This window comes from Nonomuraea sp. 3N208 (assembly GCF_052245935.1).
Classification (GTDB): domain Bacteria; phylum Actinomycetota; class Actinomycetes; order Streptosporangiales; family Streptosporangiaceae; genus Nonomuraea.
The window spans coordinates 284,678-339,209 of sequence record NZ_JBQQBR010000001.1; the positions used below are offsets into that span (position 1 = coordinate 284,678).

The 54,532-nt window shown below is 69.3% G+C and carries 57 protein-coding genes, 1 tRNA gene and 2 riboswitches (2 of these 60 cut by a window edge); of the genes, 31 read left to right on the forward strand and 27 right to left on the reverse strand.

Going from position 1 to position 54,532, the window contains the following annotated elements; genetic code table 11:
- Both ACTWPT_RS01340 and ACTWPT_RS01345 read right to left on the reverse strand, forming a co-directional pair.
- On the reverse strand, window positions 1–1,647 hold the 5' portion of the coding sequence (locus tag ACTWPT_RS01340) for a DUF3352 domain-containing protein (protein ID WP_443175345.1). The gene continues 225 nt to the left of window position 1, outside the view; only the first 1,647 of its 1,872 coding nucleotides appear in the window; it begins with the start codon at window positions 1,645–1,647; its stop codon lies off the left edge, out of view.
- A gap of 84 nt (window positions 1,648–1,731) precedes the next feature.
- Complete coding sequence (locus ACTWPT_RS01345) at window positions 1,732–2,058, reverse strand: hypothetical protein (protein WP_443175346.1); 327 nt, start codon at window positions 2,056–2,058, stop codon at window positions 1,732–1,734.
- Between the two features lie 95 nt (window positions 2,059–2,153).
- On the opposite strand from ACTWPT_RS01345, the gene ACTWPT_RS01350 reads away from it, so the two are divergent.
- The 3 genes from ACTWPT_RS01350 (at window position 2,154) to ACTWPT_RS01360 (ending at window position 4,687) form a co-directional block, all read left to right on the forward strand.
- On the forward strand, window positions 2,154–2,960 hold the full coding sequence (locus ACTWPT_RS01350) for a thioesterase family protein (protein WP_443175347.1): 807 nt from the start codon (window positions 2,154–2,156) through the stop codon (window positions 2,958–2,960).
- Window positions 2,961–3,113: 153 nt separating this feature from the next.
- On the forward strand, window positions 3,114–3,938 hold the full coding sequence (gene murI, locus ACTWPT_RS01355; RefSeq protein ID WP_443175348.1) for a glutamate racemase: 825 nt from the start codon (window positions 3,114–3,116) through the stop codon (window positions 3,936–3,938).
- Complete coding sequence (locus ACTWPT_RS01360; protein WP_443175349.1) at window positions 3,935–4,687, forward strand: MBL fold metallo-hydrolase; 753 nt, start codon at window positions 3,935–3,937, stop codon at window positions 4,685–4,687. The genes murI and ACTWPT_RS01360 overlap by 4 nt, the downstream gene beginning before the upstream one ends.
- Here the strand turns inward: ACTWPT_RS01360 and ACTWPT_RS01365 are convergent.
- A complete protein-coding gene (locus ACTWPT_RS01365) occupies window positions 4,672–5,910 on the reverse strand; it encodes an MFS transporter (protein WP_443175350.1) in 1,239 nt (412 codons plus the stop codon). The two genes, ACTWPT_RS01360 and ACTWPT_RS01365, sit on opposite strands and share 16 nt — an antisense overlap.
- Window positions 5,911–5,978: 68 nt before the next feature.
- On the opposite strand from ACTWPT_RS01365, the gene rph reads away from it, so the two are divergent.
- The 3 genes from rph to ACTWPT_RS01380 all read left to right on the forward strand — a co-directional run bounded on the left by rph (window position 5,979) and on the right by ACTWPT_RS01380 (window position 8,952).
- Window positions 5,979–6,698 (forward strand): ribonuclease PH, encoded by a 720-nt coding sequence (rph, locus tag ACTWPT_RS01370; RefSeq protein WP_443175351.1) that lies wholly within the window; start codon window positions 5,979–5,981, stop codon window positions 6,696–6,698.
- Entirely contained in the window at window positions 6,695–7,288 is a 594-nt protein-coding gene (locus tag ACTWPT_RS01375; RefSeq protein WP_443175352.1) for an XTP/dITP diphosphatase, read from the forward strand. Before rph ends, ACTWPT_RS01375 begins: the two co-directional genes overlap by 4 nt.
- 110 nt (window positions 7,289–7,398) lie before the next feature.
- Complete coding sequence (locus ACTWPT_RS01380) at window positions 7,399–8,952, forward strand: molybdopterin-dependent oxidoreductase (protein ID WP_443175533.1); 1,554 nt, start codon at window positions 7,399–7,401, stop codon at window positions 8,950–8,952.
- Window positions 8,953–8,971: 19 nt separating this feature from the next.
- Here ACTWPT_RS01380 and ACTWPT_RS01385 read toward each other — a convergent pair whose 3' ends face one another.
- Entirely contained in the window at window positions 8,972–9,466 is a 495-nt protein-coding gene (locus ACTWPT_RS01385; protein ID WP_443175353.1) for a hypothetical protein, read from the reverse strand.
- Entirely contained in the window at window positions 9,466–10,065 is a 600-nt protein-coding gene (locus tag ACTWPT_RS01390; RefSeq protein ID WP_443175354.1) for a DUF6286 domain-containing protein, read from the reverse strand. Before ACTWPT_RS01390 ends, ACTWPT_RS01385 begins: the two co-directional genes overlap by 1 nt.
- Before the next feature lie 137 nt (window positions 10,066–10,202).
- Here ACTWPT_RS01390 and ACTWPT_RS01395 point away from each other — a divergent pair, with 137 nt between their 5' ends.
- Window positions 10,203–11,396: an amino acid deaminase/aldolase gene (locus ACTWPT_RS01395; RefSeq protein WP_443175355.1), complete on the forward strand. Its 1,194-nt coding sequence runs from the start codon at window positions 10,203–10,205 to the stop codon at window positions 11,394–11,396.
- 18 nt (window positions 11,397–11,414) lie between these two features.
- Here ACTWPT_RS01395 and ACTWPT_RS01400 read toward each other — a convergent pair whose 3' ends face one another.
- Window positions 11,415–11,747: a DUF3618 domain-containing protein gene (locus ACTWPT_RS01400; RefSeq protein ID WP_443175356.1), complete on the reverse strand. Its 333-nt coding sequence runs from the start codon at window positions 11,745–11,747 to the stop codon at window positions 11,415–11,417.
- A gap of 157 nt (window positions 11,748–11,904) precedes the next feature.
- Between ACTWPT_RS01400 and bcp the strand changes: the two genes are divergently transcribed.
- Together bcp and ACTWPT_RS01410 are read left to right on the forward strand one after the other, a co-directional pair.
- Window positions 11,905–12,393, forward strand: a complete 489-nt coding sequence (gene bcp, locus ACTWPT_RS01405) for a thioredoxin-dependent thiol peroxidase (protein WP_443175357.1) — start codon at window positions 11,905–11,907, stop codon at window positions 12,391–12,393.
- 118 nt (window positions 12,394–12,511) lie between these two features.
- Window positions 12,512–12,594, forward strand: a tRNA-Leu gene (locus ACTWPT_RS01410).
- A gap of 379 nt (window positions 12,595–12,973) precedes the next feature.
- Here the strand turns inward: ACTWPT_RS01410 and ACTWPT_RS01415 are convergent.
- Window positions 12,974–13,501, reverse strand: a complete 528-nt coding sequence (locus ACTWPT_RS01415; RefSeq protein ID WP_443175358.1) for a hypothetical protein — start codon at window positions 13,499–13,501, stop codon at window positions 12,974–12,976.
- Between the two features lie 166 nt (window positions 13,502–13,667).
- On the opposite strand from ACTWPT_RS01415, the gene ACTWPT_RS01420 reads away from it, so the two are divergent.
- The 4 genes from ACTWPT_RS01420 (at window position 13,668) to ACTWPT_RS01435 (ending at window position 18,843) form a co-directional block, all read left to right on the forward strand.
- Complete coding sequence (locus tag ACTWPT_RS01420) at window positions 13,668–14,837, forward strand: sensor histidine kinase (protein ID WP_443175359.1); 1,170 nt, start codon at window positions 13,668–13,670, stop codon at window positions 14,835–14,837.
- Between the two features lie 14 nt (window positions 14,838–14,851).
- Entirely contained in the window at window positions 14,852–15,502 is a 651-nt protein-coding gene (locus tag ACTWPT_RS01425; protein ID WP_443175360.1) for a response regulator transcription factor, read from the forward strand.
- 139 nt (window positions 15,503–15,641) lie between these two features.
- Window positions 15,642–16,352, forward strand: a complete 711-nt coding sequence (locus tag ACTWPT_RS01430) for an ABC transporter ATP-binding protein (RefSeq protein WP_443175534.1) — start codon at window positions 15,642–15,644, stop codon at window positions 16,350–16,352.
- A gap of 1 nt (window position 16,353) precedes the next feature.
- Window positions 16,354–18,843, forward strand: coding sequence for an ABC transporter permease (locus ACTWPT_RS01435; protein WP_443175361.1), 2,490 nt, complete (start codon window positions 16,354–16,356; stop codon window positions 18,841–18,843).
- Window positions 18,844–18,999: 156 nt separating this feature from the next.
- On the opposite strand, the gene ACTWPT_RS01440 is transcribed toward ACTWPT_RS01435, so the two are convergent.
- From ACTWPT_RS01440 to ACTWPT_RS01455, 4 genes are all read right to left on the reverse strand, one after another.
- On the reverse strand, window positions 19,000–19,269 hold the full coding sequence (locus ACTWPT_RS01440) for a hypothetical protein (protein ID WP_443175362.1): 270 nt from the start codon (window positions 19,267–19,269) through the stop codon (window positions 19,000–19,002).
- Window positions 19,266–19,973, reverse strand: coding sequence for a toxin glutamine deamidase domain-containing protein (locus ACTWPT_RS01445; protein WP_443175363.1), 708 nt, complete (start codon window positions 19,971–19,973; stop codon window positions 19,266–19,268). The genes ACTWPT_RS01440 and ACTWPT_RS01445 overlap by 4 nt, the downstream gene beginning before the upstream one ends.
- Window positions 19,974–20,649: 676 nt before the next feature.
- Window positions 20,650–20,820, reverse strand: coding sequence for a hypothetical protein (locus ACTWPT_RS01450; protein WP_443175364.1), 171 nt, complete (start codon window positions 20,818–20,820; stop codon window positions 20,650–20,652).
- A gap of 70 nt (window positions 20,821–20,890) precedes the next feature.
- Window positions 20,891–21,208, reverse strand: a complete 318-nt coding sequence (locus tag ACTWPT_RS01455; protein WP_443175365.1) for a type II toxin-antitoxin system Phd/YefM family antitoxin — start codon at window positions 21,206–21,208, stop codon at window positions 20,891–20,893.
- A gap of 61 nt (window positions 21,209–21,269) precedes the next feature.
- Between ACTWPT_RS01455 and ACTWPT_RS01460 the strand changes: the two genes are divergently transcribed.
- Window positions 21,270–23,501 carry an RHS repeat-associated core domain-containing protein gene (locus tag ACTWPT_RS01460; protein WP_443175366.1) on the forward strand — a complete coding sequence of 744 codons (2,232 nt, stop codon included), beginning with the start codon at window positions 21,270–21,272 and terminating at the stop codon, window positions 23,499–23,501.
- A 10-nt stretch (window positions 23,502–23,511) separates the two neighbouring features.
- A complete protein-coding gene (locus tag ACTWPT_RS01465) occupies window positions 23,512–23,868 on the forward strand; it encodes a hypothetical protein (RefSeq protein WP_443175367.1) in 357 nt (118 codons plus the stop codon).
- Window positions 23,869–24,013: 145 nt separating this feature from the next.
- Here the strand turns inward: ACTWPT_RS01465 and ACTWPT_RS01470 are convergent, their stop codons facing one another.
- The 3 genes from ACTWPT_RS01470 to gcvT all read right to left on the reverse strand — a co-directional run bounded on the left by ACTWPT_RS01470 (window position 24,014) and on the right by gcvT (window position 26,923).
- A complete protein-coding gene (locus ACTWPT_RS01470; RefSeq protein ID WP_443175368.1) occupies window positions 24,014–25,390 on the reverse strand; it encodes an L-serine ammonia-lyase in 1,377 nt (458 codons plus the stop codon).
- A 61-nt stretch (window positions 25,391–25,451) separates the two neighbouring features.
- The gene (gene gcvH / locus ACTWPT_RS01475; protein WP_443175369.1) at window positions 25,452–25,841 is read right to left on the reverse strand and encodes a glycine cleavage system protein GcvH; all 390 of its coding nucleotides are present in this window, start codon (window positions 25,839–25,841) and stop codon (window positions 25,452–25,454) included.
- A complete protein-coding gene (gene gcvT / locus ACTWPT_RS01480) occupies window positions 25,838–26,923 on the reverse strand; it encodes a glycine cleavage system aminomethyltransferase GcvT (protein WP_443175370.1) in 1,086 nt (361 codons plus the stop codon). Before gcvT ends, gcvH begins: the two co-directional genes overlap by 4 nt.
- 34 nt (window positions 26,924–26,957) lie before the next feature.
- A riboswitch (glycine riboswitch) is annotated at window positions 26,958–27,053 on the reverse strand.
- A riboswitch (glycine riboswitch) is annotated at window positions 27,054–27,151 on the reverse strand.
- A gap of 93 nt (window positions 27,152–27,244) precedes the next feature.
- On the opposite strand from gcvT, the gene ACTWPT_RS01485 reads away from it, so the two are divergent.
- Window positions 27,245–28,087, forward strand: coding sequence for a hypothetical protein (locus tag ACTWPT_RS01485; RefSeq protein ID WP_443175371.1), 843 nt, complete (start codon window positions 27,245–27,247; stop codon window positions 28,085–28,087).
- Here the strand turns inward: ACTWPT_RS01485 and ACTWPT_RS01490 are convergent.
- Genes ACTWPT_RS01490 through ACTWPT_RS01505 form a run of 4 tightly spaced genes read right to left on the reverse strand, consistent with a single transcriptional unit; the run spans window position 28,084 to window position 32,255 of the window.
- Window positions 28,084–28,776, reverse strand: a complete 693-nt coding sequence (locus ACTWPT_RS01490) for a gamma-glutamyl-gamma-aminobutyrate hydrolase family protein (protein WP_443175372.1) — start codon at window positions 28,774–28,776, stop codon at window positions 28,084–28,086. The two genes, ACTWPT_RS01485 and ACTWPT_RS01490, sit on opposite strands and share 4 nt — an antisense overlap.
- Window positions 28,777–28,784: 8 nt before the next feature.
- The gene (locus ACTWPT_RS01495; protein ID WP_443175373.1) at window positions 28,785–29,549 is read right to left on the reverse strand and encodes a 3-oxoacyl-ACP reductase; all 765 of its coding nucleotides are present in this window, start codon (window positions 29,547–29,549) and stop codon (window positions 28,785–28,787) included.
- A 4-nt stretch (window positions 29,550–29,553) separates the two neighbouring features.
- Window positions 29,554–30,894, reverse strand: coding sequence for an aldehyde dehydrogenase family protein (locus ACTWPT_RS01500; RefSeq protein ID WP_443175374.1), 1,341 nt, complete (start codon window positions 30,892–30,894; stop codon window positions 29,554–29,556).
- A 2-nt stretch (window positions 30,895–30,896) separates the two neighbouring features.
- Entirely contained in the window at window positions 30,897–32,255 is a 1,359-nt protein-coding gene (locus tag ACTWPT_RS01505) for a glutamine synthetase family protein (RefSeq protein WP_443175375.1), read from the reverse strand.
- 124 nt (window positions 32,256–32,379) lie between these two features.
- On the opposite strand from ACTWPT_RS01505, the gene ACTWPT_RS01510 reads away from it, so the two are divergent.
- From ACTWPT_RS01510 to ACTWPT_RS01530, 5 genes are read left to right on the forward strand one after another with little or no spacing between them, the layout of a single operon-like run.
- Window positions 32,380–33,084, forward strand: a complete 705-nt coding sequence (locus tag ACTWPT_RS01510) for a FadR/GntR family transcriptional regulator (RefSeq protein WP_443175535.1) — start codon at window positions 32,380–32,382, stop codon at window positions 33,082–33,084.
- 39 nt (window positions 33,085–33,123) lie between these two features.
- Window positions 33,124–33,879: a hypothetical protein gene (locus ACTWPT_RS01515; RefSeq protein WP_443175376.1), complete on the forward strand. Its 756-nt coding sequence runs from the start codon at window positions 33,124–33,126 to the stop codon at window positions 33,877–33,879.
- Between the two features lie 3 nt (window positions 33,880–33,882).
- Complete coding sequence (locus ACTWPT_RS01520; RefSeq protein ID WP_443175377.1) at window positions 33,883–34,206, forward strand: hypothetical protein; 324 nt, start codon at window positions 33,883–33,885, stop codon at window positions 34,204–34,206.
- Window positions 34,206–34,538: a nucleotidyl transferase AbiEii/AbiGii toxin family protein gene (locus ACTWPT_RS01525; RefSeq protein WP_443175378.1), complete on the forward strand. Its 333-nt coding sequence runs from the start codon at window positions 34,206–34,208 to the stop codon at window positions 34,536–34,538. Before ACTWPT_RS01520 ends, ACTWPT_RS01525 begins: the two co-directional genes overlap by 1 nt.
- Before the next feature lie 3 nt (window positions 34,539–34,541).
- The gene (locus ACTWPT_RS01530) at window positions 34,542–34,898 is read left to right on the forward strand and encodes a nucleotidyl transferase AbiEii/AbiGii toxin family protein (RefSeq protein ID WP_443175379.1); all 357 of its coding nucleotides are present in this window, start codon (window positions 34,542–34,544) and stop codon (window positions 34,896–34,898) included.
- On the opposite strand, the gene ACTWPT_RS01535 is transcribed toward ACTWPT_RS01530, so the two are convergent.
- The 5 genes from ACTWPT_RS01535 to ACTWPT_RS01555 form a co-directional block, all read right to left on the reverse strand.
- Window positions 34,871–35,668 (reverse strand): SGNH/GDSL hydrolase family protein, encoded by a 798-nt coding sequence (locus ACTWPT_RS01535; RefSeq protein WP_443175380.1) that lies wholly within the window; start codon window positions 35,666–35,668, stop codon window positions 34,871–34,873. The two genes, ACTWPT_RS01530 and ACTWPT_RS01535, sit on opposite strands and share 28 nt — an antisense overlap.
- The gene (locus ACTWPT_RS01540) at window positions 35,665–36,240 is read right to left on the reverse strand and encodes a PadR family transcriptional regulator (protein ID WP_443175381.1); all 576 of its coding nucleotides are present in this window, start codon (window positions 36,238–36,240) and stop codon (window positions 35,665–35,667) included. The genes ACTWPT_RS01535 and ACTWPT_RS01540 overlap by 4 nt, the downstream gene beginning before the upstream one ends.
- Window positions 36,241–36,300: 60 nt before the next feature.
- Entirely contained in the window at window positions 36,301–37,788 is a 1,488-nt protein-coding gene (locus ACTWPT_RS01545) for a nickel/cobalt transporter (RefSeq protein ID WP_443175382.1), read from the reverse strand.
- The gene (locus tag ACTWPT_RS01550) at window positions 37,785–38,987 is read right to left on the reverse strand and encodes a tetratricopeptide repeat protein (RefSeq protein ID WP_443175383.1); all 1,203 of its coding nucleotides are present in this window, start codon (window positions 38,985–38,987) and stop codon (window positions 37,785–37,787) included. The genes ACTWPT_RS01545 and ACTWPT_RS01550 overlap by 4 nt, the downstream gene beginning before the upstream one ends.
- 153 nt (window positions 38,988–39,140) lie before the next feature.
- Window positions 39,141–40,517 (reverse strand): DUF4331 domain-containing protein, encoded by a 1,377-nt coding sequence (locus tag ACTWPT_RS01555; RefSeq protein ID WP_443175384.1) that lies wholly within the window; start codon window positions 40,515–40,517, stop codon window positions 39,141–39,143.
- Between the two features lie 219 nt (window positions 40,518–40,736).
- On the opposite strand from ACTWPT_RS01555, the gene ACTWPT_RS01560 reads away from it, so the two are divergent.
- The 3 genes from ACTWPT_RS01560 to ACTWPT_RS01570 all read left to right on the forward strand — a co-directional run bounded on the left by ACTWPT_RS01560 (window position 40,737) and on the right by ACTWPT_RS01570 (window position 45,095).
- Window positions 40,737–42,458: an ABC transporter ATP-binding protein gene (locus ACTWPT_RS01560; protein WP_443175385.1), complete on the forward strand. Its 1,722-nt coding sequence runs from the start codon at window positions 40,737–40,739 to the stop codon at window positions 42,456–42,458.
- A 53-nt stretch (window positions 42,459–42,511) separates the two neighbouring features.
- A complete protein-coding gene (gene hutU, locus ACTWPT_RS01565) occupies window positions 42,512–44,161 on the forward strand; it encodes a urocanate hydratase (RefSeq protein ID WP_443175386.1) in 1,650 nt (549 codons plus the stop codon).
- Between the two features lie 148 nt (window positions 44,162–44,309).
- Window positions 44,310–45,095: a MurR/RpiR family transcriptional regulator gene (locus tag ACTWPT_RS01570; protein WP_443175387.1), complete on the forward strand. Its 786-nt coding sequence runs from the start codon at window positions 44,310–44,312 to the stop codon at window positions 45,093–45,095.
- On the opposite strand, the gene ACTWPT_RS01575 is transcribed toward ACTWPT_RS01570, so the two are convergent.
- From ACTWPT_RS01575 to ACTWPT_RS01585, 3 genes are read right to left on the reverse strand one after another with little or no spacing between them, the layout of a single operon-like run.
- On the reverse strand, window positions 45,075–45,824 hold the full coding sequence (locus tag ACTWPT_RS01575; protein ID WP_443175388.1) for an ABC transporter permease: 750 nt from the start codon (window positions 45,822–45,824) through the stop codon (window positions 45,075–45,077). The two genes, ACTWPT_RS01570 and ACTWPT_RS01575, sit on opposite strands and share 21 nt — an antisense overlap.
- Window positions 45,821–46,774, reverse strand: a complete 954-nt coding sequence (locus ACTWPT_RS01580; RefSeq protein ID WP_443175389.1) for an ATP-binding cassette domain-containing protein — start codon at window positions 46,772–46,774, stop codon at window positions 45,821–45,823. Before ACTWPT_RS01580 ends, ACTWPT_RS01575 begins: the two co-directional genes overlap by 4 nt.
- 19 nt (window positions 46,775–46,793) lie before the next feature.
- The gene (locus ACTWPT_RS01585; RefSeq protein ID WP_443175390.1) at window positions 46,794–47,324 is read right to left on the reverse strand and encodes a PadR family transcriptional regulator; all 531 of its coding nucleotides are present in this window, start codon (window positions 47,322–47,324) and stop codon (window positions 46,794–46,796) included.
- Between the two features lie 56 nt (window positions 47,325–47,380).
- Here ACTWPT_RS01585 and ACTWPT_RS01590 point away from each other — a divergent pair, with 56 nt between their 5' ends.
- From ACTWPT_RS01590 to ACTWPT_RS01610, 5 genes are all read left to right on the forward strand, one after another.
- On the forward strand, window positions 47,381–48,067 hold the full coding sequence (locus ACTWPT_RS01590) for an SDR family oxidoreductase (protein ID WP_443175391.1): 687 nt from the start codon (window positions 47,381–47,383) through the stop codon (window positions 48,065–48,067).
- Window positions 48,068–48,093: 26 nt separating this feature from the next.
- Window positions 48,094–49,257, forward strand: a complete 1,164-nt coding sequence (locus ACTWPT_RS01595) for an allantoate amidohydrolase (RefSeq protein WP_443175392.1) — start codon at window positions 48,094–48,096, stop codon at window positions 49,255–49,257.
- Window positions 49,248–50,573: a formimidoylglutamate deiminase gene (locus tag ACTWPT_RS01600; RefSeq protein WP_443175393.1), complete on the forward strand. Its 1,326-nt coding sequence runs from the start codon at window positions 49,248–49,250 to the stop codon at window positions 50,571–50,573. Before ACTWPT_RS01595 ends, ACTWPT_RS01600 begins: the two co-directional genes overlap by 10 nt.
- Window positions 50,570–51,715 (forward strand): imidazolonepropionase, encoded by a 1,146-nt coding sequence (gene hutI, locus ACTWPT_RS01605; protein WP_443175394.1) that lies wholly within the window; start codon window positions 50,570–50,572, stop codon window positions 51,713–51,715. The genes ACTWPT_RS01600 and hutI overlap by 4 nt, the downstream gene beginning before the upstream one ends.
- 106 nt (window positions 51,716–51,821) lie before the next feature.
- On the forward strand, window positions 51,822–52,763 hold the full coding sequence (locus ACTWPT_RS01610; protein ID WP_443175395.1) for a sigma-70 family RNA polymerase sigma factor: 942 nt from the start codon (window positions 51,822–51,824) through the stop codon (window positions 52,761–52,763).
- A 242-nt stretch (window positions 52,764–53,005) separates the two neighbouring features.
- Here ACTWPT_RS01610 and ACTWPT_RS01615 read toward each other — a convergent pair whose 3' ends face one another.
- Window positions 53,006–53,575 (reverse strand): TetR/AcrR family transcriptional regulator, encoded by a 570-nt coding sequence (locus tag ACTWPT_RS01615; protein WP_443175396.1) that lies wholly within the window; start codon window positions 53,573–53,575, stop codon window positions 53,006–53,008.
- 78 nt (window positions 53,576–53,653) lie between these two features.
- Here ACTWPT_RS01615 and ACTWPT_RS01620 point away from each other — a divergent pair, with 78 nt between their 5' ends.
- Window positions 53,654–54,463 carry an alpha/beta fold hydrolase gene (locus ACTWPT_RS01620; protein ID WP_443175397.1) on the forward strand — a complete coding sequence of 270 codons (810 nt, stop codon included), beginning with the start codon at window positions 53,654–53,656 and terminating at the stop codon, window positions 54,461–54,463.
- Window positions 54,464–54,473: 10 nt separating this feature from the next.
- Window positions 54,474–54,532: the start of an MOSC domain-containing protein gene (locus ACTWPT_RS01625; protein ID WP_443175398.1), read on the forward strand. The gene runs 700 nt beyond the window's last position; the window shows 59 of its 759 coding nt (coding positions 1–59); the start codon lies at window positions 54,474–54,476; its stop codon lies off the right edge, out of view.

The following is a 54,532-nucleotide window of genomic DNA, read 5'->3' on the forward strand; positions in this document are numbered from 1 at the left end:
GGCCAGCTTCTTGGCGTACTCGTCCGTCGTCGCCACCGTGAAGACGCCGTCTCCGGCGACCTTGGCGATCTGAGGAGCGGGCTGCCCGCTGGAGGTCATCGCCTGCTGGATCTTGTCGAGGATGGCCTGCGCCTTCGCCGGGTCGGTGGCGATGCGCACCCCGCCCTTGATCTGGTTGCTGTTCAGGCCCTGGCTGTCCACCGCGAGCGTGAAGTTCTTGCCGAAGACCGTGGCGAGGTCAGCCGGCAGGTCCAGGCCGAACTGAGTCTTGGCCTGCTCGATGAGCTGCTTGATCTCCGCGGCCCCGGTCGCCGCGGCCTGCTTCTCGATCTCGGCCCACTGCTTGGTGACGACCTCGTCCAGGCCGGAGATCGACAGGGCGCCCGCCGTGGTGGCGGGCAGGGTGCCCAGGTTGGCCTTGGGCAGGTCGCCCTGGGGCAGCATGCCCGTGGCGCCGCGCACCGTGCCGGCGAACTCGACGTAGGCGCTGTCGAAGCGCAGGGCGCCGGCGAACCTGGCGTCCTTGATCTTGTCGATCGCCGCCTTCTGGTCGGCGGGGAGCTCCTTCTTGGCCAGGTCGATCAGGCCGCCCATGTCGGCCCAGAAGGACAGCACGCCCTGCTCGCCGACCGCTCCCATGTCCTCGCTGAACTCCGCGTTGTCGGCCAGGCTGCCCTCGGCCTGCGCGTACTTGTCGGCCAGCGACTGATTGGCGGTGAGGAGCGCGTAGTCGTCGCGGAAGGAGATGCCGTACTTTTCGCCGTCCATCAGCTTGGCGATGCCGGCCTTGGCCTGCTCCTGGTCCTTGACCTGGACGGCCACCGCGAAGTCGGGCTCCTCCTTGCCGGAGGGGACGGCGGCGAAGCCGACGCGGTTGCCCAGCCACGGGTCGACGTCCTTGGCGAAGTCGACCCCGTTGTCGGAACCCTTGTTGATCGAGTCGAACAGCGCCTTGCGCGGGTCGTCGCCGGTGAAGGAGTCCTTGGTGACCGTGAACTTCCTGGCCAGCTGGAACAGTGCCACCTTCTGGTTCGCGGCCGGGTCCAGGTCGAGGCGGGCGTAGGCGATGGAGTTGGCGGGCAGGACGTCGTTCGGCTGCGTGCCGCCGCCGCCGATGGCGCCCACGGCCCACACCGCGCCGCCGCCGAGCAGGACCACGGCGAGCGTCGCGGCGCCCGCGATCAGCCAGCCCTTGCGGCTCTTCTTGGCCGGCTCGGCGGGGCCGAAGCCCTCAGGCCCCTGCTGCTGCCACCCTGCCTGCGCGTACTGGCCCTGCTGCCAGCTCTGCTCCTGCTGCCAGCCGCCCTGGGCCTGCTGCCCATATGCCGGCTGCTGCTGCCCGTAAGCCTGCTGGCCGTAGGGCTGCTGTTCATAAGCCGGCTGCTGCTGCCCGTAGGGCTGCTGACCATGGCTGCCCTGCTGCTGGCCGTAGGGCTGCTGACCATAGCTGCCCTGCTGTCCATAAGCGCCTTGTTGGTCGTGGCCCTGCTGGTCGTAAGAGCCCTGCTGCCCATAAGCCCCCTGCTCGCCGTAGGGCTGCTGCTGCTGGGGATAGGGCTGCTGTGGAGGGTACGGCTGCCCTTGGTTCCAGTTGTACGCCGTGGTCCGGTCAGGATCCTGGCCGTAAGGGGGATTATTCGCAGACATCACTCAACTCACAATGTGGACTTTAATCACAGAGAAGTTAGCTGATGTTGCTTGTCGGCCGCTTGCAATGTGCTGAAGTCGGAATCAGACCCTGTTGAGCTCCTTTCTCAGCACATCGATATGCACCTCGCCGTCCGCGTAGTCTGCGACGCTCGACCACGGCACGAATGCGCACCCCGCGTAGACCACCCGCGCGAGAGCCCGGGAGAGCCAGGGGACGCGCCCGCGGAGGTCGCGGGTGAGCCCGAGCAGGAGCGGCGCGCGCCGGCTGGACACGACAAGGCCGTAGACGGTGTGGCTCTGCTGGAGCTCGCCCTTGTGCTTGGCCATGCGGATGTCGACGACGTGACCGACCCACACCCCGTGGCAGTCCCAGACGGACTGACCTATGAGTTCGGTGACAACAGTCATGATCAAATTCTCGCACCCTGACCGCGTTTTCGCAGGTAGGCGCGCTGGCAGGTGCATGTCGTACAGTATGGGGTTACTAGAATATAGTTCCAGGCTTGAGGCGGGAGCGGATGACCAAGTTCGACGAGGCCACCCAGGCGATCAGGGTCGACGACGGAACCTACGACGTGTGCATCGACCCCGGATACGCCATCGGAGGCCCGCTCAACGGTGGCTACCTCATGGCGGTGATCCTGCGCGCGGCGGTGGACGCCTCGCCGTTCGAGCATCCGGTGAGCACGACCGTGCAGTTCCTCAAGGCGCCGGTGCCCGGGCCCGCGCAGGTCAGGGTGAAGCCGTTGAAAGCAGGCAGGACGGCCGCCTTCGCCCGGGCCACGCTCGTGCAGGAGGGCGTGGCACACATCGAGGGCTTGATCACCACGGCCACGTTGAACGATGCTGAGCCGATTTATGCCGAAAAATCGGCGTATGACATGCCTGCCCTCGAGGACTGCGCCAAACTCCCCGACCCCAAGCCCGAATCGGGCATGACCCTGAACGCCCAGATGGAGCTGCTCTTCGACCCGCCCACCATCGGCTGGCTGAAGGGCGAGCCCACCGGCCGGCCGGAGTCGCGGGCGTACTTCAGGATGACCGAGCCTCAGGACCCGGACCCGTACGTGCTGGCGCTGGCCGTGGACGCGCTGCCGCCCGTGGTGTTCGCGGCAGGGTCGCGCGGCTGGGCGCCGACCGTGGACCTCACCTGGCACCTGCGTGCGCTGCCCGCGCCCGGCTGGCTGACCCTGCTCGGCAGTGGCCGGCTGATCTCCGACGGCTGGTTCGACGAGGAGGTCGAGGTACGCGACTCCGCCGGCCGCCTGGTGGCCCAGTCGCGTCAGCTCGCACGGGTCGGCAGGGGCTGATGTGAGCAACGCAACACCGCTTCAAGCTCACGTGTCGCACGTGAGCGAGCGTAGCGAGTGAACCAATGGACACAGCAGGTTCCTCACAGGCCCGAAGGGACTGTGAGGATTCTTACGCAGTGTTGATCGGGCAGGTCGCCTACCCTCTTTAGCGTGCCGGACACGAGTATTGGGATCTTCGACAGCGGGGTCGGCGGCTTGACGGTCGCCCGAGCGATCATCGACCAGTTGCCTCACGAATCGATCACTTACGTGGCCGACACGGCCCGCCAGCCGTACGGGCCGAAACGCATCGCGGAGGTCCGCGCCTACGCCCTGGAGGTGATGGACCACCTCGTCGAGCACGACGTCAAGATGCTCGTGATCGCGTGCAACAGCGCCAGCGCCGCCGTGCTGCGTGACGCCCGCGAGCGCTACGACGTGCCGGTCGTCGAGGTGATCCAGCCCGCCACCAGGCGCGCCGTGCGCGCCACCCGCAACGGGAAAGTCGGCGTGATCGCCACCAGGGCCACCATCGAGTCCATGGCCTATCACGACGCCTTCACCGCGGCTCCCGACGTCCAGCTCACCGGCGTGGCCGCCCCGCGCCTGGTGGAGTACGTCGAACGAGGCGAGACGATGAGCGACGAGCTCATCGAGGTCGTGCGCGACTACCTGGAGCCCGTCAGGGCCGCCGGGTGCGACACTCTCATCCTCGGCTGCACCCACTATCCGCTGCTCGCCGGCGCGATCTCCTACATCGCCGGTGACGAGGTCACGCTGGTCTCCAGCGCGGACGAGACGGCCAAGGACGTCTACCGGATCCTGCACGACCGCGAACTGGCGGCCGGAAACGAGGTCACCCCCCGGCACCGTTTCCGCGCCACTGGCGACTCCCTGCTCTTCGCCCGGCTCGGGCGACGCTTCCTGGGCCCGGAGATCGATGTGGTCGAAGTCGCACCAGTGGGGGGTACTACCTTTAACGGGAGGCCCACATGAAGGTGACCATCGTCGGATGCTCGGGCAGCTTTCCCGGGCCCGACAGCCCAGCGTCCTGCTACCTCCTCGAGAGGGACGGGTTCAGGATGCTGCTCGATCTCGGCAGCGGGTCGCTCGGTGCGCTCCAACGCCACATCGGCCTGTACGAGGTGGACGCGATCTGCCTGTCCCATTTGCACGCCGACCATTGCCTGGACATCTGCGGATACCACGTGGCGCGGACGTACGGGCCGGCGGCGCCGTATCCGGCCGTGCCCGTCTACGCGCCCGCCGACGCTCCCGCCCGGCTGTCGGCCGCGTACGGCATGCCGGAAGAACCCGGCCTGGAGACCGCGTTCGACTTCGTGCCGCTGGAGCCCGGCTCGTTCGAGATCGGGCCGTTCACCCTCACCGCGGGGCTGGTCAACCACCCGGTCGAGGCGTACGGCTTCCGCGTCGCGGCCGGCGGCAAGGCCGTTGCCTACTCCGGTGACACCGGCGAGTGCGACGAGCTGGTGAAGCTGGCCGCGGGCGTCGACCTGCTGTTGTGCGAGGCGTCGTTCGTCGAAGAGCCCGGCCTGCCCACCGACCTGCACCTGACCGGCCGCCAGGCCGCCGAGCACGCCGCCAAGGCCGACGTCGGCCGGCTCGTGCTCACTCACCTCGTCCCGTGGAACGACCAGGCCACCGTGCTCGACGACGCCTCCAGAGGCGGCTACGACGGGCCGTTCGAGCTGGCCCGCAGTGGCGCGGTCTACGACCTCGCCTGAACCTCGTCGAAGTCACGCAGGCGGGGCAGCGGAGAGAACAGCAGCGGCACGAACGCCAGCACCCTGCCCGCCAGAAACACCCATAACGCTTCACGTATGCCGATCTGCTGGGCGACGAGGCCGCCGAGCAGCGCGCCCAGCGACAAGGCGCCCCACACCACGAACCGCACCGAGGCGTTGACCCGGCCGAGCAAGTGCTCGGGGGTCACCGTCTGCCGATAGGTGATCTGTCCCACGTTCGACAGGGCAGCGCTCCACGACAACATGATCGAGGTGATCGCGAAGCACACCACCCGCCAGTCGGCCTGTGTCATCGGCAGCACCAGGCTGAAGGGCGCGCCCACCGTGACGGCCAGCCAGGTCATTCGGGCCGTGCCGTACTTCCTGGACAACCAGCCGCCGGTCAAGCCGCCGATCAGACCGCCGAGCCCGCCGGACATGAGCAGCACGCCGATGGCGCCGGGCGCCAGCCCGACTTCCTCGGCCAGGAACAACACCGACAGGCCGAGCACCGCGCTGACGCAGAGGTTGCCGATCGTCGACGACGCCACGAACATACGCAGCAGTCGATCGTTCCAGAGGTACGCAAGCCCCTCGCCGATCCCGCGCAGCATGGGCGGGCGCTCCGCGTGCGCGGGCAGCTTGTCCGGCGCCTTGATCGAGGACAGGACGACCACCGACGCGAGCGAGGCCAGCGCGGTGGCGGCCATCGTGCGCGACGCGCCGAGCACCTGCACCAGCGCGCCTCCCAGACCGGGCCCGGCCAGGACCGCTCCCGAGCGCACGGACTCAAGCTTCGCGTTGCCGTCGGTGAGCTGCTGGTTGCTGACCAGCTTGGGCAAGTAGGTCTGATCCGCCACGTCGTTGAAGACCTGGGCCGTGCCCGCGAGCAGCGCCACCGCGAACATCATCTCGATCGTCAGCACACCCAGCTCGGCCGCCACCGGAATGCTTCCGAGCAGCACGAACCTGGCCAGGTCGGAAACCATCATCACGCGTCGCCGGCGCATCCTGTCGACCCACACCCCCGTGGGCAGGCCGATCAGCAAATATGCGGCCGTCTGCAGCGAGGCGAGCAGGCCGACCTCCGCGGGACTTGCATGCAGCACGAGCACGGCCACCAGCGGGAGCGCCACGCGGGAGATATTCGCACCAAGTTCGTTGGTCACATGCGAGCTGAGGAAGCGAAGGAAGTCAGGGTTGCGCAACACCCCCGTTGTCATTGCGTAAGGATCCATGTGTCGGACACATTTGGTCAAGAGCGTTGTGGCTCGGAGATAGGGTGATCTGCATGTCCCGACAGGATGGCCGCAACCCTGACCAGCTTCGCCCCATCACCATCACCCGGCATTGGCTCGCCCACGCCGAAGGCTCGGTGCTGGTCGAATTCGGCGGCACCAAGGTGTTGTGCGCGGCTTCGGTCCAGGACAGCGTGCCGCGCTGGCGGAGAGGCAGCGGCCAGGGCTGGGTTACGGCCGAATATGCCATGCTCCCGCGAGCGACCAATACTCGTAACGATCGCGAATCGGTCCGCGGCAAAATCGGTGGCCGTACTCACGAGATTTCGCGGTTGATCGGGCGTTCGCTCCGCGCTTGTGTCGATTACAAGGCGTTGGGGGAAAACTCCATTCTGCTCGACTGTGACGTCCTGCAGGCCGACGGCGGCACCAGGACCGCCGCGATCACCGGCGCGTACGTGGCACTGGCCGACGCGGTCGCGTGGATGCGCGCGCGGCGCATGTGCCCGGGGGACCCGCTGATCGGCTCGGTCTCGGCGGTCTCGGTCGGGGTGGTCGGCGCGGTGCCGATGCTCGACCTCTGCTACGCCGAGGACGTCGCGGCCGAGACCGACATGAACGTCGTCATGACGGGAGAGGGCAGCTTCGTGGAGGTGCAGGGCACCGCCGAGGGAGCCCCGTTCGACCGGGGTGCGCTCGACCAGCTGCTCGACCTGGCCGTTGTCGGCTGCGATGAGCTCACGCTGATCCAGCAGGAGGCTCTGGAGTCATGAAGATCGTGCTGGCCACCCGTAACGCGGGCAAGATCGCCGAGCTGCGGCGCATCTTGTCCGGGTTCGACATCGTGGGGCTCGAGGAGTTCCCCTCGATCGGGGAGGTCGCCGAGACCGGGGTGACGTTCGAGGAAAACGCCCTGCTCAAGGCGCATGCCGTCGCCCAGGGCTCCGGCCTGCCCGCGGTCGCCGACGACTCCGGACTGTGCGTCGACGTGCTCAACGGCATGCCGGGCGTCTTCTCCGCCCGTTGGTCGGGGCGGCACGGTGACGACCAGGCCAACCTCGACCTGCTGCTCGCGCAGCTCTCCGACGTGCCCGCGGACCGGCTGACCGCCCACTTCGCCTGTGCCGCCGCGCTGGCGCTGCCGTCCGGGGAGTCCCGGGTGGTCGAGGGCACGTTGGCGGGCCGCCTCGTCACCACGCCGCGCGGGTCCAACGGGTTCGGCTACGACCCGATCTTCGTACCCGACGACGACGACCGCACCACCGCCGAGATGTCTCCCGAGCAGAAGGACGCCATCAGCCACCGGGGGAGGGCCTTCCGGGCACTGGCGCCGATCGTGCGTGACCTCGTAACCGTCGTGTAAGAACCCGGCGGCGCCATGCGGCGTAGCGTCGCATTGTGCAAAGGAATTCGATGGTGCCCCGCTGGGCGGGCGCCTTGGCAGGATTGGTGTCCGGGGGCGTGGCTCTCGGGATGGCGCTGCTCGTGGCCGGGTTCGTCAGACCTGAGGCATTTCCCGTCCTCGCAGTGGCCGACGCCACGATCGATCTGTCGCCGGCGCCGGTCGTGGACTTCGCGAAAGAGACGCTCGGTTTCTACGACAAGCCGGTACTTGTCGGCGGGGTGCTGGTGGTGCTCGCCGGGGTCGCCGCCGCCATCGGGGTGCTGGCCATGCGGCGGCTCGCCTACGGCTTCGTGGGGTTGGGCGGGTTCGGGGTGGTCGGGGTGCTCGCGGTGGTAACCCGGCCGGACAGTGCCGGGGGGCTGGACGCCCTGCCGACCGTGGTGGGGGTGGCGGCCGGCGCGCTGACGCTCTCGTGGCTGGTACGGCGGGCGGCCCCAGGAAATGGGACGGTGCGGCAGTCCCCGGGGGAGTCGCCGCAGGCTGGGACGGTGGCACAGTCCTCGGCGGAGTCGCCGCAGGCTGAGACGATGCTGCGGGCCGGGGCGGAGCCGACGGCGTTCGACCGGCGGCGGTTGCTCACCGGGGTCGCCGGTGGCGTGGCGGTCGCCGGTGCGTCCGCACTGCTCGGGTGGCAGGTCGGCGACCGGCGAACGGTGAGCGCCGCACGGGTGGGCCTGGCCCTGCCGAAGCCCGCGACCCCCGCCAAGCCCATCCCGGCAGGCGCGGACTTCCGCATCAGCGGCTTGTCCCCCTTCCTCACGAAAAATCAGGATTTCTATAGGATCGACACGGCCTTGATCGTCCCCCAGGTCGATCCCACCGACTGGACGCTCCGGATCCACGGCATGGTCGACCGCCCCATCGAGATCACCTACGCCGACCTTCTCAAGATGCCGCTCACCGAGGCCGACGTCACGCTCACCTGCGTCTCCAACGAAGTCGGCGGCGACCTCGTCGGCAACGCCCGCTGGCTCGGCGTCCGCATGCCCGAGGTGCTGCGCCGGGCCGGCCTTCAGGCGAACGCCGACATGCTGCTGTCCACCTCCGCCGACGGCTTCACCTGCGGAACCCCGGTCGACGTGGTCATGGACGGCCGCGACGCGCTGTTCGCGGTGGCGATGAACGGCGAGGTCCTCCCCGTGGACCACGGCTTCCCGGTACGGCAGGTGGTGCCTGGACTGTACGGGTACGTGTCGGCCACCAAGTGGGTGGTGGACATCAAGGTGACCAGGTTCGACAGGGACCAGGCGTACTGGACTCCGCGCGGCTGGTCGGCCACCGGCCCCATCAAGACCCAGTCGCGCATCGACGTGCCTGCGTCGGGGGCCTCGCTGAAGGCCGGGCGTACCACCATCGCCGGTGTGGCGTGGGCCCAGCACACGGGAATCGACGCCGTGGAGGTACGGGTCGACCGCGGCGAATGGCGCCAGGCGCGGCTGGCCGAGGTCCCCGGCCCCGACACCTGGCGGCAGTGGTCGCTCGACTGGGACGCCACGCCGGGCCAGCACACGATCCAAGTGCGGGCGACCGACGCCGCCGGGCACACCCAGACCGAGCAGCAAGCCCCGCCCGCCCCTGACGGCGCGACCGGCTGGCACACGCTCACGGTGCGGGTGGCCTAGCACCGAACGGTGCGGGCCGCTATCGGCGCACGTGCAGCCGCACGAGGGCGGGGGCGTCGTCGTCATGGACCTCGCGGCGGATCTTGCCGACGATGTCCTGGTCCAGCTTGCTCGCCACCGCCCCGACATCGGCCGTCGCCGGGCAGGACAAGGCGATGCGTATGCCGTCCTGGCCGACCCGTACCCCCGCCCGGCCCACACCCTCCACGGCCTTGAGCCCGACGTACAGCATGGCAGTGCCCGTGCCGTTGCGGGTGCCGCGACGGCCCCAGCCCAGGCAGAGCACCAGCCAGCGGAGGGCGGCCAGGGACAGCAGGAGCAGGGCCAGGGCCAGCGCCCACAGCAGCCAGGGCTCAGTGGCCAGGGCGCGGTACGCCTGAGGCGGGAGGATCTTGGCGTTCGGCGAGAGATCGAGGAGGCGGTTCTGGCCGCGGAGCCAGGCGTAGGCGCCCAGGCCCAGCAGCGTGCCCCCGACGATGGCCAGGCCGATGCGGTTGCCGGTGTACTGGCGCATTACCCGCCCTTCCTGCGCAGGCGGACGACGACCTGGCCGGCGCCGAGCGTGCCCACGCCGGCCAGCCGATCGCCTACCGCGGTGCCGACCTGCCTGAGCATCGTGCCCGAGCTCTCCGCCCCGGTCACGACGGTGACCTCGATCGTGCCTCTGCGCAGCCGTACCCGGGCCTTGTCGACCCCGGCCACCTGCTGAGCGGCCGCGCGCAGGGTGCGGCGGAGACCGGAGCGGGTGATGCCGATGACGATCAGCGGATCCGAGGTCTGCACCGGCACCAGCCTGCAGCGGCCGGGCACGATGGCGAGCAGCAGCATCAGCGCGCCCGCCTCCGCCGTCACCAGGGCCGCCGTGGCCATCTCCGGCCACGTGGTGTCGCCGGCGAGCTCGACGAGCTCGTTCACGGGGACCCAGCCGAGCGGGTGCCCGAGCAGCGCCGACACCACCTCCGCCGCGGTCGCTCCCAGCCCGGCCGCCAGCGCGAGCGAGACGACGGCTCCCGGGAGGGTCCGCGCCGGCCTGAGCGCTTTTTTCGCCCTGCGCAGCCCGGTGGATTGCGTGGTCGCGGGGGCGCTGGGCCGTCGCTGCTGAAGCGTGGTCATCACAACGACAGACGTACACGGGGCACGCACGGCCTGGACGGCCCCCTCGCCGCCGATTTGCCCGAACATTACGGCGAGCCGGGTGAATATGAATTAGGCTCATATTCATTTGCCCCATATGCCGTTACGCTGCTCATATGGACGACCGCCAGCGCTACGACCGCGCCACAGCGGCCCTGGAGCCACCGCTCGCGATCCTCGACCTTGCGGCCATGCGCGCCAACGCAGAGGATCTCGTACGGCGGGCGGGCGGCAAGCCGATCCGGGTGGCCAGCAAGTCGGTACGCAGCCGCGCCGTGCTCGAACGCGTCCTGGCCATGGACGGCTTCCGCGGCATCATGGCCTTCACACTGCCCGAGGCGCTGTGGCTGGCCGGTCACGGCTTCACTGACATCCTGGTGGCCTATCCGACAGCCGACCGGCACGCGCTGGCGACGCTGGCCGGGGATCGGCGCGCGGCCAGGCACATCACGGTGACCATCGACTCCGCGGCTCACCTGGACTTCATCGAGGCCGCCGTGGCGGGGGCACGGTCACGGACGGAGATTCGGGTGTGCATCGACCTCGATGCCGGATATGTCGCCTTCGCTGGGAAATTTCGGGCGGGTGCACTTCGGTCACCCATCCGCGAACCCGAGCAGGCCGCCGACCTGGCCGCCACCGTCGCCAAGCGGCCGGGCTTCCGGCTGACCGGGCTGCTGGCGTACGAGGCCCAGATCGCCGGCGTCGGCGACGCCCCGGCGCGGAACGCCTTCTACGCCCGCGCCATCCGCCTCATGCAGGCGCAGTCGGCCAGGGAACTCGTCATGAGGCGCGGCCGCATCGTGAACGCCGTCCGCCAGCTCGCCGACCTGGAGTTCGTCAACGGCGGCGGCACCGGCTCCGTCGAACGGACCGTACGCGAGAAGGCGATCACGGAGGTCGCCGCCGGCTCCGGCCTGTTCCATCCCCGGTTGTTCGACTTCTATCGGCGCTTCACGGGCCACCCCGCCGCGTTGTTCGCGCTGCCCGTGGTGCGCCGGCCCGGTCCGGACACGGTGACGGTGCTCGGCGGCGGCTACGTGGCCTCCGGGGCGGCGGGGCCGAGCCGGCTGCCGCAGCCGTACCTGCCCGCCGGCCTGCGGTACGTGCCCGACGAGGGCGCGGGCGAGGTGCAGACGCCGCTGCTCGGCCAGGCGGCCCAGGACCTGCGGATCGGGGACAGGGTGTGGTTCAGGCACGCCAAGGCGGGCGAGCTGTGCGAGCGCTTCGACACCCTGCATCTCGTGGACGGCGACACGCTCGTGGAGTCCGCGCCCACGTACAGGGGCGAAGGCCGGACCTTCCTCTAAGGTCCGGACCTTCCTCGATCAGCGGTGCCTGCGGCGGCGGCGCCAGAGCACGATGACGGCCCCCACGGCCAGCGCCGCGCCCACCCCGATCAGCACCGGAGCCAGGTTGGGCCGCTCCTCCTCCCACACCCCTTCAGCGGTGTCGGCGTATTCGACCGGCTTCGGCGTCACCCCCAGGGCATCGCCCACAGTCGCCACGAGGTGCCCGGCCCTGCTCTTGACGTCGGCCACCGTACGTTCGGCGACCCGCTTGGGGCTCACCCGGTCGGCAATGGCGTCGACCGTCTGCGCCAACTCCGCGCGCGTACGTGCGATCCGCCGCTCCAGCTCGTCGGGATCGGTGTCAGCCATGGCTCTCCTTTCGACCGTATGCGGGGCCGCGCCCGCTCCGCGTACCGTGCGAGCTCCGTCCGTAATGGTCGTGATCAGTCTGTCAGGTCGTTGCCCCGCACGGCACGGCGACCGGGCCGGTAGCCGGTAGGTTTGCGGGAAGAACTCAGGAGGGCCCGTGACCGACACCAAGCAGACCGAAACCAAGCTCGCGCCCGGCGACGCCGCGCCCAAGTTCACGCTACCCACTGCCGACGGCGGCACCGTCTCGCTCGACGCCTACCGCGGCAAGCGGGTGATCCTCTATTTCTACCCTGCCGCGATGACGCCCGGCTGCACCAAGCAGGCCTGCGATTTCCGCGACAACCTGGCTCAGCTGACGGATGAGGGTTTCGTGGTGCTCGGCGTGTCGAAGGACAAGCCGGAAAAGCTCGCCAAGTTCGCCGAGCGCGACGCGCTGACCTTTCCCCTGCTGTCGGACCCCGATCTGGCCGTCCATCAGGCGTATAGGGCGTACGGCACGAAGAAGTTGTACGGCAAGGAGGTCGTGGGCGTCATTCGCTCGACGTTCGTCATCGACGGGGAGGGGAAGATCGAGCAGGCCCTCTACAACGTGAAGGCCACGGGGCACGTGGCCGCGCTCAAGAAGAAGCTGGGGCTGGCCTGACCCGGCGGCGGGGACACCGCTGACGAGCGTCCTAAAGGAAACCGTGTCGTGATCACAGAGGCGCCGGTGCCCCGCCTGGAGCGCTAAACTATGTGAGGCCTGCTTTGGGCGGGACGGCGCGGGCGTGGCGAAATGGCATACGCGGCAGGTTTAGGTCTTGTTGGTGGAGACACCGTGGGGGTTCGAGTCCCCCCGCCCGCACCTCTACGCACTTCGGCGGCCTCTGTTCCTGGCGGTTGTCGAGCGGATTGCCGTTGATATGGTCGACCTTTAGCGTCAGCGGCGCACCTTGCCATATGTCACCGATTCCGAGATATCGAGGCAGGGAGCCTTGATGCGGAGGCTGGCATGTGAATGCGCCCACCGCTTGCAATGAGATACGCGCCGGAAATGACTGGTATCGAGGCCGGGCAGCGACAGGAGCTCCGCCATCGACCTGGCCTGACTCGCGACTCGGGCCAGCTCTTCCGTGGTGAGATCGGCGTTCCGCATGGATGCAGCGTTGGAAGCCGACCAACAATTTTCCGAATGACCTGTGCTTCGAGCTGTCCGTATTTCGTGAAATGGTTATTTAGCCGGACTAACCAGTACTAGTCGGCTCGGTATCGGGCCGGATCCTCTGGTCGAACGGCGCCTCGCAGATGATGTCGTCCCCAGTGTCCTGGCAGAGCTCAGTGAGCCGATCCGGGATCACGAGGCGTCTCGGTCCCCAGTCGGGATATTGCATGTACACGCCATGACGGTCGTGACGGTCGCCCAGATTGCTCACCACCGCCACTGCGGTGCCGCCGAACAGGGCACCCACGACCAGGCCGATGAGGCCGGCACCGGCGATCTGGGCCGGCTTCTGCCGGATGAAATCGCGGAAAGAGGTGTCGGTACGCCGGTAGGAGGAGTCCGAGCCAGGCATGGTGTGCGCGGCCGAGGTATGGTCCTGGCCCGCGTGGGGGTCGGGGCCCGGGGGGATCTCTCCGTACTTCATGTTGGACTGGTCGGGGTACACGTCCGTGTCGCGCTCGTTCGAGGGGGCCGCAGGCTCCTCCCGGGCGGGGTCGCGCGGTGCTTCCTCTTCACCGCGCGACCCGGCGTCGCGATCATGATCCGCCATCACGATCTCCCTTTACTCGCCCGCTGGAGGGGCGCTCCCGGTATAGAGAATGCCCAAACCGCCGTAAGACCCGCGTAAGACCTTCGCTGGTGTGCGACCTGGGTCGTACTCGCACTTCAGCCTGGAGGTGGACCAATGGCGGACTCGGCTTACATATCGTGAGGATGTGTTCGGCAGGGTACGGGCGTGGTCCAGGCGCCATGAGAAGCTGGCAGGCGCCCTCCGGGTCGCGCCTCTCGCCGCGCTGTGCGCGATCCTCGCAGTGCCGTTCGTGACCAGTGCGTCGCTGGGCGGCCTCCACTATCCCGGCGTGGTGGGCTACGTGGGGTTGTCGGCGCTGCTGCTGGCGCCGCTGCTGTGGCCGGGCCGGCCGCTCGCCGCGTTCGCGGCCATCTCGCTGGTCTGCTTCGGCCAGTGGCTGGCGGACATCGACCTGCTGCCGGCCAACCTCTCTGTGCTGGTGGCGCTGTGGGCGGTGGCCTACCGGTGCTCGTTCCGCTGGGCGCTGGCCGCCGGCTTGGTGGCGGAGCTAGGGATGTTCATGGCGCTGGTCAGCTGGGACACGCCCACGTTCGGGATGTTCTTCAGCGGTTCGATCTTCGTGGTCACGATCTGGCTGACCGGCCTGTACGCCAACACGCGCCGCCGTTACCTGGAGGGCCTGGAGGAACGCGCCGAGCGGGCCGAACGCGAGCGGGACCAGCAGGCCAGGATGGCCGCCGCGGCCGAGCGCGCCAGGATCGCCAGGGAGTTGCACGACGTCGTGGCCCACAACGTCAGCGTCATGGTGGTGCAGGCCGACGGCGCGGGCTTCGCCCTGGACAGCGACCCCGAGCAGGCCCGCCAGGCGGTCAGGACCATCTCCAAAACCGGCCGGGCGGCGCTCGCGGAGATGCGCAGACTGGTCGGCGTGCTGCGCGAGAACGAGCACGGCGGCACCGACTACACCCCGCAGCCGGGACTGGCCCAGCTGGAGGAGCTGATACGCGGCTCGGCCGTGCCCGCCAGGCTGCGGGTCACCGGTGTGCCCAGAGAGCTGCCCGAGGGCCAGCAGCTCGCGATCTACCGCATCGTCCAGGAAGCCCTCACGAACGCGCTCAAACACGGCGGCCCGGGCGCCCAGGCGGTCGTGGAGATCGAGTACGGCGCCCCCGACCTGGTCGTCCGGGTGACCGACGACGGAAGGGGAGCCGCCGCCCCGCCGAGCTCCGACGGCCACGGGCTGATCGGCATGCGCGAACGGGCCGGCATGTACGGCGGCGCGGTGTCGGCGGGCCCGCGCTCTGGCGGCGGCTTCGAGGTGCTGGCCAGGTTGCCCATGGTCAAAGCGGCGTAGGAGGAGGCGGCCTGGTGATACGCGTGATGCTGGTCGACGACCAGGAGCTGTTGCGCGCCGGCTTCAGGATGGTGCTTGGAGCACAGCCGGACATCGAGGTGGTGGCCGAGGCCGGCGACGGGGCGGCGGCCCTGGAGCTGCTGAAGACCACCGAGGTGGACGTCGTGCTCATGGACGTGCGCATGCCCAACATGGACGGCGTCGAGGCCACCAGCCGGATCGACGGGCCGAAGGTGCTGATCCTGACCACGTTCGACCTGGACGAGTACGCGTTCGCAGCGGTCAAGGCAGGCGCGGCCGGCTTCCTGCTGAAGGACGTGCCGCCGGACGATCTGGTCAGCGCCATCAGGCATGTGCACGCGGGCGACGCCGTGGTGGCGCCTCCTACCTTGCGGCGCATGCTGGACCAGTTCGCCGCGCAGCTGCCGTCGGGGGAGCCGGTCAGGACGGCCGACCTCACGCCCCGTGAGCGGGAGGTCCTGCTCATGGTGGCGCGCGGCCTGTCCAACATGGAGATCGCGAACGGCCTGGAGGTCGCGGAGGCGACGGTGAAGACGCATCTGGGGCGGGTGCTGGCCAAACTGGGGTTGCGGGACCGGGCGCAGGTGGTGGTGTACGCGTACGAGACCGGCCTGATCGTGCCGTCCCATCGACCGAAAGTCTGACCCGGGTCATCTGGAGTGCTACGGCAAGTCCCTCCTCAGGGCCCATAGATCGAGGAGTTTCCGCTCCTAGCGTGGTTCGCGTTGTTCTGGTCCGCGACAAGGAGTGAATGTGACGCTCACCCAGGCCCCGCCTGCCGTGATGGCCACGAATCTGACCAAGGTGTTCGGCCACGGCGACGCCGAGGTGCACGCCCTGAGGGGGGTGAACGTGACTTTCGCGACCGGGGCGTTCACGGCGATCATGGGCCCGTCGGGCTCGGGCAAGTCCACGCTGATGCACTGCCTGGCCGGGCTCGACGCCGCCACCTCCGGCACCGTGCACATCGGCGACGTGGAGCTGACCGGGCTGACCGACCGGCAGCTCACGCTGCTGCGCCGCGAGCGGATCGGCTTCGTCTTCCAGGCGTTCAACCTGCTGCCCACGCTGACCGCCGAGCAGAACATCCGCCTGCCGCTCGACATCTCCGCCCGCCAGGCCGACCAGGCGCTGTTCGACCGGGTGATCGAGACGGTCGGACTGCATGACCGGCTGGCGCACCGGCCGACCGAGTTGTCCGGCGGCCAGCAGCAGCGCGTGGCCGTGGCCAGAGCGCTGATCAGCAAACCTCAGGTGATCTTCGCCGACGAGCCGACGGGCAATCTGGACTCGCGCAGCGGGGCCGAGATCCTGTCCTTCCTGCGGACGTCCGTTCGTGAGCTGAGCCAGACCATCGTCATGGTCACGCACGACCCGGTCGCGGCCGCGTACGCCGACCGCGTGGTCTTCCTGCGTGACGGCGAGCTGGTCACCGAGATCAGCGCGCCGACGCCGCAGGCCGTGCTGGACACGCTCGTGAAGCTGGAGGCGTGAGGTGCTGAAGACGGCACTGGCCGGGCTGCTCGCGCACCGGCTCCGGCTGCTGCTCACCTCGCTGGCGATCATGCTGGGGGTGGGGTTCATCGCGGGCACATTCGTGCTGAACGACACCATCCAGGCGGGATTCTCCCAGCGGGTCACAGCCGACGCCGACAAGGTCGACCTGGCCGTGCTGCCGAAGAACCCCGGCGGCGTCCTGTCCGAGAAGATCTTGGAACGGATCCGCGCCGTCGAGGGCGTGACCGAGGCGCAGGGCCTGATCCGGGAGCCCGCGCCGCTGCTCGGCCAGAACGGCAAGGTCGTGGGAAGCGTCCCCACCACGGCCGTCTCGATCGTGCGTGGACCGCTGGATCGCACCGCGATCGTCTCCGGCTCGGGTCCGGGCACCGACGACCAGGCCGCCGTGCTCGACGAGAACACCGCCAAGGCCCAGAAACTCCAGATCGGCGACACGATCACCGTGCTCGACGGCTCGCAGAACGAGCACCGGTTCAAGCTGGTCGGTCTGCTCGATCCCGGCGTGGACCAGGAGCTCGCGTACACCGGCGTCGTCGGCTTCACCATTGCCACCGCGCAGCGGATGACCGGCGCGAAGGGGTACCGCGAGATCGATGTTGCGGGCGCGGCCGCCGGGCTGAAGCAGGCCGTGGCGGCGGCCGCCGGCGGCGCCGCCGTGGTCAAGACCGGCGATGAGCTGGCCGCCGACCTGGCCAAGGCGGCCGGGTTCGAGATGCGGACGCTGACCGTGGGGCTGCTGATGTTCGGCGCCGTGGCGATGATCGTGGCCGCGCTCGTCATCTACAACACCTTCGGCATCCTCGTCGCGCAGCGGACCAGGGAGATGGCGTTGCTGCGGTGCATCGGGGCCACTCGAGGACAGGTGTTCGGCTCGATCGTGCTGGAGTCGGTGGCGGTCGGCCTGATCGCCTCCACGTTCGGCCTGGTCATCGGGTACGGCCTGGCCGCGCTGGCGCTCGGGGTCCTCGGCACGTTCGACGTCCAGCTGCCCACCGACGCGGCCGTCACGCTGGCGCCGGCCACGATCGCCATCGGCCTGGCCGTCGGTCTGGTGGTCACGGTGTGCGCGGCGCTCCTGCCTGCCCGGTCGGCCACCCGGGTCCCGCCCGTCGCGGCCCTGCGCACGCAGGTGGAGGAGCAGACGTACCGTACCGGGGTGCTGCGCTGGCTCTTCGCGGCGCTGTTCCTGCTGGCCGGGATGGGGACGACCGGCTTCGGTGTGTGGGGGATGCCGCCCGGCGTGCCGCCCACCCTGTTCGTCGTGATGGCCGGCGGCGCTCTGACCTTCCTGGCCATGCTGATCCTCGGGCCGGTGCTGGTCAAGCCGCTGAGCGCGGCGGTGGGCTGGATCCCGGCCCGGTTGTTCGGCGTGCCGGGGCGGCTGGCGCTGGACAATTCCGCGCGCAACCCCTCGCGGGCCGCCACCACGACCGTCGCGCTGACCATTGGCGTGACGCTCATGACGCTGCTCTCGGTGCTCAGCGCCTCCACGCGGGTGACCGTGTGGAGCAAGCTCGACGAGCAGTTCCCCGTCGACTACATGCTGGGCACTCAGGGGCGCGAGGCCGGTGTGCCCCGGTCGGTGGCGGAGAAGCTGCGCGCCAAGCCGGAGCTGGCCTCCGTGCTGCAGGTCCGCAGGACTCCGGCCAAGGTGGGGGACCGGCGCTACGACATCGGCACCTACCACGGGACCGTCACCCCCGAGGTCGTCGCCGGGTCCACGACCGGGATGTCCACCGGTGAGGTGGCGCTGCTCGACTACGCGGCCGAGGAACTGGGCGTGACGGTCGGCGGCACCGTACGTGCCAGGACCGACCTGGCGGGGACCGTGCCGTTGCGCGTGGTCGCCGTGTTGAAGGGCGAGAACTCCACGCTGCCCGCCCTCACCGTTCCCGAGCAGCCGTTCGACACGTACTTCGACCGGCTGCCTGACTCCAGTGTGATGATCAACATCCGCGACGGCGTACCGGCCGAGCGGGCGCGCGCGGTGGTGGAGGCGGCCGTCGCCGCCCACCCGACCGTCCAGTTGGCGAGCTCGACCGAGATACGCGGCCAGTTCGAAGAGACGCTGGACATGCTGCTCATGATCGTTACCGGCTTGCTGGGGCTGGCGATCCTGATCTCGTTGCTGGGGATCGCGAACACCCTGTCGTTGTCGGTCCATGAACGCACCAGGGAGTCCGCGCTGCTGCGGGCGCTCGGGCTGACCCGGCCGCAGCTGCGCCGGATGTTGTTCATCGAGGCGCTGGTGCTGGGGCTGATCGGGGCGTTGGTCGGGGTCGTGCTGGGTGGCGTGTTCGGATGGGCCGCCGTGATGGCGATGCTGGACGGGGCCGTGTTGTCGGTGCCCGTGCCGCAGATCGCGCTGTTCGTGGTGTTGTCGGGGGCGGCGGGTGTGGTGGCCGCTGTGCTCCCGGCCCGCCGTGCGGCCCGGGCCTCGATCGTCGGCGCGCTCGCCACCGGCTGATCGGACGAAGAGCCCCTAACGCGAATAAATCCGAAAAACGCGGATAGAGGGAACACGCAGTGCGGGTTGCCCCGGTATCTCGTTCCCGGCAGCCCGCACGCAAAGGGTCGGGCGTGTCATGGGGGCGGCGCCCGGCCCTTTCCTTCCACCGCAGCGTCATCGGGGCATGGGGCCGGGCCACAACTCGGCGACCGTCTCCGGGTCGAGCAGCGGCCGGGCCACCACCTCACCCGTGGCGCGGTCGATCACGATGCACCCGCCGCCGACCGTCTCCGGCAACCCGCCGGGATCGTCGGGATCAAGCTCCCGCACCCAGGCGACATATCCCTCATGGAACCCGAAAATCCCCACAGGCAGCGCTTCGTCCAGCGGCCGTACCCCGTTGAAGTACTCCTCGGCCAGCGCTCGAGCCTGATCCAGGTTCAACGCGGCCGCCCCTGCCGGTCGAGTATCACGCAGAACACCCCGGTCACGGTCGTGTACGGCGGCTCGACGGACATGTGTCCCCGCTGCGCGTCGATCCAGATCACCTCGCCGTCGGCGTTGACCGCGTTCCAGGCGTGGGTGCCGCCTCCCGGCCAGCGCACCACGATGACGGCGCAGGCCCCATGTCCAGCCTCGAGCATCCGCCGCGCGATCATCGGGTACGCGTGCCGCCCCTGCCCCGCATACTCCAGCCGCTGCCCCACCCACCGCTCGATCCTGGCCCGGCTGTCGTGCTCACCGGTGAGCAGCGGGCGTCCGATCCTGTCGTACTCGGGCAACCTGGGGGCTGCCGTGGCGGGCTCACCGTGCCAGGTGGACAGAACGGCCAGCGCGCAGTCGGCCGCGTTGGAGGCCCGGAACGGGTCATCGGCCGGCCCGCCGCCGTTGATGAGCCGGATCCAGGTGCCCCGAGGGTCGGGGAAGCGGGTGCCCAGCGGCAGCGCCTCGATCAGGTCCCGCTCGACCTGCGGATCCGGGTGTGCGAGCCCACCCCGCACACCGTACGGGCGGCTCTCCGCAAGTCTGGGCGGCCGGTGCGGCCGCTCGAACCAGTCGCCGTCCACGATCCGCTCGGCAGGCGCGTCCAGAATGTCGAACCGCCGACCGGAGGTCGCGACGACGCCGTCACCGCTGCTCAACGGCATCGCACGGGATTCACCAGGGAGCGCCGCACACGGGCTGGCCGGAGGCGTAGTGAGGGACCAGGCAGAGGGAGGCACGGCCTGGGATCCGGCCAGAGACATGGCTCGCGAGTTGCCCGGATGGGTGCCTCCAGAGTTGGCCGGAGGCGCAGCGGGCGAGTCGGCCGGAGGTGGTGTGGCTCGGGAGTCGGCCGCAGGCGCCTTGCCGGACTCAGCGTCGGGCAACACACGGCATTCACCCAGGGGCGCCGGACCCAGGTCGACAAGGGGCGGCGCATCGCCAGGCCGATCCGCGCGAGGCACGTCCACCGGCTCCGGCACGTCGCAAGGCTCTAAGGTGGTCGCGCCCTGGAAAGCCCCGCCCTCGGGCATGGACGCGGCGTCCATCTCGGCGGCCCGTTCGTAGTCGAGCCACCGCACTCCCTCCCCGACCTCTGGGTTGTACTGCCCCTCTGGAAGGACCCGCCGGACACTCGGCTTGCGCTCGCGGAACACGGCTTGCCTCCTGTCATCCTCGATGACCGATCGTAGAGGAGTCGTCACTCACAGGAGGCGAAGTCGGGAAGATTCGCCGCTTGAACCACCCGCCGCAACTGCGCAAACAGGTCCAAATCGCGACGTCAGTACACGATTGCCCGACGAGGCGCCCACGGTGGTGCGCCCGCGTGTGCGCCGCAGTTCAACTGTTCAGGCGAATGACGAGAAGACGTACCTCGTCGTCGTAGATCGTAAACTTCACCGTCAGGGCCGAGGTGTGAATCTCGTATGCCTCAGGGATGTGGGCGTCTGGCAGCGCGTCTTTGGGCGGTATCGGACCGGTGGCCAGGTCGGCCACCAGGCTCAACAGCAAGCGACGGACTTGCGCGGGAAGCTGTTGTGCGACCTCGTGGGTGGGGGCTCCCAGATGACGGCGCGCAGGGTTACTCCTCATGCAGTCCTAGCGATTCGGCCAGCTTGGCTTCCAGCTCTTCGCGTGAGTCGGCGGTGATGACGACCGTACCTTCGGGGTCGGGCTCGCCGCGCTCGATCCGCGCAATACCCTGCCGGATAACCCGTCGGTCCTCCTCATCTTGGAGTCGCTGCAGCTTCTCCTTGAGTGCGGCGTAATCTGACGCCGAAACCAGTACGGCCTCCGGACGGCCATGACGCGTGATCGTCACCGGGTGATGCGCATGGTGGGCCTGTGCGACGAGAACGCCGAGCCTCTCTCGGGCCTCCTGGAGCGGAACGGTATCCATGCCTTCACACTATGCGGAAACCTGGAGTTCTGTAAGGTTCTCAAGGTTTCCTTGATCAGTCGTGGCGGCCACCACCGCGAAGGCCGACACCGACACCCCGCAAACCGCCCAGGATGACCAGCTCACCTACGATGCCGCAGGCCAGATCACCCGGATCCTCGACGCCGCGTCCGCCGTCCCCGGCAGCACCCCCGGCCAGTCCGAGTGCTTCAGCTACGACGGTCTCGACCGGCTGGCAGCCGCCTTCACCACCACCGCCTCCACCTGCACGGCGGGGACGAACACCGGCGGCGCCGACCCGTACAACCAGACCTACACCTACGACGCGGTCGGCAACATCAAGACCCTCACCGATAACGGCGTCACCGGTACCTACGCCTACCCCGCACCCGGCGCATCGGCGGTGCGGCCCAACGCCGTCACCTCCATCAGCAGGCCCACCGGCACCGACACCTACGGCTACGACAACGCAGGACAGCTCACCGCCCGGACCGTGGCCGGCAAGCAGTCCACGTTCACGTGGAACCCGCTAGGCCAGCTGGACAAGGCCATCATCGACGGGCAAGAGACCTCCATGATGTACGACGCGGCAGGCGAACGCCTCCTCCGCCGCGACCCCGACGGGACCACCACCCTGTACCTCGGCTCCATGGAGATCAAGGCCTCCAGCGGTCAGGCCAGCGCCACTCGCTACTACACCAGCGCGGACCGCGCCACTATCGCCCTCCGCAACGCGTCCGGAATCACTTGGCTCGGCTCCGGCCTGCACGGCTCCACGCAGGTTGCCATCCACGACACCTCCGGCACCATAAGCCGTGATCGCTACCTTCCCTACGGCCAGCGCCGCGGCGAGGACGACCTGCCCTTCACAGACCGAGGCTTCCTCGGCAAGACCGAAGACACCTCCACCGGCCTCATCTATCTCGGCGCCCGCTACTACGACCCATCCATCGCCAAATTCGTCTCCACCGACCCGCTCCTCGCCGTCGGCAAACCGCAGTGGATCAACCCGTACAGCTACGCCGGCAACAATCCGATCGGTCTGTCCGATCCTGAAGGACTGATTCCTGATCACGGGTGCACCGGCGGTGAACGTTTCACCGTCCAGTGCAAGCAGGCCAAAGCATGCGCCAAGCCGAATTCAAAGACGTGCAAGAACTTCAAGGCCCAGGTAGCCGAAGGAAAGCGACGTGCCAAGCTTGTGCTCCAGCGCATGCACTACCTTCAGCAGTTCCAGTCGGAGTGCCTCGGCTCCGCGATGCTGGCAGGGGCGCTGACCGGAAAGCTGAACACCCGCGCATGCGCCACCCTGGCGTATCTGGCTGGCATTCCCATCTCCAACACGGGCAAGATCCCCGACTACTGGCGCGACATGCACTGGGCGGCCAAGCTCCTGCTGGAGGATTCCTACGATTGCGTAAACATGAACAGCATCACCGCCTGCATGATGATGGCCACCGGAGGTGCTGCTGGGACCGCCAAGAATGGCGTCAAGGTCGGCGCCAAGGGAATCAAGGAAGCCTTCAAGAGACTCGGCAAGCTTTTCAAGAAGTGCAGCAGTTTTGTCCCCGGCACGCTCGTCCTGATGGCCAACGGAACACACAAACGTATCGAAGACCTCAAGGTCGGCGACAAGGTCCGGGCGACTGATCCCGTCACGGGAAGGACGACGCCCGAAACCGTTCTGGCAACCATCACGAGCCATGGTGACAAGCAGCTCGTGCGCATTACGGTCGACACCGACGGGGATCAGGGCAAGGGAACCGGAATGGTGATCTCGACTGCGGAGCATCCCTTCTGGGTTATCGGTCGCGGAGACTGGGTCAGCGCCGCGAACCTTCACAAGGGCATGAAACTGCGGGATGTCACCGGGGATGCCGTAACCGTAATCGCCGTCAGTTCGTTCCGCAACGAGAACCGGCGCGTCCACAACTTAACCGTTGAGAATGTTCGCACGTATTATGTTGCGGCCGCCGAGACGGACCTTCTCGTCCACAACTGCCCGCCCAACGCCGAAGACGCCGACGAGGCGGCGGCTGCGGCGGCCGCTGCTGCCAAGCGGGCCGATGAGCGATTCGCCGCGAAGAACTCGCTCAACGCTGATAGCGACATCGTTCAGAATCGCACGATGACGGTGTCGAATTTCATCGCGACTTTCCGGAAGGGAAGCATCAAATCGGTTATGCCGAGCGAGTACCTGGAGATGACCGTTGAGGAGGCGTTAAAGGCGGCGAAGGCATCGAAGGACACCACAGTGCGTAAGCTGCTCACAGACAACCGCTTCAAGAAGTAGAGAGGTCCGCATGGACGGGTCCACGGCAGAGGAGCGATTCCGGACGGACAGCCGCCACCTGGCGGAGATAGGTCGCCGGCTGAGCGAGCAGCTGCAGCCCGTGACGGTTCGCCTTCCTGCGGAGTTGATCGGCAGGGCTCGCGCAGCGTGGCTTCGGGATGAGGTCGAAGAGCTGCAGGCCGAGGATTTCGAGAAGTGGCTCATGAGGTCGCTGGCGGGTGAGTTCGCCTTGATAGGGCTGGCTGCCGCTGACCTCGCAGAGTCCGAGGGCGGCGAGGTGGTCGTCCGGCTCGATCCCCGCCAGATCGCCCACGCAGTGTTCGCCGCGGACCTATGGGAGGACCGCCCCTGGGGGGTTGGTGCCTGACGCTTTGCACTGTGGTATGAGGCAGCCTACGACTGGATGCATGGCTGACCGGGCGGCAACTTGCCGCCCGGTTCGGGTGGCACCGCGCCCTCATCACCCGGCCATGTGAGGTGGCCACCGCTTAGCCGGGGTGCCATCGGTCAGGTCAGCACTCGATGACATTGACGGCTAGGCCGCCTCGCGACGTCTCCTTGTACTTGTCCAGCATGTCCCGGCCGGTGTCCCTCATCGTCTTGATGGCCTTGTCGAGGGCCACATAGTGCTTCCCGTCGCCGCGCAAGGCGATTCTCGCCGCCGTGATCGCCTTGTTGGAGGCGACCGCGTTGCGTTCGATACAGGGGATCTGCACCAGGCCGCCGATCGGGTCGCAGGTCAGGCCCAGGTTGTGTTCGATGCCGATCTCGGCGGCGTTCTCCACCTGTTCCGGCGTCCCGCCCATGACCTCCGTGAGGGCGGCGGAGGCCATGGAGCAGGCCGAGCCGACCTCGCCCTGGCAGCCGACCTCGGCTCCCGAGATCGAGGCGTTCTCTTTGAAGAGGACGCCGATGGCGGCGGCGGTGAGCAGGAAGCGGACTACGCCGTCGTCGTCGGCGTGGGGGACGAAGCGGGTGTAGTAGGTCAGGACGGCCGGGATGATGCCGGCGGCGCCGTTGGTGGGGGCGGTGACGATGCGGCCGCCGGCGGCGTTTTCTTCGTTGACCGCCAGGGCGAAGAGTGTCACCCAGTCCATGGCCTGGAGCGGGTCCTTCTCCGGAGGCTCGGTCTGCAGGCGGCGGTAGAGCTGGTTGGCGCGGCGCTTGACCTTGAGGCCGCCTGGTAGAACGCCTTCCTTGGCGATGCCGCGGCGGACGCAGTCCGACATGACCTGCCAGAGGTTGAGGATCCCGGCGCGGATCTCCTCCTCGGTGCGGCCGAAGGCCTTCTCGTTCTCCAGCATCAGGGCGGAGATCGACAGGCCCGTGTTCGAGCAGTGCTTGAGTAGCTCTTCCCCCGTGGTGAAGGGGTAGGGCAGGACGGTGTCGTCCGGCTTGATGCGGTCGGCGCCGGTGGCCTTCTCATCCACGACGAAGCCGCCGCCGACCGAGAAGTAGACCTTCTCACGCAGCTTCTCGCCGGAGGCGGAGTACGCGGTGAAGCGCATGCCGTTCGGGTGCTCGGGGAGGGAGATCTTGCGTTCGAAGATGAGGTCCTGGCCGACGACGAAGGGGATCTCGTGGGTGCCGTAGAGGTTGACGGTGCCCGAGGCGCGCATCGCGGCCAGGCGGTCGTCGATCGTGTCCACGTCCACGAGCTCGGGCTTCTCGCCCGACAGGCCCAGCAGGACGGCCTTGTCGCTGCCGTGGCCCTTGCCGGTCAGGCCGAGCGAGCCGTACAGGATGGCCTCGACGCGCGCCACGCGCGGCAGCAGGCCGTCCTCGTGCAGGCCGCGGGCGAACTTGTGGGCGGCGGCCATCGGTCCGCCCGTGTGCGAGCTGGAGGGGCCGATGCCGATCTTGAAGAGGTCGAAGACGCTGATCGCCATTGATGGGCGCCTTTCATACAAGGCCGGGGCCCGGCATTGGCCAGGGCCCCGGCGAAGTGGGTCAGGACTCGCCTGAGGTGAGCGCGGTGTACTCCTCGGCGGACAGCAGGTCCTCCGCGTCGCCTTCCGTGCGGACGCGGAACATCCAGCCCTCGCCGTACGGGTCGCTGTTGACGACCGACGGGTCGTCCACGACGGCCTGGTTGATCTCGACGATCTCGCCGGCGACGGGCGTGTAGATCTCGCTCACAGACTTGGTCGACTCCACCTCGCCGACGGAGTCGCCGCCCTCGACGGTCGAACCGACATCGGGGAGCTGCACGTAGACCACGTCACCGAGGGCCTCGGCGGCGTAGGCCGTGATGCCGACGGTCACGATCAGCCCGTCATCGAGCCCAGCCACCCACTCGTGCTCCTTGGTGTAGCTCAGCTCGTCAGGGATGTTGCTCACTTCTTCCTCCTGTAAAAGGGCAGCTCTACCAGGTCCATAGGTTCTTGGCTGCCCCGGATGTCCACAGCCAGGCCTTCTTCGACGTCGGCGTCGACGTAGGCCATCGCAATGGGCTTGCCCAAAGTCTGGGAAGGCGCACCGCTGGTGACCTCGCCGACGACGGCGCCGTCTTTGGTGACCGGGTAGCCGTGGCGCGGCACCCGGCGGCCCCGCGCGACCAGGCCGACGAGTCTGCGCCGCGGCGTGTCGTCCTTGACCGCCTCCAGCGCCGACCTGCCGACGAAGTCGCCGGGCTTGTCGAATTTCACCACTCTGCCCAGCCCCGCGTCGAACGGGGTGAGCTCGGCGTTGAGCTCGTTGCCGTACAGCGGCATGCCCGCCTCGAGGCGGAGCGTGTCGCGGCTGGACAGGCCGGCGGGCTTGAGCCCGTGCGGCTCGCCCGCCTTCATGAGCGCGTGCCAGAGCGGCACCGCGTCCTGGTTGGCCACGAAAAGCTCGAACCCGTCCTCGCCGGTGTAGCCGGTACGGGCGATCAGCGCTTGCCGGCCGTCCACGAGCGCGGGCAGGCCCGCGTAGTACTTGAGGCCCTCGAGGTCGGCATCGGTGAGCGTGGCGAGGATCTCGTGGGAACGCGGGCCCTGGACGGCGATGAGCGCGTACTGGTCCGAGCGGTCGTCCACGACGGCGTTGTACGCCTTCGCGCGCTCTTTCAGCTCATTTCCGACTTTTTCGTAGTTCGAGGCGTTTGCCACGACCATGAACTCCTCGTCCCCGAGCCGGTAGACGATGAGGTCGTCGAGCACTCCGCCGCGCTCGTTCACGATCATGGTGTACCTGGCCCGCCCGGGCGCCAGCGCCGACAGGTGTCCGACCAGCGCATAGTCCAGGGCCTGACCGGCCTGCGGGCCCGTCAGGAAGATCTCGCCCATGTGCGAGAGGTCGAACAGCCCGGCCGCCTGCCGGACGGCGTTGTGCTCCGCGGACTCGCTGCCGTACCGGAGGGGCATGAGCCACCCCGCGAAGTCGGTGAGCGTAGCGCCGAGGCTCTCGTGAACGTCTCGTAGCGGTGTCGGTCGGGACATTTATCGCACCTCAGGACAGGATCGGATGCCAGCATCCTCCCCCTCTGTCATCGATGCCTGAGAGCTTCGCCCGGGTTTTGCCGGACTTTCACCTTCGGCGAGGCCCACAGGCCTGCTTTCCAGAGGACACCTCGTCCGTGCGGTCCTTTGCCTTGAGAGGTTCGCGGGGAGGGCTTGCTCCTTCAGGGACCCTGACCGGCTGTCAGGGTGCTCTCCCGCACGGTTTCGTCGGTGATGTCCGCAAGCCTAGTGCCGTTACGGGGGTCTTGTCGCGTTCGCACCGCCCGTGAACCGCTTGGGCGGCGGTCACGTTGAAGGGGCATGAATCAGCGAACGGCGGCGCTCGGGCTCGCGGCCGCCCTGACCATCACGTCTTGCGGCACCGAGAGTGCCGCCTCCCCGGCGCCGCCTCCTCGATACGAGGCAAGCCTGACGGTGCTCGAAGGCGGCGGACACGGGCCGCAGCTGTGCATGGCGGTGGCCGACTCGCTCCCGCCGCAGTGCGGTGGTCCGGATGTGGTGGGCTGGGACTGGAGCAAGGTGAAGCACGAGTCGCTGCGCGACGTGAAATGGGGCGAGTACCGGGTGGTCGGCACCTGGGACGGCGGCAAGCTGACGCTGACCGAGCCGCCGGGGGAGCCGGTACGGGGCCAGGAGGATCCGGAGGGGCAGGACAGGTTCGCGAGCCCGTGCCCCGAGCCCGCGGGCGGTTGGCGGCCCGTCGAGCCCGCGAAGACGACGGAGCGGACCATGAAGGAGGCGATCGAGCGGGCCAGGACGGTCAAGGAGTTCGCGGGAGCCTGGATCGACCGGCTCGGGACAGAGCCCGACCCCGAGCAGGAAGAGACCCTCGACGCGCGCAAATACGTGGTCAACCTGAGGTTCACCGGCGATCTTCAGGGCCGCGAGGGGTGGATCCGCGAGGTGTGGGGCGGCGCGCTGTGCGTGACCGGCGCCCGGCACAGCGAGGCAGAGTTGCAGCGCATCCAGCGGGAGGCCGAGACCGCGGTGGGCGACGGCCTCGTGTCGGCGTCCACCGATGAGATCACGAACCAGGTGAAGGTGGCCACCTGGGTGGCCGGCGACGATCTGCGCCGCAAGCTCGACCAGAAGTACGGCGCGGGCGTCGTCGTCTTGGACAGCGTGCTCAAGCAGGTCCGCTAGCGGCAGGCCGCCACGAAGGTCTCGAAGATCGCGCAGTCCTCGGCCGCCTCCGGGTGCCACTGCACTGCCATCGTGAACGACCCCGAGTCCATTTCGACCGCCTCGATCGTGCCGTCCTCGGCGGTCGCCGAGACCGTGAGGCCGGGGGCGAGCCGGTCGACGGCTTGGTGGTGGTAGTGCGGGACCGTCACGGGTTCCGTGCCCAGCGCCTTGGCCAGGCGCGTGCCTGGCACGGGGACGACGGGCAGGGGGCCGAAACGGCCGGGCGCGGGGGAGTGCCCCTCGTGCCCGACCACGTCGGGGAGGTGCTGGTGCAGGGTGCCGCCGAGGGCGACGTTGAGGACCTGGAGGCCGCGGCAGATCCCCAGGTACGGCAGTCCGGCGTCGAGGGCGGCGGCCAGCACCGCGAACTCCGCTTCATCCCGGAAGCCGCGGACATACCCAATCTTTTCCTCCGGCTCATGGCCGTACCTCGCCGGGTCGATGTCACCCCCGCCGGCCAGGATGAGCCCGTCCAGCCGTTCCACGAGCCGCGCGGGATCGCCGGCCGGCGGCAGCACGACCGGCTGCCCGCCGGCGCGGACGACCTGCTCCACGTACATGTACGGCAGCAACGCGACGGTCATGTCCGCCCACACCGTGAACTTCGCCGGCTCGACGTAACACGTGATCCCGATGACCGGACGCAAGATTCCTCCTAGAGCGGCGTCACGTAGGCGCCGGAGATGCCGCCGTCCACCAGGAACTCGCTGGCCGTGATGAACGACGCGTCGTCACTCGCCAGGAACGCCACCGCCGCCGCGATCTCCGACGCCTCGGCGAACCGCCCCACCGGAACGTGCACCAGCCGCCGCTGCGCCCGCTCCGGATCCTTGGCGAACAGCTCCCGCAGCAACGGCGTGTTCACCGGCCCGGGGCACAGGGCGTTCACCCGGATGCCCTCCCTGGCGAACTGCACGCCCAGCTCCCGCGACATCGCCAGCACGCCGCCCTTGGAAGCGGTGTAGGAGATCTGTGACGTCGCCGACCCCATGACGGCCACGAACGACGCCGTGTTGATGATCGAGCCCTTGCCCTGCCGCCGCATGTACGGGATGACGTGCTTGCAGCACAGGTAGACGCTGGTCAGATTGACCTCCTGGACGCGGCGCCAGGCGTCGATGCCGGTCTCCAGGATCGAGTCGTCGTCGGGCGGCGAGATGCCGGCGTTGTTGAAGGCGATGTCGACGCTCCCGTAGGTGTCGTACGCCGTCTGGAACATCCTGACGACGTCGTCCTCGCTGGTCACGTCGGCCTTGACGAAGAGGCCGCCGACCTCGTTCGCGGCCTTGGCGCCCGCCTCCTCGTCGACGTCCACGCAGACGACCTTGGCGCCCTCATCGGCGAACCTGCGGGCCGTGGCGAGCCCGATGCCGCTGCCCGCGCCGGTGATGACCGCCACCCGATCCTGCAACCGCTGCACTATGTCACTCCCAGGAAATGAAGACGTTCTTGGTCTCGGTGAACGCCGCCAGGGCGTCCGGGCCGAGCTCCCTGCCGAGGCCGGACTGCTTGAAGCCGCCGAAGGGCGTCCAGTAGCGGACCGAGGAGTGCGAGTTCACCGAGAGCGCACCCGACTCGACCGCCCTGGCCACCCGCAGCGCCCGCCCGACATCGCGGGTCCAGATGGAGCCGCTCAGTCCGTACGGGGTGTCGTTGGCGATCCTGACGGCGTCCGCCTCGTCCTTGAACGGCGCCACCGACACCACGGGCCCGAAGATCTCCTCGGTGAACGCCCGGTCGGTGACCTCCGGGGTCAGCACGGTCGCCGGGAACCAGTAGCCCTTCCCCTCCGGACAGGACCCCTGCAGGTAGGGGTCCTGGACGAAGCCGCGGACCCGTTCGAGGTGCTCGGCGCTGATCAGCGGGCCCATCTCGGTGCTCTCGTCGAGCGGGTCGCCGACCCTGACGCCCTGGACGGCGGGCGCGAGCAGGGCCATGAACTCGTCGTACACGTCGGCCTGGACGAGCAGCCTGGAACGGGCGCAGCAGTCCTGGCCCGCATTGTCGAAGACGGCGTAGGGCGCGGTCTTCGCGGCCTTCTCGAGATCCGCGTCCGCGAAGACGATGTTCGCCGACTTGCCGCCCAGCTCCAGCGTCAACCGCTTCACCTGCGCCGCCGCCTTGGCGGCGATCTCCTTGCCGACCTCGGTCGAGCCGGTGAAGACGATCTTGGCTACGTCCGGATGCTCGACCAGCCGGGCCCCCGCGACCTCCCCTGCCCCAGGCAGAACCTGGAGCACCCCCTCGGGGAGGCCCGCCGCCAAGGCCAGCTCCGCCAGCCTCAGCGCCGTCAGCGGAGTCCATTCCGCCGGCTTGACGATCACGGTGTTACCGGCCGCAAGCGCGGGGGCCACGCCCCATGACATGATCAGCATGGGGAAGTTCCATGGCACGATGACGCCCACCACGCCCAGGGGCTCCTGGAACGTGATGTCCACGCCGCCGGGCACCGGGATCTGCTTGCCGTGGTTGCGTTCGGGGGCGGCGGCGTAGAAGTGCAGGACGTCGCGTACGGCGCCGGCCTCCCAGCGGGCGCTCCCGATCGGGTGCCCGGCGTTGGCCAGCTCCAGCCCCGCCAGCTCCTCGCCGTGCTCGCCCACCAGGTCGGCGAAGCGCCGCAGCAGCCGCGCCCGGTCACCGGGCGCCACGTCACGCCACGCCGGGTACGCCTTCCCGGCACGCTCCACCGCCCGGTCGACCTCGGCCGCGTCGGCCATCTCGACCTCGGCGAGCACGTCCTCGGTCGCCGGATTAACGATCTTCATGCTCACATCCGTTCGAACCCACGGAACATCTCCCAATCCGTCACCGCCGCGTCGAACGCGGCCAGCTCCACCCGCGCGTTGTTCGCGTAGTGCTCGACCACGTCCTCGCCGAACGCCACGCGGGCCAGCTTCGACCCCTCGAACAGGGCGAGCGCGTCGCGCAGCGTGTGCGGCACGGTCTCGGCACCCGAGGCGTAGGCGTTGCCCTCGAAGGGGTCCTCCAGCGGCAGCTCGTTGTCGATCCCGTACAGGCCGGCCGCGATCAGCGCGGACACCGCCAGGTACGGGTTGACGTCGCCGCCCGGCACCCGGTTCTCCACGCGCAGCGACTGGCCGTGGCCGACGAGGCGGAGCGCGCAGGTGCGGTTGTCGACGCCCCACTTGACGGCCGTGGGGGCGAAGCTGCCGGGCACGTAGCGCTTGTAGGAGTTGATGTTGGGGGCGTACATGAGGGTGAGCTCACGCAGGCAGGCCTGCTGCCCGGCGATGAAGCGGGCGCCGAGCGGCGACAGCCCGTACGGCCCCTCGCCCGCCATCACAGGATCGCCCTCCACGCTGCGCAGCGAGATGTGGATGTGGCAGGAATTGCCCTCGCGCTGGTTCGGCTTGGCCATGAAGGTGATCGACTTGCCGTCCTGGGCGGCGATTTCCTTGGCGCCGTTCTTGTAGATCGCGTGGTTGTCGCATGTCTTGAGCGCCTCGTCGTAGCGGAAGGCGATCTCGTGCTGGCCCAGGTTGCACTCGCCCTTGGCGGACTCGACGTACAGACCGGCGCCTTCCATGCTGCGCCTGATGCGGCGCAGCAGTGGCTCGATGCGGGCGGTGCCGAGGAGGGAGTAGTCGACGTTGTAGAGGTTCGCGGGCGACATGTCGCGATAGGCGCGCTTCCACGCGTCCTCGTAGCTGTCCTCGTAGACGACGAACTCCAGCTCGGTGCCCACGTACGCGGCCAGGCCGCGCTCGGCCAGCCGGGCCAGCTGCTTGCGCAGGATCTGGCGGGGCGAGGCGGTCACGTCGCCGCCGCCCTCCCACGCCAGGTCCGCCATCAGCATCACGGTCCCCTCCTGCCACGGCACCCGGCGCAGCGTGGCCAGGTCCGGCTTCATCACGAAGTCGCCGTACCCGCGGTCCCAGGACGACATCGCATAGCCGGAGACGGTGTTCATGTCCACGTCCACCGCGAGGAGGTAGTTGCAGCCCTCGGAGCCGTGGTGCAGCACCTCTTCGAGAAAGTAGCGCGCCGACAACCTCTTGCCCTGCAACCGACCCTGCATGTCGGCGATCGCCAGCAGAACGGTGTCGATCCGCCCGGCCGCCACCTCGTCACGCAGTTCGTCGACGGTCAGGAACCCTTCGCTCACGTGACGTCGCTCCCATCTGGCATGGCGCGCTTTCCCGTTGATTGGGCTAGTCTCAGACCATTGATGTGCATGCCGGGATCGCTTGTCAAGACCTGAGGACACGTTGGACGAGTCGGCACGTTTGATGACGGTGCTGCGCCCGGTCAGGGCGGGCAACGCCTTCGAGGAGACCGTGGAACGGCTGCTCCAGGCCATCAAACTGGGCGTGGTGGCGCCGGGCGGCAAGCTGCCTGCCGAGCGCGAGCTGGCCGTCCAGCTCGGCATCAGCAGGGTGACCCTCCGCGAGGCGATCCGCGCCTTGTCGGACGCGGGTTATCTGGACGTACGGCGAGGACGGTACGGGGGCGCGTTCGTCACGTACGCGCCGCCCAAACCGAACGCCGGAGACCTGCGGCAGGTCGTGGCGGACATGGGCATGGACGACCTTTCGGACGCCCTGACGTTCCGGCTGGCCGTGGAGTGCGGCGCGGCCCAGGTCCTGGCCACCTCCGAGCTGACCGAGGAGAAGCGGGCCCTGTTGCTGCGCAGGTTGTCGGAGCTGAACAAGGCGTCCCTGGAGGACTATCGCCGCTTCGACACCGCCTTCCACCTGTCGATCGCCGAGCTGACCGGCTCGACCCTGCTGGCGACGACCTGCGCCGACGCGCGATCCCGGGTGAGCGACCTGCTGAACGCGATCCCGATGCTCCAGGTCAACCTGGACCACGCCGCCCTGCAACACCAGGCCATCGTGGACGCCATCCTCGCCGGCGACCCCGAAGCGGCCCGGCGGGCGATGACCGAACACCTGGAGGGCACCGCCGCGCTGTTGCGCGGGTTCCTGTCCTGACGCGATCCCGGCATGCGACTCGTACCATCGTGGTAAGTCATGGGGGATTGGTTTCAGTACAACATCGTCGCCACGGGACGGCTGCCGCTGTTCTGTTACTTCGTCACGCTCATCGTGGCGTTCGTTGCGACCCGCATCAATGTGCGCCTGATCAGGGCGAAGGTCGGCTGGTTCCGCAACGTGAGCGTGGGGGAGATGCACATCCACCACGTCGTGTTCGGCGTCATCCTGATGATGATCGGTGGGGTGACCGGGCTCATCGTCTCGTCCGCCTCACAGGCCGGGTACGTGGCGGCGGCCTGCGTGTTCGGGCTCGGCTCCGCGCTCGTGCTGGACGAGTTCGCGCTGATCCTGCACCTGCACGATGTGTACTGGGAGGAGGAAGGACGGACGTCGGTCGACGCGGTGTTCATCGCGATCGCGGTAACCGGCCTGCTCCTCATCGGTCTGCGTCCTTTGATATGGAACTACGGCACTTGGGTCAATCCCACCGCGCTGATCGTCGCCAACCTGGTGCTGGCAGTCGTCACGCTGCTGAAAGGGAAGATCTGGACCGGGATGGCAGGGCTGTTCGTGCCGCCGATGCTCCTGGTCGGGGCGATCCGGCTGGCCCGGCCGGGGTCGCCGTGGGCGCACTGGTTCTTCGCCAAGAAGTCGCCGCGCAAGATGGCCAGGGCGATCCATCGTGAGGAGAGGTGGCGGCGGCCGGTGATCAAGGTCAAGATCGCCTTCCAGGAGTTTCTCTCGGGGCGTCACGATCTGCCTTCCACGCGGCGTGGTCGTCGGCATACTTGAGGTATGGCACTTCCTCCGTTGTATGAGGGGTTGGAGGACAAGATCCCCGACTCCCTGGACGATCTCCACGGGCCGGCCGAGGGCGTTGTGCCTCTGCCGAACCACCTGGTGTGGTCGGGCCTGACCCGCTTCGACCTGTCCAACTATCGGTTGCGGTTGTCGATGTATCGCATCGTCATCACCGGCGGGCGCCGTGTCGACTATGAGACGTACTTGAACGCGGATCACCTTGTCAAGGATTGGCCGCTCCTGAGCAAGGGGCTCGGGCCCGCCTACCGTCGCGCGTGGGAGAGGAAGCTCCCGCTGCGGCGGGATACGGCCGCCTGATGTACTTTCCGCCTTTCCATGAGCGGTTGCTCCACGCTGTGTTGCCCGTCTGCGAGCGCTACGGCTTGGTGCTCGCAGGCGGCTACGCGATCAAGGCTCACGGCTTCACCGACCGCCCGAGCAAGGACCTCGACTTCGCCACGGCCGAGGAATTGCCGCTGCCCAGCGTCGCCGCCGGGGTTATTGGAGCGTTCCAAAGCGCCGGTTTGAGCGCGTCGATCATCGAGGTCACGCCGCGGTCGGGTCGGCTGATGGTCGAGGACGCGACGACTGGCGAGTGGTGCGAGTTCGACCTGCTGCGCGAAGCGTTCCAGCAGCGCCCGGCTACCTGAGGCATGCTGCGGGTGCTGAGTGTGGAGGACGCGATCGGGCTCAAAATGCGGGCATTGCACGAGCGTAGCTATGCGCGAGACATCATCGACGTCGCGTCGGTGGCACACCTCTACAGCTTCCAGGCACTCGAGAGCCTCGCCAAGCCGCACAACGACTATTTCTCGCCCTATGCGCTGGCTTCGCGATTGGAGGCTGTCGACTCCATAGACGACGAGGAATTCGAAGCTTATGGACTTGGCGAAGAGCAGATCAGACAGGTCCGGCGGTTCGCTCTGGCATGGCTTCAGGACATCCAACTACGGCGGGCCGACGACGGCGATGCCGACTTCGACTATCCCGACGTGCCCGAGATTGACTGATCGCCACCGATCATCGGTGTGAGCAGTGGGCGTTTGGCGGTGCGGCCGTCGCCTGAGGAGCGGCCGCGCAGGCGGCGGGCGAGCCACGGCCCCAGGAACGTGGCCAGCCACCGCGCCTCCGTCGCCGCTGCGCGCCAGGCCGACGGCGCGGCCAGGGGCGGGAGCGGGGCCATCCAGGTGTCGTCGCTGTCCGGCAGCTCCAGCGCGTGCGCGACCGCGGCGGCGAAGCGGGTGTGACCCTCGGGGCTGGCGTGCAGCCGGTCCACGCTCCACATCCTGGCGTCGGTGATGTACGGCAGCGGGTACGTGTCGATCAGCGTGACCCCGTGGCGGGCGGCGGCCTCTCGGACGCGGGAGTTGTAGTCGAGCAGTCTGGGCACGAGGGGGCGGGCCAGCGGCGCGATCTTCCCGATGTCGGGAAATGTCACGGTGACCACGTGGGCCCCGGCGCCGGTCAGCGCGGCGAACATGTCCTCCACGGCGTCCACAACCGCGGCGGCGTCGAAGCCGGAGCGGATCACGTCGTTCATGCCCGCCATGACCGTGGCCAGGTCGGGGCGCAGCTCCAGGGCGACCGGCAGTTGCTCGTCGCGGATCTGGGAGGCCTGGCGGCCGCGGACGGCGAGGTTGGCGTAGAGCAGCTCGGGATTGGCGCGGGACAGGTGCTCGGCGAGGCGGTGGGCCCAGCCGCGGTGGCCGCGGACGTCGTCGCCGTCGCCCAGGCCCTCGGTCTGGCTGTCGCCGAGCGCGACGTATCGGCTGTAGGTCATGAGGTCGTCCTTCCGGCGTGGGCGGCGCGCTCGCTCAGCGTCCGCGCGGTCTGCAGGCACCAATCGCGCATCTCCCGCTCCAGCCGGCATCCGGCCAGGCAGGACAGGTAAGAGCCGATCCGCTCTCCCTCGCGCAGGAACGTCTCCTCGTCCCGGTTGCCGCGCAGGCGCACCAGAGTCTGCTCGAAGAACGCCAGTTTGGCTGCGGCCTGCTCGGCCCGCTCCTGGAGCTGCGCGATCAGCGGCGCGGGGTCGAGCACGTCCACGGCGTGGACCTTGACGGCCAGGTCCTCGCGGATGAGCAGGGGCTTGGCCGGGGCCGCGGCGAAGGAGGCCAGCTCCTCAACGCCTGTGTCGGTGACCTTGAACACCCGCTTGTTGGGCCGGCCCTGCTGGACGACCTCCCGCCCGGCCACCAGGCCGCCGGCCTCCAGCTTGGTCAGCTCGGCGTAGAGCTGCTGCGGGGCGGCGTACCAGAAGTTGGCGACTCCGACGTCGAAGATCTTGGTGAGCTGGTAGCCGCTGTATTCGCCGTCGAGCAGGGCCGCGAGGACGGCGTGTCGAAGGGCCATGCGCTAGTCATGCCCATGAGTAGTCATGGACATGACTATAGGATGGGTTGGGCGGTCGCGCTAGAGGGCGACCGCCGAGCGGAGGGCGAGGCCCGCGCCCAGGAGGACGACCATAGTGGCAGTGCCGAGCGGGGCCAGGCCGGACACCTTGGCGGCCAGGCGCCGGCCAGCGGAGGCCCGTTGTTCCAGGCGGTCCACCAGCTTGACCAGGAGCAGGCCGGTGATGGTCAGCGTCGCGGCCATGCCGACGCCGTAGGCGGTCACCAGCGCCACGCCGAACCAGGTGCGGCCGAGAGCGATCGCGCCGAGCAGGACGATCAAGGCTGAAGGACTGGGGACGAGGCCGCCCGCCACGCCGAGCCCCACGAGACCGGCGCGCCGGCTCTTGGCCGTGTCCCTGTCTCTGCCGTCGCCTTCGTGGTCGTGAGCCTGACCGGGGTCGTGTCCGTGTCCGTGGCCGTGGCCATGCCCGTGGGCGTGGCCGTGGAGGGAGCCGCGGCGCGCGTTCATGAGGAGGCGGAGACCGATGACGGCGATCAAGGCGCCACTGGCTACCCCAAGCCAGGCCAGCACCGACTCCCCGGCCAGCGTCGTGAACACGGTCAGCAGCAAGCCCACCACCAGCACCCCGACCGTGTGCGTGGCCGTCACCGTCGCCCCCACTACGATCGCGTCGCGCGGGCGGCCGCGCCGCCCGGCCAGGTACGCGGCCATGATCGTCTTGCCGTGCCCGGGGATCAGCGCGTGCCCGGCCCCCAGCACCACCGCCAGCCCGACGGCCAGCAGCCCGAGCGGCACGGTCAGCGAGTCCGAGCCGACGAGCTCGGTGAACGTCCGGTCCAGGGCGCTCAGCGCGTCACCGATAGGCCCGCCGATCCCGATCCCGCCCGGCGCGACGGCGCCACCGCCACCGTCCGACCCGCCCGGGGACGACAGGCCGGCGCCCGGGCCCGCCACGGTCAGCGTGGCGGTGCGCTGGTCGAGCGGGTCGGAAAGCAGATCGTCGGGGTACGTCCGAAGCTCCCGGCTCACGCTCGCGGCGGGCACCGACGAACGGGACAGCCGTACCCCGTCGCCGACGGCGGTGATCTCACGCCAGCCGATCCTGTCCTGCTCGAACCCGTCGGTGAACTCCACGGCACCCGAAGCGCGGACCTCGGTGACGAGCCGGCAGGTCAGGCGGCTGGTCTGGAGACCTCCCTCGCCGGGGGCGTAGGCGAACTCGGAGCTCGCCACCCGCCACGGCACCGCCTTCCCGGCGACCACGAGACGTTGCGTGGCGGCGAGCGCGGCGCAGCGGCGGGCCGCGTACCCGGCGTTGACCTGCGGCTTGGCCTGCAGGGTCGGCAGCTCGGCCAGGTCCACGACGGCGAGGTTGCGTACCTCGGACGGGGTGATCCGCAGGCCGTTGTAGTGGTTGGCGGTGAATTTGCCGAGCGGGTGCAGCGACGACGCAGCCCGGGCAGAGCCGGGCAGCAGGACGCCCGCGCACAGGGACAGCAGCAGGGCCGCCGCCCCGGACAGCAGGCCGAGCCGGACCGGTCTCATGAGAACCTCGCGAGGGCGGAGAGTGACGGATCGAAGCCGGGGTCCACACGCACCGAGCGGCCGAGCGCCTGCTCGATCTTGGCCCGGTGGTAGCTGAGCAGCGGGTTCCGCCAGCCGGTCGAGGTGGCCTTCTTCGCGTAAGGCAGTGCCTCGTCCGGCTTGCCCGCCTTGTACAGGGACCAGGCGAGGACGTCGGCGGAGACGGGGTTCTGGTTGCGGTCGTACTCGGTCCTGGCATACTTCACGGCCAGATCCGGATCCCCGTGGTCGGCCTCGAACTCCGCCCACGTCAGGAAGTCCTGCACGCCCGCGGACTCGAACAGTCGCCGCTGCGCCTTGAGCAACGTCCAGTCGGGCCGCCCACCGGCCTTGAGCTGGGTCTCGCCCTGCTCGATGAGGTATTGGGGAAGCGGGAGCCGTTCGACGACCCGCTCGTAGATCTCGAGCGCCTCGTTCAGCCGGCCGCCGAGCGCCGCCGCCTTGGCCTGGCCGGCGACGGCCGGCGTGTAGGCGGGGTAGGCCTGCAGGGCCTTGGTGTACCAGGTGTTCGCCGTGGCCAGGTCGCCTTCGTGGAGCGCCAGCTCGCCCAGGTAGTAGCGGGCGTAGGCGAGGTCGGCCGGCAGCCAGGCGTCCTTGTGCGCGTACTCCAGATACTCGCGGGCCTTGTCCTGGTCGCCGCGAAGCTCGGCGGCGTAGGAGGCGCGGGCGAACGCCGCCACCCCCGGGCGCAGGTCCAGCATCTTGGCCACGGCCCGCTCCGCGCCGCGCAGGTCCCCGAGCTGGGTCTTGGCGTCGGCCAGCACGCCGTAGGCCGCGGCGGAGTACGGGTTGGCGTCGAGGGCCCGCTCGGCCAGCCGTACCGCGTCGGAGAACTCGTGGCGGCCGGCCGCCAGGGCGGCCTGGCCCGCGAGCACCGCGTCGTCGCCGGGCTTCAGCTTGGCGGCGGTGTCGAGCGCGCCCTCGGCCTTGGCGTAGTACGACGGGTCGCCGGTGATCCTGGCCTGGTCCACGTACTGAGAGCCGAGCTCGGCCCAGCCCCGGTAGTCGCCGGGCAGGCGCTTGAGCCGCTCCTGGAGGGTCTCGGTGAAGGGCTTGGCCGCCGCCGCAGGCTCGGACGCGGGCGTCGCGGAGAAGGAGACGATCGTAAAGATCATTGCCCCGATGAGGGCGAATCCGGCGAATATCGCGAGGGTGCGCATGTCGAAGGCTCCAGAGCTGGGTGTCGGGCCGGCCGGACGTGACGGGGAGCACGGCCGGCCGGCCCTCTCGCTGGCGGCAGACGATGGGAGACGGGGGTCTGCCGCCGGGGTGGACCGGCCGGTTTGGAGAGAGGGAACCGGCCGGTCGAGGGTCTAGCGCTGGTTCACAGCGACGTTGCTGGGCAGCGGGATGTACGGGAACGACTGGCCGAACGGCTTGTCGTTCATGTCCACCTTGTCCGTCAGGCCGGGCACGAGCTTGCCGGACTGCGCGGCGCCGGCCAGGGCCTGCAGCTCGATGTCCACGACGTCGTCGCCGAGCCGGCGGCCGTTCGGGAAGCCCTGCAGGTCGCCGGCCAGGACGCCGAGCCTGTTCGGGTCCTTCGAGGGCGGGATCGACATGTTGAGCCGCAACTGCTCGGAGGGACGTAGCTTGCCCGCGTCCTTGTTGAGCACCTGCGAGTTCAGGTCGGCCTTGATGGGGCCGTTCTGCTTGGCGATGCCGGTGAGGAAGATCTCGACCAGGTCGTTACGCGGGGTCGCGGGGGCCTTGATGCCGTAGATGGCCTCGAGCAGCCTGGCCACCTCGGGGTCGGTGACCCGCTTGACCAGGGCCGCCACGTCGGCGTCCTTCGACGGGTCCAGGGCGTTGTAGGCGTCCTTGAGGCCGGCGGGCGCGACGACCTCGTTCACCAGCGGGTTGCACAGGCGCGAAACCTGGACGTACCTGCTGCCGTTGAACTTGTCGGTCGTCGAGCAGATGCCGATCACCGGGTTGCGCTTGGGGTCGCCCTTGAGCGCGAGGTCCTTCTGTGGCACCTGGAGACCGATCGTGTTGACGTTGTAGCCCCTGGTGGTGTCCTGGCCGACCTCCGACAGGTTGCCGCCGTAGAGCAGGTCGAACACGCGCAGGTCCAGGAAGAACGCCTCGTCCGACTGGCCGGCGAACGTCTTGCCGCCGCTCGGCAGGCTCTTGATGGACTGGGCGCGCAGGCTGCCGTAGTCCGGCATGGAGGCCGGGCCGACGTTGCTCGGCGCCGCGATGCCGTCCGAGACCAGCGTCTGGGTGCCGTTCGGCGTGATCCGCTTGAGCGTGTAGCGCTGGCGGAAGAGCAGGTTGGGGTCGTTCAGCGAGGTGACGGGGCCGTTGTTGTACAGGAACGTGGTGTTGCCGCGCTTGTCCTCGTCGCGGAACATCCACTGGTACGTGATGTCGGTCTTGCCGTCACCGTTGTTGTCGATCTTGATGTTGTATCGCGCGCGGGTGTCCCACGGGTAGAAGTTGGGGCCGCCGTTGGGCTCCTGGAATCCGTTCCAGTTGGCCAGCAGGGTCACCGTGTCGGCCTTGTCCGGGCTGACGAACGCGTACACGTCGGTGTTGTCGATCTGCGGCAGACCCGCGGTCATGGGGGCCTCGCGGTGCGAGGAAGCCATGCCGGAGTCGGTACGGAGCACGGCCAACGACGACGCGGCAACCGCTGCGGCGAGGCCAAGTCCGACAAGAGCGCGCCGGTTGATCCGGAGCTCCATTTTCGGTCCTTTCGAAGGGCTGATCGGTTGGTACGAGGTTCCGGCCGGGTTCCTCGACGCCCTATTCGTCCGTGGGCCGCATTCGGATGTCGGTCTCCTCCTCAAGGATGAGGGTCAACCAAAGTTGACATACTTAGGTCGTCAATTTAGGTTGACCGGTGTGGATTGCGTGGTCCCGTTCGTTGGAGCTCATCGAGCAATGTCGTGAGAGGAGATGCGGTGATCAAGGAGCTGCTTGCCTACGTGCGCCCGCACCGGAAGGTCCTGTTCCTGGGCGGACTGCTGGGGTTGATCGGCTCGGCGGCGGGGCTGGCGATGCCGTTGCTGGCCAAGTACGTCGTGGACGCCTTCGGCGAAGGTGGGTCCATGGCCCGGCCGCTGCTGGGGTTAACCGCGGCGGTGCTGGTTGGCGCGGTTGTGTCGGCCGCCGGCAGTTACCTGATGGAGCGCACCGGCGAGGGCATCGTGCTCGGTGCCCGGCGCAGACTCGTCGACAGGATGCTCCGGCTCAAGGTCGCCGACGTGGACCGGCTCAAGCCCGGCGACCTGCTGTCGCGGGTGACCGGTGACACGACGCTGCTGCGCGCGGTGCTGACCAACGGCATCGTCGAGTCGGTCAGCGCGGCGTTCATGCTGGTCGGGGCCATCATCTTGATGGTGGCGATGGACGGCGTGCTGCTGCTGATCACGCTGCTCGTGATCGTGGTGATCGGCGGGCTGGTCGCGCTCATCATGCCGAAGATCCAGCGGGCGCAGTCGCAGGCCCAGGAGGCCGTGGGCGAGATGGGGGCCGTGCTGGACCGGGCGCTGCAGGCGTACCGGACCGTGAAGGCGAGCGGCGCGGAGGAGCGGGAGATCGCCGTGGTCGGCGAGGCGGCGGTGCAGGCCCGCGACCGAGGGCTGCAGGTGGCAGGGTGGACCTCGCTGGCCGGGGTGGCGACGTGGATGGCGGTGCAGATCGCGTTCCTGGCCGTGCTGGCCGTCGGCGGGGCCAGGGTCGCCTCCGGCGCGCTGGAGGTCTCGTCGCTGATCGCGTTCCTGCTGTACCTGTTCTACCTGGTGCCGCCGATCGGGCAGCTCGTGCAGGGCGGGGTTCAGCTCCAGCAGGGGCTGGCCGCGATGAAGCGCATCAAGGAGATCGAGGAGCTGCCGGCCGAGCCCGCCGAGCCGGTCGTGGTGTCGGGCGGCCCAGGATCGGGCGGGGTGCCGATCGGGGTCACGTTCCGGGATGTGGTGTTCCGGTACGGCGAGGACCGGCCGGTCGTGCACGACGGGGTCAGCTTCGAGGTGCCGCCCGGCGGGCTGACCGCACTGGTGGGGCCGTCGGGAGCAGGCAAGTCCACGGTGTTCGGCCTGCTCGAACGCTTCTACGACCACCAGGACGGGAAGATCGAGATCGGCGGCCGGGACATCCGCGACTGGCCGCTGGGTGAGCTGCGTGCCTCACTCGGGTACGTCGAGCAGGACGCCCCCGTGCTGGCCGGCACCCTGCGGGAAAACCTGCTCTTCGCCGCCCAGGACGCCACCGAGGAGGAGCTGCGCCGTGCCCTCGCCCGCACCAGGCTCGACGACCTCGTGGCCAGGCTGCCCGAGGGCCTCGAGACGGCGGTCGGGCACCGGGGCGTGCTGCTGTCCGGCGGCGAGCGGCAGCGGGTCGCCATCGCCCGGGCGCTGCTGCGCAAGCCCAGGCTGCTGCTGCTCGACGAGGCCACCTCGCAGCTCGACGCGGTCAACGAGATGCGGCTGCGCGAGGTCATCGCCGAGGTCGCCATGGAGACGACCGTGCTGGTCATCGCGCACCGGCTGTCCACGGTGACGAACGCCGACCGGATCGTGGTCATGGAGGCCGGCGGCGTACGGGCCGTCGGCACGCACGCCGAGCTGGTGGGCGCGGACGAGCTCTACCGCGAGCTGGCTGCCACGCAGTTCCTCGTCGGATAGTCGTTGTAGTCTTCGGGAGACATCGTTGAATGCCTTCATTCAGGAGGGTCGCCATGAGCCGCACCGTGCGCGCGCCGCGAGGCACCACGATCACCGCAAAGGGGTGGCCGCAGGAGGCGGCGCTCCGGATGCTCCAGAACAACCTGGACCCGGAGGTCGCCGAGCACCCTGAGCAGCTGGTCGTCTACGGCGGTTCGGGGAAGGCGGCGCGGGACTGGGCGTCGTACGACGCGCTGGTCAGGACGCTCACGACGCTCGAGGGCGACGAGACCCTCCTCGTGCAGTCGGGGCGGCCCGTCGGCGTGTTCCGCACGCACGAATGGGCGCCGCGGGTGCTGATCGCCAACTCCAACCTGGTGCCCGACTGGGCCAACTGGGAGGAGTTCCGGCGGCTGGAGGCGGCCGGGCTCACCATGTACGGGCAGATGACCGCCGGGTCGTGGATCTACATCGGCACGCAGGGCATCCTGCAGGGCACGTACGAGACGTTCGCGGCCGTCGCCGCCAAGCGGTTCGGCGGGACGATGGCCGGAACGATCACACTGACGGCGGGACTGGGCGGGATGGGCGGCGCCCAGCCGCTGGCCGTCACCATGAACGGCGGGGTGGCCATCTGCGTCGACTGCGACCCGCGCTCGGTCACCCGCCGCATCGAGCACCGCTACCTCGACGTGGAGGCCGCCTCGATGGAAGAGGCGCTGCGGCTGGCGTACGAGGCGCGCGACGCGCGGCGGCCGCTGTCGATCGGGGTCGTGGGGAACGCCGCGGACATCGTGCCGGCGTTGCTGGCCCGCGGGGCCGAGATCGACATCGTGACGGACCAGACCTCCGCCCACGATCCCCTGATGTACCTCCCGCTCGGCATCGCCTTCGAGGACATGGCCGCCGCACGGGAGAAGGATCCGGCCGGCTTCACCGAGCGGGCCCGTGCTTCGATGGCGCTGCACGTGGAGGCCATGGTCGGGTTCAAGGACGCGGGGGCCGAGGTCTTCGACTACGGCAACTCGATCAGGGGTGAGGCGCGGACGGCCGGCTACGCGCGGGCCTTCGACTTCCCCGGGTTCGTGCCCGCCTACATTCGGCCGCTGTTCTGCGAGGGCAAGGGGCCGTTCCGGTGGGCGGCGCTCAGCGGCGACCCCGCCGACATCGCCGCCACCGACCGGGCCATCCTGGAGCTCTTCCCCGAGAACGAGCCGCTCGCCCGGTGGATCAGGAAAGCCGGGGAGAGGGTGCACTTCCAGGGGCTGCCCGCGCGGATCTGCTGGCTGGGGTACGGCGAGCGCAACGTGGCCGGGGAGCGCTTCAACGACATGGTGGCCTCGGGAGAGCTTCAGGCACCCATCGTGATCGGGCGGGACCATCTGGACAGCGGGTCCGTCGCGTCGCCGTACCGGGAGACGGAGGCCATGGCGGACGGGTCGGACGCGATCGCGGACTGGCCGCTCCTGAACGCCCTGCTCAACACGGCCTCGGGTGCGGCCTGGGTGTCGATCCACCATGGGGGTGGGGTCGGGATCGGGCGCTCCATCCACGCCGGCCAGGTGACGGTCGCCGACGGCACGGCGCTGGCGGGAGAGAAGGTGAACCGCGTCCTCACCAATGACCCTGGGACGGGGGTCATGCGGCACGTGGACGCCGGCTACGAGGAGGCCGTGGAGGTCGCCGACGCGCGTGGTGTCCGCATCCCGATGCGAGAGTCCTGACCCCGTACCGGCACCACCGGGTTCGCTGCCCCCGGCAGATGTGTACAGGATGGGATGAGAATGCCGGGCACGATGCGTTGGAGGTGGCGTGGCGGACGGATATCACGGTGGGCTGGGTGTACTGCTGGATGGCCGTAGGTTGTCGCCCGTGCAGCGCAGAATCGCGCACTACCTCAGCGAGCACCTGGACGAGGCGATCTTCCTGTCCAGTGTCGAGCTCGCCGAGCGGGCCGGGGTCAGCCAGCCGTCGGTGACCAGGTTCGCCATGGTGCTCGGTTTCGCCGGATACCCCGAGCTACGCCAGGCGTTGCGTCCGCTCGTGCTGGGTGGCGGCGGCGCCGGCGGGGCCGGCGCGCCGCAGGAGAGCCTGCTGCGCGGTGCCATCGACTCTGAGATCCGCAACCTGGCCCAGGTGCGGGAGCGCCTGGCGGCTTTCCCGCTCAAGGAGCTGGGTGAGCAACTGGCCGCCACCGAGCCCCTGCTCGTGCTGGGCCTGCGGGTCTCCTGCGGGCTGGCCACCACGTTCGCCTACTACGCCCGCCGCATCCACCCCGACGTGCGGCTGCTCACCCACGGCGGGTCTGAGCTGGCCGACGGGTTGCACGCGGCACGGCGGGCCGGGGCGGAGTGGCTGGTGGCCGTGGTGCTGCCGCGTTATCCCACGGAGGCGCTGCAGGCCCTCGAGTACGCGGAGAAGCTGGGGCTCAGGGTGGCGGCGATCACCGACAAGCCGGTTTTCCCCGCCGAGGTCGTGCTGGATGCGCCCGTCGGCGACCGGCTCGTGTTCGACTCGCACGCGGCGCCGCTGGCCCTCGCCATGGCCCTGGTGGAGGCCATGGCGGACGCGGCGCCGCTGCGTACGCAGGCACGGCTCGAGGAGTACGAGCGGATGACCGACGAAACCGGTACGTTCCTACCCGGCGATCTTGCCTAGCGACCGCACCGACCAGATCGTGGTCACCACCGCCAGCACGATGAAAACCGCGAACGCGATCGGGATCGAGGAGTCGGACAGCTGCCCGGCGAACAGCGCCCGCCCCGCCTCCACCGCGTGGTAGAGCGGATTGACCGGGGCGATCACCTTCATCCATTCGGGCGCGAAGGAGATGGGCACGAACAGCCCGGCCAGCAGCATGATCGGCAGCATGAACAGGTTGAGCGTCTGCGACATGCCGTTCTCGTCCCGGATGGTCAGCGCCAGCCCTTGCGACAGGCTGGAGGCGAACAGGCCGGTCGCGGCCATGAGCAACAGCACGAGCACCAGCTCGACGGCCCCGATGCGCACGCCCATGGCGATTGCCACGATCAGCACCAGAATCGCCTGGAAGACCAGCTGGACCATGTCCTTGGCCACCCGCCCGAGCACGATGGCCGGGCGCCACGCGGGGCTGACGGCGTACCGTTCGATCGAGCCGCCGCGCAGCTCGGCGATCAGCCCGAACCCGGAGAACATCGACCCGAAGACCGCGATCATCATCATCGCCGCCGGCGTGAACAGGCGCAGGGCATCGACCGTCGTGCCGCCGGGCGTCATGGTCTTCAGCAGCGGTGCGAACATCACCAGGTAGAGCACTGGCTGCAGGATGCCGAACAGCGGCCAGATCGGATTGCTGAACGACTTCTTCAGCTCGTAGCCGGTGAAGAGGGCGGTGTGGCGGATCATGCGGCGGCTCCGGTGTCACGTAGCGAACGGCCGGTCTTGGCCAGGAACACGTCGTCGAGCGTGGAGCGGTCGAGCGCGATCGAACTCAGCTTGAGACCCTGCTCCTCCAATGCCCGCAGCAGCGCCGGCAGTGTGTGCTCACCGTCGTCCACGTAGACGCGCAGCAGGTCGTCGTCGAGGCGGGTCTCGCGGACCAGCGGCCCGAGCGTCTCGGCGGCCCGCTCGGGATCGTCGACCCTGAGTGTGATCACGTCGCCGGAGACCTCGCGCTTGAGTGCGGCGGGGGTGCCCTCGGCCACGACCAGGCCGTGGTCGACGATCACCAGCCGGTCGCACAACGCGTCGGCCTCGTCCAGGTAGTGAGTGCTGAGCAGCACGCTGGTGCCCGACTCGCGGAGCTGCTCGATGCGGTCCCACAGGTTGGCCCGGTTCTGCGGGTCCAGGCCGGTGGTGGGCTCGTCGAGGAAGAGCAGCGGCGGGTTGTGCACCAAGCCGATCGCGATGGCGACCCGCCGCTTCTGGCCCCCGGACAGCGTACGGCCGGGGCGGTCGGCGATCTCGGTGAGGTCGAAGCGCTCCAGCACCTCGGCCGTCGCCTGCTTCGGATCGGCCACGGCGTGGATCTTCGCGGCCATCATGACCTGGACTCTGGCGCTGGTCGTGTCCTCGACACCGCCGGCCTGGCTGACGTACCCGAGCTTGCCCCTGATGGCGGCGGGCTCCTTGAGCAGGTCGTGCCCCGCGATCACGGCCGTGCCCGCGTCGGGGGCGATCAGCGTGGCCAGCATCCTGATCGTGGTGGTCTTGCCGGCGCCGTTGGGCCCGAGCACACCGAAGATCTCGCCCTTCTCGATCTCCAGGTCGACGCCGCGGACGGCCTCGACGGTCTGCGGACCCTTGCGGCTCCTGGTGGTGAAGGTCTTCTTTAAGTCGTGCGCCTCAACGATCATGAGACTCCTTTGATGAAGGTCACGGCAATTCGTCCGCCTCGACGCGCGGAATCGCCTTCTCGATCCAGTCGAGCTGGGCCTGGAGCATGGCCCGTGTCAGTAGCAGGTTCTCGCGGATGTGATCAGGGGCGCCGTGGTGGTGCTTGACGTCCACGATGTGGCCCATCGTTTCGACGCCCATCTTGAGCTGCGCCATCCTGCCATGCAGAGCGCTCAGAAGCTCTTGCTTTTCCAGCTTGTCGATGAACGTCAGCGCCACCTGGAACGGGTCGATGATGGGTCTGACCTCGTGCCAGGCCTTCAGCAGCAGCCGCTGGAACTCCTCGCGGCCCGCCTCCGTGATCGTGTAGACGCCCTTGCCGCCTTTGCCTCCCTCCACGATCTCCAGCAGGCCCTCGTCGGCCATTTTGCCGAGTCCGTGGTAGATCGAGCCATAGGCGACGCTGGCCCAGACGTCGGCGCTCATCCCCTCCAGCCGTCTGCGAACCCCGTAGCCGTTCATGGGGCCGTTGAGGAGGACGCCGAGGATCAGGACGCGCATCGATGACATGCACTCAAGTTTGTACTCAAATTTGAGTAGCCGTCAACATCAATAGGCTGACCCTCATGACTGAACGACCTACGGCGCTGGTCACCGGCGCTTCCCGGGGCGTCGGCGCGGCCGTCGCCAGGGCGCTGGGGCCCACGCATCACGTCATCCTGGGCGGGCGGGACGAGAGCGCGCTCGCCCAGGTGGCGGCGGAGCTGCCCGACGCGCGGCCCTGGCCGGTGGAGCTGACCGAGATCGCGGAGGCGGACGTGGCGGGCATCGAGCGGCTCGACCTGCTGGTGCACTCCGCGGGGATCGCCGAGCTCGGCAGGATCGCCGACCTGGCCGCCGAGGTCTGGCGTCGCACCATGGAGGTGAACGTCGTCGCGGTGGCCGAGCTGACCAGGCTGCTGCTGCCCGCGCTCAGGGCGGCCCGCGGCCACGTCGTGTGCGTCAACTCGGGCTCCGGCCAGCGGGCGAACCCCAACTGGGCCGCCTACGCGGCCAGCAAGTTCGCGCTGAAGGCGTTCGCCGACGCGCTGCGGCTGGAGGAGCCCGAGCTCAGGGTGACCACCGTCTACCCGGGCCGGGTCGCCACCGACATGCAGCACGAGGTGCGCAGGTACGAGGGCGGCCCGTTCGAGCCCGACAAGTACCTGCGGGCGGAGAGCGTGGCGCGGGCCGTGCTGGCCGCCGTCACCGCAGGCCCCGACGCCCACCTGACCGAGCTGACCCTGCGGCCGGCGGCCGGACCTGCCAACTGAATGGATCCATTCACTATTGTGGGTCCATGCTGGAACCACTCGCGCGCATAGGACGGGACCCGGCGACCGGCGGCTACGTCAGGGACGCCTGGTCGGAGGTCGACATGGAGCTACGGGAGTGGTTCGCGGGGGAGGCCGCGCGACGCGGCCTCGACCTGCGCGAGGACCGCAACGGCAACCTGTGGGCCTGGTGGGGCGACCCCGCCGGACGGCCCGGCGTGGTGACCGGCAGCCACCTCGACTCCGTGCGGCAGGGCGGCGCGTACGACGGTCCGCTCGGGGTGGTATCGGCCTTCGCCGCGATCGACCTGCTGAAGAACCGCGGTGTGACGCCGGGGCGGCCCTTGGGCGTGGTGTGCTTCACCGACGAGGAAGGCGCCAGGTTCGGCGTGCCGTGCATGGGGTCGCGCCTGCTCACGGGAGCGGTCCAGCCGGACAGGGCGCGCGCGCTGACCGATGACGACGGCGACACCCTGGCCGACGTCATGACCAGGGCCGGGCGCAAGCCGTACGGGATCGGGCGGGACGACGAGACGCTGGCCACGGTCGGCACGTTCGTGGAGCTCCACGTCGAGCAGGGCCGAGGGCTCGTCGACCAGGGACGTCCTGTGGGCGTGGCGAGCACGATCTGGCCGCACGGACGCTGGCGCTTCGACTTCCGCGGCCGGGCCGACCACGCGGGCACCACCAGGCTGGCCGACCGCGACGACCCGATGCTGCCGTTCGCCCGCATGGTGCTGGCCGCCCGTGCGAGCGCCGAGCGGCGCGGCGTGGTGGCCACGGTCGGCAAGGTGCGCCTATCGCCCGGCAACGCCAATGCCGTCCCCGGCCGGGTCTCCGCCTGGCTGGACGCCCGCGGGGCGGACGAGCGGGACGTGCGTGACCTGGTGGCTGAGCTGGCCGAAGGGCTGGACGTGCAGGAGGAGTCGTGGACGCCGGTGGTCTGCTTCGACGCGGAGCTCAGGGACCGGCTGGCCCGGGTGGCCGGCGGCGACACGCCCGCGCCGATCCTGCCGACCGGCGCCGGGCACGACGCGGGAATCATGGCCGCGGCGGGCGTGCCGGCCGGGATGTTGTTCGTCAGAAACCCCACCGGCGTGTCCCATTCCCCCGATGAGCACGCCGAGCAGGCAGACTGCGAGTCGGGAGTCGTCGCGCTGGCGGACGTGCTGGAGGATCTGTGTCGCTGACGTACTGGTGCGAGCAGGCCTGGCTGCCCGATGGCGTCGCGAAGGACGTGCTCGTCGTGGTCGAGGGCAACAGGATCGCCAGGATCGGCCAGGGGCCGCCGCCCGCGGCCGCCGAGCGCCTGGCCGGGATCACCGTCCCCGGCCTGGCCAACGCCCACTCGCACGCCTTCCACCGCGCGCTCAGGGGCGCCGCGCAGGAGGGCAAGGGCGACTTCTGGACCTGGCGGGATCGTATGTACGAGGTGGCCGCCCGGCTCGACCCCGACACCTACCTGCGCCTGGCCACGGCGGTCTACGCCGAGATGGCGCTGGCCGGGGTGACGTGCGTGGGCGAGTTTCACTACCTGCACCACGCGCCGGACGGCAAGCCGTACGACGACCCCAACACCATGGGCCACACCCTCGTCCAGGCCGCCCGCGCCGCCGGGCTGCGCATCGCGCTGCTCGACACCTGTTACCTGTCCGGCGGCATGGGCGCGCCGCTGGCCGGCGCGCAGGCCCGCTTCGGCGACGGTGACGCCGAGCGCTGGGCCGTCAGGGCCGATGACCTGGCCGACTCCTACGAAGGTCAGGGTGACGTGGAGATCGGCGCGGCCATCCACTCGGTGCGAGCGGTGCCGCCCGAGCAGATGCCGGTCGTCGCCGAGTTCTCCCACCGGCACGCGGCGCCCCTGCATGCGCACGTCTCCGAGCAGCGTGCGGAGAACGCGGCCTGCGTCGAAATGTACGCCGCCACGCCCGTCCAGCTCCTCCACGAGCACGGGGCGCTGGGGCCGCGCTCGACCGCCGTGCACGCCACCCACCTGACCGACGTGGACGTCGAGCTGCTCGCCCACTCGGGCACGCACATCTGCATGTGCCCCACCACCGAACGCGACCTCGCCGATGGCATCGGCCCCGCCAGAACCCTCGCCGACCGGGGCGCGCCGATCACGCTCGGCTCCGACAGCCACGCCGTGATCGACCTGTTCGAGGAGGCCAGGGCGGTCGAGCTGGACGAGCGGCTGGCCAGCGGGAAACGCGGCCACTGGCCCGCCGCCGACCTGCTCGCCGCCGCCACCAACGCCGGCCACACCTCACTCGGCTTCCCCGACGCGGGCATGCTCGTGGCCGGCGCGCGGGCCGACCTGGTGTCGGTAAGGCTCGACTCCGTACGCACGGCAGGCGCGAGAGGTCCGGAGGCCGTGGTATTCGCGGCCACGGCGGCCGACGTGCACTCGGTGGTGTCCGGCGGCCGCCGCGTGGTCGAGAACGGCAGGCACGTGCTGGGCGACGTCGGATCCCTGCTGGCCGAGGCGATAGGAGCCCTGCGATGACCACGACCCTCATCGACGGCATCGGGCTGCTGTACACCGGTGACCCGGAGCGCGAAGAGATCGCCGACGCGGCGCTGGTCGTGGCCGATGGTCTGGTGGCCTGGGCGGGTCCCACCGCACAGGCCCCGGACGCCGACGAACGAGTGGACGTGCAAGGGCGCGCCGTCATCCCCGGCTTCGTCGACAGCCACGCGCACCTGATCTTCGCCGGCGACCGGACGGCCGAGTTCCAGGCCCGGATGTCCGGCGAGCCCTACACCGGGGGCGGCATCAGGACCACCGTCGCCGCCACCCGACAGGCCGACGACGCCGAGCTCGCGGCGCGCGCCCGCGCTCTCGTGAACGAGATGCGTGTCCAGGGCACCACAACCGTGGAGATCAAGAGCGGGTACGGGCTGACCGTCGAGGACGAGCGGCGCTCCCTGGAGATCGCCGCTGGCCTGACCGGCGAGACCACCTTCCTGGGGGCGCACGTGGTGCCCCCGGACATGGACGCCGACTCCTACGTGCGGCTCGTGGCCGGAGAGATGCTGGAGGCGTGCGCGCCGTACGCCAAGTGGGTGGACGTGTTCTGCGAGCGCGGGGCGTTCGACGGGGACCAGACGCGGGAGATCCTGAGCGCGGGGATGAAGGCGGGGCTAGGGGTGCGGGTGCACGCCAGCCAGCTCGGCGAGGGGCCGGGCGTGCGGATCGCCTGCGAGCTGGGCGCCGCCTCCGCCGACCACTGCACGCACCTGACGCCCGCGGACGTGGACGCGCTGGCGTCTTCTGAGACGGTGGCGACGTTGCTGCCCGGGGCCGAGTTCTCGACCAGGTCGCCGTACCCGGACGCCAGGCGGCTGATCGACGCCGGGGTCACCGTGGCGCTGGCCACCGACTGCAATCCGGGGTCGTCGTACACGTCGTCGATGGCGTTCTGCGTGGCGCTGGCCGTACGCGAGATGCGGATGACGCCGCTGGAGGCGATCAGGGCGGCCACCTATGGCGGGGCGCGCGCGTTGCGACGTGCGGACGTAGGGTGGCTGCGGCCGGGAGCCCGCGCGGACCTGGTCGTGCTCGACGCCCCTTCATACGTCCATCTGGCCTATCGGCCCGGCGTACCCCTCGTTCACCAGGTGTTCCAGAGCGGTCTCCTCCTTTAGGAGGACATCCAGAACCCTCCCTCGGTCGTAGTGCTTTAGGGAATCTTTGCATCTGGCCGGACGTTGGCCGGATATAGAACGCAGCTGCGGAACGAGGTGCCTGGGGATGGCAAGGCCTACGGGGAGTCGCACGCAGGAGCAGCACGTCGCGGATCGAGATCTGCTGGGGACATACCTGGCAGAGATCGGCCGGGTCCCGCTGCTCACAGCGGAGGAAGAGGTGGAGCTCGCCAAGCGGATCGAAGCGGGACTCTTCGCCGAGCAGTTGCTCGACAGCGGGGGCTCGGAGCCGCGCATCGGGGATGCGGCCGACGAGGAGCTGGAGCGCCTGGCCATCTCGGGTCAGCGGGCGAAGGACGAGTTCATCCAGGCCAACCTGCGACTGGTGGTGGCGGTGGCCAGGAAATACTCCGGCCGGGGGATGCCGCTCATCGACTTGGTCCAGGAGGGGAATCTGGGCCTGGTGCGGGCGGTGGAGAAGTTCGACTACCGGCGGGGATACAAGTTCTCCACCTATGCGACGTGGTGGATCAGGCAGTCGGTGGGGCGGGCCATCCACGAGCAGGCGCGGCCGGTGCGGCTGCCGACGCACGCCGGGGAGCAGATGACCCGGCTGATGCGGGTACGCCGGGACATGCTGGCCGAGTTCGACGCGGAGCCGACCGACGACGACCTTGCCGAGATCCTCGAGCTGCCGATCGAGCGGGTGCGTGAGCTGCGGCGCTGGGCCTCCGATCCCGTCTCGCTCCAGCTGGGCGTGGGTGACGAGGACGAGACCGAGCTCGGCGACATGATCGCGGACGAGACGTGGGCCGATCCCGAGCAGCAGGCGATCGACATCCTGGAGCGGGAGCGGCTGGACCAGTGGCTGACCGGGCTCGAGCGGCCGACCAGCGAGATGTTGCGGTGGCGGTACGGGCTGGTGGACGGGCGTGAGCACACGCTGACGGAGGTGGGCGAACGGTACGGCATCGGCCGCGATCGGGCCCGCCGGATCGAACGCGACGCCTTGGCCCGCCTCCGCAAGATGGCCACGGCCGCCGCCTGACCCACCCGTCCTCCCCAAGCCGCCGGCTCCGCTCTCGGATCCGGCGGCTTCGGCTTTCCACAGGGGGTCGGGCGTCGCGCTGTGCCGACGTGGCCCCATGCCTGAGACGTCGCCCCCAGCATGTCGGCCCCCAGCATGTCGGCCCTGCAGCACGGTGCTCAGCCACCGGCGCAGGAGGCGCTGGAGTGTGCCGTTGCGGCGTCGCGGCCGGCGTGGACGCGGCGGGGCGACGGCGGGGGAAGTCAGGCGGAGTGGAGGAGGCGGCGGAGGAAGTCCTCGACAGCCGCCTCGGCCGCGGCGCGGTCGCCGCCCCTCGCCACCAGCAGCACACTCTCGTTGATGGCCGCCAGCAACATGTGAGCGTGCAGGTCCAGAAAATCCGCCGGGACCGCTTTCGTGGCCTTCAAGGCCGACTTCAGCATGCCGAACGAGTAACGCTCCTCCATGGCTCGCCACCGCTCCCACCCCAGCACGGCAGGTGCGTCCACGAGGACGATCTGCTTGATGACCGGGTCCCCGGCGAGCCTGATCCAGGCCAGGACCCCGGCCTTCAGTGACTCGCCCGGGTCGGTGATGCCGCGCACCGCCTCAATGATCTTGACCCCGATGGCCGACTCCGTGGCCTCGAGCACCGCCTCGAACAAGGCCTCCTTGCCCGCGTAATGGTGGTAGAGCGCCCCCCTGCTCAGCCCGGTCTCCTGCAGGACCGCCTCGATCGAGGTGTCGTCGTAGCCCCGCTCGGCGAACAGCCGCGTGGCGATCGCCAGGACCCTGTCGCGGGTTGCCGCGCCGCGTTCCGCCTTGAGGTTCATGGACTCACTGTAGACAAACCGACCGGCAGTCGGTAATTTCATAGACCGACAGTCGGTCTGTAATCGGTGGGAGGACCCGTGGACGGCATCAACTATGTGGACGTGGGCGAAGGGCCGGCGACGGCGCTGTTCGTGCATGGAGTCGGCACCAGCTCGTACCTGTGGCGCAACGTCATCGCGGAGCTCCAGAACGAGCGCCGCTGCGTCGCCATCGACCTGCCGCTGCACGGCGGCAGCGCGCCGCGCGACGACCTGTCGATCCCCGCGCTCGCCGAGGCCGTGGAGGAGCTGTGCGAAGAGCTCGGCCTCACCGAGGTGGATCTCGTCGCCAACGACACGGGCGGCGCCGTCGCCCAGGTCTTCGCGGTACGGCACAGGGAACGGCTCAGAACGCTCACCCTCACCAACTGCGACGTGCACACCAACACCCCTCCGGAGGCGTTCAAGCCCACCATCGAGCTGGCGGCCAGGGGCGAGCTGGCCGAGCTCACCGCCGCCGTGCTCGACCAGCCGGAGCTGCTGGCCAAGACCGCCTTCGGCGACGGCTACGAGCGGATCGACGACCCGGCGGCGCTGGTGGACGCGTACCTGCGGCCGATCTTCGCCAAGCCCGGCGGCGGCCGGGCCTTCGAACGCCTGCTGGCCTCCATCGACGCCGAGCACCTGATCGCCATCGAGCCGCAGCTCACCGTACTGACCGTGCCGACGCTCGTGGTGTGGGGGACCGGGGACGTGTTCTTCGACGTGAGCTGGGCCCGATGGCTGCGCGACACGATCCCCGGCGTCAGGGAGATCGTCGAGATCGAGGGCGGGCGGCTGTTCTTCCCCGACGAACGGGCCGCGGAGCTGGTGCCGCATTTGCGGCGCTTCTGGGCACAGGAGTCCTAGGCTGCATGGCGTGCATGTCGAAACGCTGCGTCGGTATCCGGTCAAGTCGATGCTGGGTGAGGAGGTCGC

Excerpts from the sequence above, each read along its gene's own strand:
- ACTWPT_RS01380 (WP_443175533.1), top strand. The coding sequence starts at position 7,399 with ATGGCGCTGCTCGTGGCCGGGTTCGTCAGACCTGAGGCATTTCCCGTC.
- ACTWPT_RS01555 (WP_443175384.1), bottom strand. The coding sequence starts at position 40,517 with ATGGAGCTCCGGATCAACCGGCGCGCTCTTGTCGGACTTGGCCTCGCC.
- ACTWPT_RS01550 (WP_443175383.1), bottom strand. The coding sequence starts at position 38,987 with ATGCGCACCCTCGCGATATTCGCCGGATTCGCCCTCATCGGGGCAATG.
- ACTWPT_RS01390 (WP_443175354.1), bottom strand. The coding sequence starts at position 10,065 with ATGACCACGCTTCAGCAGCGACGGCCCAGCGCCCCCGCGACCACGCAA.
- ACTWPT_RS01365 (WP_443175350.1), bottom strand. The coding sequence starts at position 5,910 with ATGACAACGGGGGTGTTGCGCAACCCTGACTTCCTTCGCTTCCTCAGC.
- ACTWPT_RS01520 (WP_443175377.1), top strand. The coding sequence starts at position 33,883 with ATGGCACTTCCTCCGTTGTATGAGGGGTTGGAGGACAAGATCCCCGAC.
- ACTWPT_RS01500 (WP_443175374.1), bottom strand. The coding sequence starts at position 30,894 with ATGAAGATCGTTAATCCGGCGACCGAGGACGTGCTCGCCGAGGTCGAG.
- ACTWPT_RS01345 (WP_443175346.1), bottom strand. The coding sequence starts at position 2,058 with ATGACTGTTGTCACCGAACTCATAGGTCAGTCCGTCTGGGACTGCCAC.
- hutI (WP_443175394.1), top strand. The coding sequence starts at position 50,570 with ATGACCACGACCCTCATCGACGGCATCGGGCTGCTGTACACCGGTGAC.
- ACTWPT_RS01545 (WP_443175382.1), bottom strand. The coding sequence starts at position 37,788 with ATGAGACCGGTCCGGCTCGGCCTGCTGTCCGGGGCGGCGGCCCTGCTG.
- ACTWPT_RS01615 (WP_443175396.1), bottom strand. The coding sequence starts at position 53,575 with ATGAACCTCAAGGCGGAACGCGGCGCGGCAACCCGCGACAGGGTCCTG.
- ACTWPT_RS01485 (WP_443175371.1), top strand. The coding sequence starts at position 27,245 with ATGAATCAGCGAACGGCGGCGCTCGGGCTCGCGGCCGCCCTGACCATC.
- ACTWPT_RS01375 (WP_443175352.1), top strand. The coding sequence starts at position 6,695 with ATGAAGATCGTGCTGGCCACCCGTAACGCGGGCAAGATCGCCGAGCTG.
- ACTWPT_RS01415 (WP_443175358.1), bottom strand. The coding sequence starts at position 13,501 with ATGGCGGATCATGATCGCGACGCCGGGTCGCGCGGTGAAGAGGAAGCA.
- ACTWPT_RS01395 (WP_443175355.1), top strand. The coding sequence starts at position 10,203 with ATGGACGACCGCCAGCGCTACGACCGCGCCACAGCGGCCCTGGAGCCA.
- ACTWPT_RS01535 (WP_443175380.1), bottom strand. The coding sequence starts at position 35,668 with ATGACCTACAGCCGATACGTCGCGCTCGGCGACAGCCAGACCGAGGGC.
- gcvT (WP_443175370.1), bottom strand. The coding sequence starts at position 26,923 with ATGTCCCGACCGACACCGCTACGAGACGTTCACGAGAGCCTCGGCGCT.
- ACTWPT_RS01595 (WP_443175392.1), top strand. The coding sequence starts at position 48,094 with ATGCTGGAACCACTCGCGCGCATAGGACGGGACCCGGCGACCGGCGGC.
- ACTWPT_RS01525 (WP_443175378.1), top strand. The coding sequence starts at position 34,206 with ATGTACTTTCCGCCTTTCCATGAGCGGTTGCTCCACGCTGTGTTGCCC.
- ACTWPT_RS01430 (WP_443175534.1), top strand. The coding sequence starts at position 15,642 with ATGGCCACGAATCTGACCAAGGTGTTCGGCCACGGCGACGCCGAGGTG.
- ACTWPT_RS01575 (WP_443175388.1), bottom strand. The coding sequence starts at position 45,824 with ATGATCCGCCACACCGCCCTCTTCACCGGCTACGAGCTGAAGAAGTCG.
- ACTWPT_RS01530 (WP_443175379.1), top strand. The coding sequence starts at position 34,542 with ATGCTGCGGGTGCTGAGTGTGGAGGACGCGATCGGGCTCAAAATGCGG.
- ACTWPT_RS01510 (WP_443175535.1), top strand. The coding sequence starts at position 32,380 with ATGACGGTGCTGCGCCCGGTCAGGGCGGGCAACGCCTTCGAGGAGACC.
- ACTWPT_RS01470 (WP_443175368.1), bottom strand. The coding sequence starts at position 25,390 with ATGGCGATCAGCGTCTTCGACCTCTTCAAGATCGGCATCGGCCCCTCC.
- ACTWPT_RS01385 (WP_443175353.1), bottom strand. The coding sequence starts at position 9,466 with ATGCGCCAGTACACCGGCAACCGCATCGGCCTGGCCATCGTCGGGGGC.
- ACTWPT_RS01540 (WP_443175381.1), bottom strand. The coding sequence starts at position 36,240 with ATGGCCCTTCGACACGCCGTCCTCGCGGCCCTGCTCGACGGCGAATAC.
- ACTWPT_RS01455 (WP_443175365.1), bottom strand. The coding sequence starts at position 21,208 with ATGGATACCGTTCCGCTCCAGGAGGCCCGAGAGAGGCTCGGCGTTCTC.
- ACTWPT_RS01585 (WP_443175390.1), bottom strand. The coding sequence starts at position 47,324 with ATGTCATCGATGCGCGTCCTGATCCTCGGCGTCCTCCTCAACGGCCCC.
- ACTWPT_RS01360 (WP_443175349.1), top strand. The coding sequence starts at position 3,935 with ATGAAGGTGACCATCGTCGGATGCTCGGGCAGCTTTCCCGGGCCCGAC.
- ACTWPT_RS01465 (WP_443175367.1), top strand. The coding sequence starts at position 23,512 with ATGGACGGGTCCACGGCAGAGGAGCGATTCCGGACGGACAGCCGCCAC.
- ACTWPT_RS01590 (WP_443175391.1), top strand. The coding sequence starts at position 47,381 with ATGACTGAACGACCTACGGCGCTGGTCACCGGCGCTTCCCGGGGCGTC.
- ACTWPT_RS01445 (WP_443175363.1), bottom strand. The coding sequence starts at position 19,973 with ATGCCGTTGAGCAGCGGTGACGGCGTCGTCGCGACCTCCGGTCGGCGG.
- hutU (WP_443175386.1), top strand. The coding sequence starts at position 42,512 with ATGAGCCGCACCGTGCGCGCGCCGCGAGGCACCACGATCACCGCAAAG.
- ACTWPT_RS01515 (WP_443175376.1), top strand. The coding sequence starts at position 33,124 with ATGGGGGATTGGTTTCAGTACAACATCGTCGCCACGGGACGGCTGCCG.
- ACTWPT_RS01610 (WP_443175395.1), top strand. The coding sequence starts at position 51,822 with ATGGCAAGGCCTACGGGGAGTCGCACGCAGGAGCAGCACGTCGCGGAT.
- rph (WP_443175351.1), top strand. The coding sequence starts at position 5,979 with ATGTCCCGACAGGATGGCCGCAACCCTGACCAGCTTCGCCCCATCACC.
- ACTWPT_RS01400 (WP_443175356.1), bottom strand. The coding sequence starts at position 11,747 with ATGGCTGACACCGATCCCGACGAGCTGGAGCGGCGGATCGCACGTACG.
- ACTWPT_RS01580 (WP_443175389.1), bottom strand. The coding sequence starts at position 46,774 with ATGATCGTTGAGGCGCACGACTTAAAGAAGACCTTCACCACCAGGAGC.